This is a genomic window from Aeromonas allosaccharophila (assembly GCF_000819685.1).
GTDB classification, from domain to species: domain Bacteria; phylum Pseudomonadota; class Gammaproteobacteria; order Enterobacterales; family Aeromonadaceae; genus Aeromonas; species Aeromonas allosaccharophila.
The window spans coordinates 1-51,026 of record NZ_CDBR01000011.1 but is presented as its reverse complement, the minus strand read 5'-3'; the positions used below and the strand labels follow the sequence as shown (position 1 = coordinate 51,026).

Annotated in this window: 44 protein-coding genes; 15 read left to right on the top strand and 29 right to left on the bottom strand. The window is 59.7% G+C overall.

Features of this window, described 5'->3' with window-relative positions; genetic code table 11:
- The first annotated feature begins 354 nt into the window (after positions 1-354).
- The 9 genes from tadA (at position 355) to BN1115_RS02150 (ending at position 11,503) form a co-directional block, all read left to right on the top strand.
- Positions 355-837 (top strand): tRNA adenosine(34) deaminase TadA, encoded by a 483-nt coding sequence (gene tadA / locus BN1115_RS02190; RefSeq protein ID WP_042655873.1) that lies wholly within the window; start codon positions 355-357, stop codon positions 835-837.
- A gap of 204 nt (positions 838-1,041) precedes the next feature.
- Entirely contained in the window at positions 1,042-3,279 is a 2,238-nt protein-coding gene (locus BN1115_RS02185) for an ABC transporter permease subunit (protein WP_042655872.1), read from the top strand.
- 32 nt (positions 3,280-3,311) lie between these two features.
- A complete protein-coding gene (gene pstA / locus BN1115_RS02180) occupies positions 3,312-4,961 on the top strand; it encodes a phosphate ABC transporter permease PstA (RefSeq protein WP_042655871.1) in 1,650 nt (549 codons plus the stop codon).
- Between the two features lie 127 nt (positions 4,962-5,088).
- Positions 5,089-5,907 carry a phosphate ABC transporter ATP-binding protein PstB gene (gene pstB, locus BN1115_RS02175; protein ID WP_033138278.1) on the top strand — a complete coding sequence of 273 codons (819 nt, stop codon included), beginning with the start codon at positions 5,089-5,091 and terminating at the stop codon, positions 5,905-5,907.
- 192 nt (positions 5,908-6,099) lie between these two features.
- Positions 6,100-6,810: a phosphate signaling complex protein PhoU gene (phoU, locus tag BN1115_RS02170; protein ID WP_042060395.1), complete on the top strand. Its 711-nt coding sequence runs from the start codon at positions 6,100-6,102 to the stop codon at positions 6,808-6,810.
- A gap of 190 nt (positions 6,811-7,000) precedes the next feature.
- Positions 7,001-8,320: a polyamine export protein PaeA gene (gene paeA, locus BN1115_RS02165; RefSeq protein ID WP_042060394.1), complete on the top strand. Its 1,320-nt coding sequence runs from the start codon at positions 7,001-7,003 to the stop codon at positions 8,318-8,320.
- Between the two features lie 18 nt (positions 8,321-8,338).
- Complete coding sequence (locus BN1115_RS02160) at positions 8,339-8,881, top strand: hypothetical protein (RefSeq protein ID WP_042655870.1); 543 nt, start codon at positions 8,339-8,341, stop codon at positions 8,879-8,881.
- Positions 8,882-9,175: 294 nt separating this feature from the next.
- Entirely contained in the window at positions 9,176-10,078 is a 903-nt protein-coding gene (locus BN1115_RS02155) for a homocysteine S-methyltransferase family protein (protein ID WP_042655869.1), read from the top strand.
- A gap of 9 nt (positions 10,079-10,087) precedes the next feature.
- Complete coding sequence (locus BN1115_RS02150) at positions 10,088-11,503, top strand: basic amino acid/polyamine antiporter (protein ID WP_042655868.1); 1,416 nt, start codon at positions 10,088-10,090, stop codon at positions 11,501-11,503.
- A 111-nt stretch (positions 11,504-11,614) separates the two neighbouring features.
- On the opposite strand, the gene BN1115_RS02145 is transcribed toward BN1115_RS02150, so the two are convergent.
- Complete coding sequence (locus BN1115_RS02145) at positions 11,615-12,454, bottom strand: sterol desaturase family protein (protein WP_042655867.1); 840 nt, start codon at positions 12,452-12,454, stop codon at positions 11,615-11,617.
- Positions 12,455-12,623: 169 nt separating this feature from the next.
- Here BN1115_RS02145 and BN1115_RS02140 point away from each other — a divergent pair, with 169 nt between their 5' ends.
- On the top strand, positions 12,624-13,415 hold the full coding sequence (locus BN1115_RS02140) for a substrate-binding periplasmic protein (RefSeq protein ID WP_042060388.1): 792 nt from the start codon (positions 12,624-12,626) through the stop codon (positions 13,413-13,415).
- Positions 13,416-13,535: 120 nt separating this feature from the next.
- Here the strand turns inward: BN1115_RS02140 and BN1115_RS02135 are convergent, their stop codons facing one another.
- The 3 genes from BN1115_RS02135 to BN1115_RS02125 form a co-directional block, all read right to left on the bottom strand.
- Positions 13,536-14,279, bottom strand: a complete 744-nt coding sequence (locus BN1115_RS02135; RefSeq protein ID WP_042655866.1) for an amino acid ABC transporter ATP-binding protein — start codon at positions 14,277-14,279, stop codon at positions 13,536-13,538.
- An 83-nt stretch (positions 14,280-14,362) separates the two neighbouring features.
- The gene (locus tag BN1115_RS02130; RefSeq protein WP_042060384.1) at positions 14,363-15,322 is read right to left on the bottom strand and encodes an amino acid ABC transporter permease; all 960 of its coding nucleotides are present in this window, start codon (positions 15,320-15,322) and stop codon (positions 14,363-14,365) included.
- 99 nt (positions 15,323-15,421) lie between these two features.
- A complete protein-coding gene (locus BN1115_RS02125; protein ID WP_042655865.1) occupies positions 15,422-16,228 on the bottom strand; it encodes a transporter substrate-binding domain-containing protein in 807 nt (268 codons plus the stop codon).
- A gap of 512 nt (positions 16,229-16,740) precedes the next feature.
- On the opposite strand from BN1115_RS02125, the gene BN1115_RS02120 reads away from it, so the two are divergent.
- Positions 16,741-17,874, top strand: a complete 1,134-nt coding sequence (locus tag BN1115_RS02120) for a GGDEF domain-containing protein (RefSeq protein ID WP_042655864.1) — start codon at positions 16,741-16,743, stop codon at positions 17,872-17,874.
- A gap of 101 nt (positions 17,875-17,975) precedes the next feature.
- On the opposite strand, the gene uhpC is transcribed toward BN1115_RS02120, so the two are convergent.
- The 8 genes from uhpC to BN1115_RS02080 form a co-directional block, all read right to left on the bottom strand.
- Positions 17,976-19,310, bottom strand: coding sequence for an MFS transporter (uhpC, locus tag BN1115_RS02115; protein WP_042655863.1), 1,335 nt, complete (start codon positions 19,308-19,310; stop codon positions 17,976-17,978).
- Positions 19,311-19,331: 21 nt separating this feature from the next.
- Positions 19,332-20,852 (bottom strand): signal transduction histidine-protein kinase/phosphatase UhpB, encoded by a 1,521-nt coding sequence (gene uhpB / locus BN1115_RS02110; RefSeq protein ID WP_042655862.1) that lies wholly within the window; start codon positions 20,850-20,852, stop codon positions 19,332-19,334.
- Positions 20,849-21,439 (bottom strand): response regulator transcription factor UhpA, encoded by a 591-nt coding sequence (uhpA, locus tag BN1115_RS02105; RefSeq protein WP_005334071.1) that lies wholly within the window; start codon positions 21,437-21,439, stop codon positions 20,849-20,851. Before uhpA ends, uhpB begins: the two co-directional genes overlap by 4 nt.
- Before the next feature lie 168 nt (positions 21,440-21,607).
- On the bottom strand, positions 21,608-22,003 hold the full coding sequence (rnk, locus tag BN1115_RS02100) for a nucleoside diphosphate kinase regulator (protein ID WP_005334070.1): 396 nt from the start codon (positions 22,001-22,003) through the stop codon (positions 21,608-21,610).
- 243 nt (positions 22,004-22,246) lie between these two features.
- Complete coding sequence (locus BN1115_RS02095) at positions 22,247-22,984, bottom strand: substrate-binding periplasmic protein (RefSeq protein ID WP_042655861.1); 738 nt, start codon at positions 22,982-22,984, stop codon at positions 22,247-22,249.
- Positions 22,985-23,066: 82 nt separating this feature from the next.
- Complete coding sequence (locus BN1115_RS02090; protein WP_042655875.1) at positions 23,067-23,753, bottom strand: hypothetical protein; 687 nt, start codon at positions 23,751-23,753, stop codon at positions 23,067-23,069.
- Positions 23,754-23,825: 72 nt separating this feature from the next.
- Positions 23,826-25,217: an alkaline phosphatase gene (locus BN1115_RS02085; protein WP_042655860.1), complete on the bottom strand. Its 1,392-nt coding sequence runs from the start codon at positions 25,215-25,217 to the stop codon at positions 23,826-23,828.
- 11 nt (positions 25,218-25,228) lie between these two features.
- A complete protein-coding gene (locus BN1115_RS02080; protein WP_042655859.1) occupies positions 25,229-26,626 on the bottom strand; it encodes an alkaline phosphatase in 1,398 nt (465 codons plus the stop codon).
- 323 nt (positions 26,627-26,949) lie between these two features.
- Between BN1115_RS02080 and ylqF the strand changes: the two genes are divergently transcribed.
- The gene (gene ylqF, locus BN1115_RS02075) at positions 26,950-27,900 is read left to right on the top strand and encodes a ribosome biogenesis GTPase YlqF (protein ID WP_042655858.1); all 951 of its coding nucleotides are present in this window, start codon (positions 26,950-26,952) and stop codon (positions 27,898-27,900) included.
- Between the two features lie 156 nt (positions 27,901-28,056).
- Here ylqF and BN1115_RS02070 read toward each other — a convergent pair whose 3' ends face one another.
- The 3 genes from BN1115_RS02070 to dinG form a co-directional block, all read right to left on the bottom strand.
- Positions 28,057-28,953, bottom strand: coding sequence for a histone deacetylase family protein (locus BN1115_RS02070; RefSeq protein WP_042655857.1), 897 nt, complete (start codon positions 28,951-28,953; stop codon positions 28,057-28,059).
- Positions 28,954-29,135: 182 nt separating this feature from the next.
- Entirely contained in the window at positions 29,136-29,795 is a 660-nt protein-coding gene (locus BN1115_RS02065; RefSeq protein ID WP_042655856.1) for a YccT family protein, read from the bottom strand.
- A gap of 142 nt (positions 29,796-29,937) precedes the next feature.
- Positions 29,938-32,010 (bottom strand): ATP-dependent DNA helicase DinG, encoded by a 2,073-nt coding sequence (gene dinG / locus BN1115_RS02060; protein WP_042655855.1) that lies wholly within the window; start codon positions 32,008-32,010, stop codon positions 29,938-29,940.
- Between the two features lie 395 nt (positions 32,011-32,405).
- On the opposite strand from dinG, the gene BN1115_RS02055 reads away from it, so the two are divergent.
- A complete protein-coding gene (locus BN1115_RS02055) occupies positions 32,406-33,431 on the top strand; it encodes a porin (RefSeq protein WP_042655874.1) in 1,026 nt (341 codons plus the stop codon).
- A gap of 499 nt (positions 33,432-33,930) precedes the next feature.
- Here BN1115_RS02055 and tyrA read toward each other — a convergent pair whose 3' ends face one another.
- The 13 genes from tyrA to hinT form a co-directional block, all read right to left on the bottom strand.
- The gene (gene tyrA, locus BN1115_RS02050; RefSeq protein ID WP_042655854.1) at positions 33,931-35,058 is read right to left on the bottom strand and encodes a bifunctional chorismate mutase/prephenate dehydrogenase; all 1,128 of its coding nucleotides are present in this window, start codon (positions 35,056-35,058) and stop codon (positions 33,931-33,933) included.
- A gap of 118 nt (positions 35,059-35,176) precedes the next feature.
- A complete protein-coding gene (locus BN1115_RS02045) occupies positions 35,177-36,250 on the bottom strand; it encodes a 3-deoxy-7-phosphoheptulonate synthase (protein ID WP_042655853.1) in 1,074 nt (357 codons plus the stop codon).
- A gap of 21 nt (positions 36,251-36,271) precedes the next feature.
- The gene (locus BN1115_RS22090) at positions 36,272-36,502 is read right to left on the bottom strand and encodes a hypothetical protein (protein WP_128821461.1); all 231 of its coding nucleotides are present in this window, start codon (positions 36,500-36,502) and stop codon (positions 36,272-36,274) included.
- A gap of 93 nt (positions 36,503-36,595) precedes the next feature.
- Positions 36,596-37,912: a glucose-1-phosphate adenylyltransferase gene (glgC, locus tag BN1115_RS02040; RefSeq protein ID WP_042655852.1), complete on the bottom strand. Its 1,317-nt coding sequence runs from the start codon at positions 37,910-37,912 to the stop codon at positions 36,596-36,598.
- Positions 37,913-38,140: 228 nt separating this feature from the next.
- Positions 38,141-39,058, bottom strand: coding sequence for a protein translocase subunit SecF (secF, locus tag BN1115_RS02035; RefSeq protein ID WP_042655851.1), 918 nt, complete (start codon positions 39,056-39,058; stop codon positions 38,141-38,143).
- A gap of 150 nt (positions 39,059-39,208) precedes the next feature.
- Positions 39,209-41,011 carry a protein translocase subunit SecD gene (gene secD, locus BN1115_RS02030; RefSeq protein WP_042655850.1) on the bottom strand — a complete coding sequence of 601 codons (1,803 nt, stop codon included), beginning with the start codon at positions 41,009-41,011 and terminating at the stop codon, positions 39,209-39,211.
- 158 nt (positions 41,012-41,169) lie between these two features.
- Entirely contained in the window at positions 41,170-41,604 is a 435-nt protein-coding gene (locus BN1115_RS02025; protein ID WP_042655849.1) for a hypothetical protein, read from the bottom strand.
- A 98-nt stretch (positions 41,605-41,702) separates the two neighbouring features.
- The gene (locus BN1115_RS02020; RefSeq protein WP_042655848.1) at positions 41,703-42,560 is read right to left on the bottom strand and encodes a DUF6279 family lipoprotein; all 858 of its coding nucleotides are present in this window, start codon (positions 42,558-42,560) and stop codon (positions 41,703-41,705) included.
- A 3-nt stretch (positions 42,561-42,563) separates the two neighbouring features.
- On the bottom strand, positions 42,564-43,409 hold the full coding sequence (locus BN1115_RS02015; protein WP_042655847.1) for a choline/ethanolamine kinase family protein: 846 nt from the start codon (positions 43,407-43,409) through the stop codon (positions 42,564-42,566).
- On the bottom strand, positions 43,399-43,995 hold the full coding sequence (gene lpoB / locus BN1115_RS02010) for a penicillin-binding protein activator LpoB (RefSeq protein ID WP_033135283.1): 597 nt from the start codon (positions 43,993-43,995) through the stop codon (positions 43,399-43,401). Before lpoB ends, BN1115_RS02015 begins: the two co-directional genes overlap by 11 nt.
- Positions 43,995-44,393, bottom strand: coding sequence for a YcfL family putative periplasmic lipoprotein (locus BN1115_RS02005; protein WP_042655846.1), 399 nt, complete (start codon positions 44,391-44,393; stop codon positions 43,995-43,997). Before BN1115_RS02005 ends, lpoB begins: the two co-directional genes overlap by 1 nt.
- An 82-nt stretch (positions 44,394-44,475) precedes the next feature.
- Complete coding sequence (locus BN1115_RS02000) at positions 44,476-45,912, bottom strand: COG3014 family protein (protein WP_042655845.1); 1,437 nt, start codon at positions 45,910-45,912, stop codon at positions 44,476-44,478.
- Positions 45,912-46,262, bottom strand: coding sequence for a purine nucleoside phosphoramidase (hinT, locus tag BN1115_RS01995; protein WP_021231009.1), 351 nt, complete (start codon positions 46,260-46,262; stop codon positions 45,912-45,914). Before hinT ends, BN1115_RS02000 begins: the two co-directional genes overlap by 1 nt.
- Positions 46,263-46,514: 252 nt before the next feature.
- On the opposite strand from hinT, the gene BN1115_RS01990 reads away from it, so the two are divergent.
- Entirely contained in the window at positions 46,515-48,527 is a 2,013-nt protein-coding gene (locus tag BN1115_RS01990) for a methyl-accepting chemotaxis protein (protein WP_042655844.1), read from the top strand.
- Between the two features lie 78 nt (positions 48,528-48,605).
- Here the strand turns inward: BN1115_RS01990 and BN1115_RS01985 are convergent, their stop codons facing one another.
- Positions 48,606-49,481 carry a 6-carboxytetrahydropterin synthase gene (locus BN1115_RS01985; protein WP_042655843.1) on the bottom strand — a complete coding sequence of 292 codons (876 nt, stop codon included), beginning with the start codon at positions 49,479-49,481 and terminating at the stop codon, positions 48,606-48,608.
- A 79-nt stretch (positions 49,482-49,560) separates the two neighbouring features.
- Between BN1115_RS01985 and BN1115_RS01980 the strand changes: the two genes are divergently transcribed.
- On the top strand, positions 49,561-50,904 hold the full coding sequence (locus BN1115_RS01980; protein WP_042655842.1) for a dihydroorotase: 1,344 nt from the start codon (positions 49,561-49,563) through the stop codon (positions 50,902-50,904).
- The last annotated feature ends 122 nt before the right edge of the window (positions 50,905-51,026 follow it).

The following is a 51,026-nucleotide window of genomic DNA, read 5'->3' as shown; positions in this document are numbered from 1 at the left end:
CTACACACCGACGGAGTCAGACTCGGCTGACGGGGAGGAAGTCTAATAGCATGGCCAAACGGGTGCAACTCCTTTTTTATCATAGAGATGCCGATTGCTTCTTTATTGCTCAGTCGGGATGCGGCTTGGGTCTGACGCGCAGATTTGGCATAATCGCCGCCCTGTCACTGCGAGCTATCATGCCAGCTATCTATGGAGTCATCTGACAGGTGTGGATAGCGGGAATGCAAACAGCACAATTGAACAATATAACAATATAAAGAGGGGATGGGAGTGAAACCATCAGAGGTTCCAGAGACACAGAGTCAGGCACCGAGTCAGGCACCGAGTCAAACCAAGCAGGACGAACAGTGGATGCGCCATGCCATGGCATTGGCTGACCGCGCCGAAGGGATTGGCGAGATCCCGGTCGGTGCCGTGCTGGTGCTGGATGGTCAGGTGGTGGGCGAGGGGTGGAATCGCTCCATCAGCGAACACGATGCCTGTGCCCATGCCGAGGTGATGGCGATCCGGGCAGCGGGCAAGCAGCTGGCGAACTACCGCCTGCTCGATACCACCCTGTATGTGACGCTGGAGCCCTGCTGCATGTGTGCCGGTGCGCTGATCCATAGCCGGGTCAAGCGGGTGGTTTACGGCGCCCGGGATCTCAAGACCGGTGCCGCGGGGTCGGTGTTCGAGATCTTGCAGGACCCACGGCACAACCACAGGGTCGAGCTGACCGACGGCGTGCTGGCCGATGCCTGCTCGGCCCAGTTGTCGGCCTTCTTCAAGCGTCGCCGTGCAGAGAAAAAGGCAGCCAAACAGGCGCTGCAACAATCAAACGATACCCTTTCCTGAATCAATCGGGGGCAGCGCAGGCTGCCCTTGCTGATTGCCTTTATAAATATCACTTTATAAACAATGTGTTGTGATCGCCTTCCTTCGACATAATCCCCGCGTTTTTTTCCGCTAACAACCGCTGTTAAAGCGGTTCCGATGTAACAAAACTGTCATGCAACCGCCATATAATGCCGCCAAGCCTAGCTTACATTGAGGTCTTGCATGTCATCGGAATCGTTAAACCTAGTCATGGCGGGCAGTAGAAAACGCCGGATCAAGGATAAATTGGCCAAATATGGCGTCACCACAGGCGGAGCCCTGGTACTGGTGGCGCTGCTGCTTATCTTCTTTTATCTGCTCTATGTGGTGAAACCCATCTTCAATGGCGCCTCCATGGAGCCGACCGCATCGTTTACCCTGCCCGCCGCAGGGAAGACCGCCTGGCTCGGCGTGGAAGAGCAGAACGAGATCGGCTATCGCTTCAGCGATAAAGGGCAGGTCAACTTCTTTGCGGTGCAGGGAGATGACAAGATCAAGGTCGGCCAGTCACTGGGTCAGGCCCAGGTTGCCGGTGACATCACCACGGTGGCGACCCCGGCACCGGGCCAGCGGCTGATCGCCTACGGTTTTGCCGATGGCAAGGCGCAGGTCGTCCAGCCAGCGTTCAAGGTCTCCTATCCCAACGATGTGCGGGTGATTGAACCCAGCCTGCAATATCCCTTCGGCGAAGAGCCGGTGGTGATCGACCCGCAAGGGAAGGCGCTGCAGCTGATGGTGTTCGAAGCCACCAAGGACAAGATGGCGACCGCCGCCGTGACCGAAGATGGTCGTGGCGTGATGACGGTGATGAGCGGTGAGGAGAACTTCCTCTCCGGCGAGATTGAGTGGAGCAGTGAAAACTACACGATTCCGTCTCTGCCGCGCCATGTGGATCAGATGTTGCTGACCCCCAATCTGCGGATCCTGTTCGTGCGCGAGGGCAATCGCCTCTCCGTCTATGACATTCATAACCTGAGCGAAATCTCCCTGCGCAACGTGCTGGAGATCAATGCCTCCAACGCCAACGTGACCCGGGTTCAGCTGCTCTCCGGCGCCTCTTCGCTGCTGGTCGGCAATGACAACGGCGTCATCTCCCAGTGGTTCGAAGTGGCGAAGGATGGCAAACGCCAGTTCACCCAGATCCGTGACTTCAAGGGCGATGGCGCGGTAGATCTGCTGACTCCCGAGCATTTTCGCAAAGGCTTCATCAGTGCCGACAAGGACGGCATCATCAGCTTCTTCCACGCCACCGGCGAGACCAAGCTGCTGACCGAGACAGTGGAAGGGGGCGAACTCTCTGCCCTGGCCATCTCCCCCCGTCACAACCTGTTGCTGATGCAGCAAGGGAACACCTTCAAGCTGTTCTCGGTGGAGAACGAACACCCCGAAGTAACCTGGTCTGCCCTCTGGCAACAGGTGTGGTATGAAGGGTATCCGGAGCCTCAGTATGTGTGGCAATCCACCTCTGCCAGCAACGACTTTGAAGCCAAGCTGAGTCTGGTGCCGCTGGTATTCGGTACGCTGAAAGCTTCTTTCTACGCCATGGTGTTTGCTGTGCCGCTCGGCGTGGCCGGTGCCATCTATACCGCCTATTTCATGTCGGCGGGGCTGCGCAAATACGTCAAGCCGACGGTCGAGATCATGGCGGCGTTGCCGACCGTTATCCTGGGCTTCCTGGCGGGCTTGTGGCTGGCACCCATCATCGAGGGTGCGCTGCCCGGGGTGATCCTGCTGCTGGTGCTGCTGCCGATGGGGATGCTGCTGACTGCGCTGATCTGGAACTATCTGCCGGAGCGCGGCAAGTCCTGGCTGCCGGAGGGGTGGCACGCCATCCTGCTTATTCCGGTGCTGCTGCTGATTGGCTGGGGGGCCTTCGCCCTGAGCCCGCTCATCGAGAATGCTTTTATGCACGGCGATTCGCGCATCTGGCTGACTCACGAAATGGGCATCAAGTTTGACCAGCGCAACTCGCTGGTGGTCGGTATCGCCATGGGCTTTGCGGTCATCCCCACCATCTTCTCCATCGCTGAAGATGCGGTCTTCTCGGTGCCCAAGCACCTGACCCAGGGCTCATTGGCCCTCGGTGCCACCCCGTGGCAGACCCTGAGCCGGGTGGTGATCCTCACCGCGAGCCCTGGCATCTTCTCGGCGGTGATGATGGGCCTTGGCCGCGCCGTGGGCGAGACCATGATCGTGCTGATGGCGACCGGCAACACCCCCATCATGGACTTCTCCATGTTCCAGGGGCTGCGTACCCTCGCCGCCAACATCGCGGTGGAGATGCCGGAGTCGGAAGTGGGCAGCTCCCACTATCGGGTGCTGTTCCTCGCCGCCTTCGTCCTGTTTGTGTTCACCTTTATGTTCAACACCCTGGCCGAGTTTGTCCGTCAGCGGTTGCGTGAAAAATACAGCTCGATGTAAGGGGCGACTCTGTAATGGACAAGGAATCGACAATGGGTAAGTGGTTTAAATCAGGGGCCCCCTGGATCTGGATGACCGGCGGTGCCGTCAGCCTGAGTCTGGTGGCGGTACTGGGTCTGCTGCTGCTGATCGGCTGGCGTGGTCTGGTCTACTTCTGGCCGCACCCCATCTATGAGTGGCAGCTGGAAGACGCGAGCGGCAACAAGAGCGTACTGATCGGCGAAATCAACGATCGCGAGCTGGTGCCGGTGGAGCGACTGCGCGCCGCAGGTCTGCCGCTGGAAGGGGAAGAGCGCGAGCTGCTGACCCGCTATCTGGTCAAGACCGGCAACCGCGAGTTCGTTGACCTCGATTTTCGCTGGGTGCTGGAGACGGACATCAAGTCCCAGAGCCAGCCAGCCGAGCTGGCCATGGTTGAGCGTGCCACCAACGGCAACTTCTACGGCTATATCGTCGGGGTGAAAGAGGATGGCCGCGAGCTCACCTCGGATCTGCATCCTGCCCTGCAGCGGGTGCTGGCGCGAGCCAATGCCCTCTCCGAACAGGCCAACGATCTGCAAAAAGGGGACATTGGCAGCATCAACTATCAACTGGAGCGGCTGCGCCTGAAAGAGCGCAAGGCCGAGCTGGATGACAAGCTGACCGATCAGCTCAAAGCCGAACTGGCCAGCGAGCGTCAGGCCCTCAACGATCGCTATCAGGTGCTGGAAAAAGAGCTCTTCTCCCTGCGAGCCCAGGCGGACAGAGACAGCATCACGGTCAAGGACATGCGCGGCGAGCTGGTGACCATGCCGATGTCCAAGGTGCTGGATGTGGTATGGCCCAACGACATGAGCCTGCTGGCCAAGGTGGGCCACTGGTTCCACCAGATCGGCAAGTTCGTCTCTGACGATCCCCGTGAAGCCAACACCGAGGGCGGGGTATTCCCGGCCATCTTCGGTACCGTCTTCATGGTGTTCCTGATGGCGATCATCGTGACCCCGCTGGGGGTGGTGGCGGCAGTCTATCTGCACGAGTATGCGGGCAAGAACAGTCTGACCAAGATCATCCGCATTGCGGTGATCAACCTGGCGGGTGTGCCCTCCATCGTTTACGGCGTGTTTGGTCTGGGCTTCTTCGTCTACACACTCGGTGGCTCGCTGGATCAGCTGTTCTACCCGGAAGCGCTGCCGAGCCCGACCTTTGGTTCACCCGGTGTGATTTGGTCGGCGCTGACCCTGGCTATCCTGACCCTGCCGGTGGTGATCGTCTCCACCGAAGAGGGTCTGGCGCGGATCCCGAGCACCATCCGTCAGGGTTCGTTGGCACTGGGCGCGACCCAGGCAGAGACCCTGTGGCGCATCGTGCTGCCGATGGCGAGTCCGGCCATCATGACCGGCCTTATTCTGGCGATTGCCCGTGCGGCCGGTGAAGTGGCGCCGCTGATGCTGGTGGGGGTGGTGAAACTGGCACCGACCCTGCCGATGGATGGCAACTTCCCGTATCTGCATGTGGAGCGCAAGTTCATGCACCTGGGCTTCCACATCTATGACGTCGGCTTCCAGAGCCCCAACGTCGAGGCGGCACGCCCGCTGGTCTACGCCACCTCCTTCCTGCTGGTGACGGTGATCGTGGGGCTGAATCTGACCGCTATCGGTATTCGTAACCACTTGCGCGAGAAATTCCGGTCGCTGGAGCATTAATCCGGCTTCCTTGAGACAAAATCGAGAGAACAGATGCGCGGACCAAAGAGTGCCGCCATCTGTCAGCAGCAATCATGGCGGTCGCTGGCAAGAGTCCGGCTACTCCAGACTGATTTTGAGGTAACAGATGATCAACGTAACGACCACGTCCACCCAGCACACCGCGCTGGATCTGCTCAACCTGAGCCCGGAGCAGACCGCGCTGGAGGTGAAGGATCTCAACCTGTACTACGGCAGCAAGCAGGCGCTGTTCAACGTCAACATGAAGATCCCCAAAGGGCAGGTGACCGCCTTTATCGGCCCGTCCGGCTGTGGTAAATCGACCCTGCTGCGCTGCATCAACCGGATGAACGATCTGGTGGAGATCTGCCGCATCGAGGGGGAAATCCAGCTGCACGGCCACAACATCTATGACAAGAGCGTCGATGTCTCCGCTTTGCGTCGTCAGGTGGGCATGGTGTTCCAGCGCCCGAACCCCTTCCCCAAGTCCATCTACGAGAACGTGGTCTATGGCCTGCGTCTGCAGGGGATCAACGATCGCCGCACCCTGGATGAAGCCGCCGAGCGCTCCCTGCGTGGCGCTGCTCTGTGGGATGAGGTGAAGGATCGTCTGCACGACAACGCCTTCGGTCTCTCCGGTGGTCAGCAGCAGCGTCTGGTGATTGCTCGCGCCATCGCCATCGAGCCGGAAGTGTTGCTGCTCGATGAACCGACCTCGGCGCTCGATCCCATCTCCACCCTCACCATCGAGGAGCTGATCAACGAGCTCAAGAGCCAGTTCACCGTGGTGATCGTGACCCACAACATGCAGCAGGCCGCGCGGGTGTCGGATCAGACCGCCTTCATGTACATGGGCGAGCTTATCGAGTACTCGGATACCAACACCATCTTCACCACCCCGGCCAAGAAGAAGACCGAGGATTACATCACCGGTCGTTACGGCTAAGGCATGGTTGATGCAACAAGGGTTATTGATATGAACATGATGAGCATCAATAAACAGATTACCGGTCAGTTCAACGGCTAAGGCATGGTTGGTGCAACAAGGATTATTGGTATGAACAAGATGAGCATCAATAAACAGATTACCGGCCAGTTCAACGGCTAAGGCATAATCGGAGCATCAAGGATTATTTGTATGGACAATATGAACCTCAATAAACACATCTCCGGTCAGTTCAATGCCGAGCTCGAGAGCGTGCGCAATCAGGTGCTGGTGATGGGCGGTCTGGTGGAGCAGCAGCTCACCGACGCCATCGCGGCGATCCACGATCAGGATCTCGATGCAGCGCGCAAAATCGTGGCCAACGACCACAAGGTCAACGCCATGGAAGTGGCGATCGACGAGGAGTGCACCCGCATCATCGCCAAGCGTCAGCCGACAGCCTCCGACCTGCGACTGGTGATGGCCATCATCAAAACCATCACCGATCTGGAGCGCATAGGCGACGTGGCGGACAAGATCGCCCGCATGCTGACCGACAACGCCAACAAGCCGCAGCCGCCGCTGGTGTCGCTGGAGAACATGGGCCGTCGCACCATCAAGATGCTGCACGATGTGCTCGACGCCTTCGCCCGCATGGATCTGGATGCAGCGCTGGCGGTCTACAAGGAAGATGACAAGGTAGACCGTGAGTACGAGTCCATCATCCGCGAGCTGATGACCTACATGATGGAAGATCCTCGCACCATCCCCCAGGTCCTCAACGTGTTGTGGGCGGCGCGGGCCATCGAGCGGGTCGGCGATCGCTGCCAGCACATCTGCGAGTACATCGTCTACTACGTGAAAGGCAAGGATGTGCGCCACACCAAGGCGGACGATCTGGGCTCCCTGCTGGGCAAGGGCTGACCGGAAGTGAATAAAAAGGCGCGTGAAGCGCCTTTTTTGTTGCATAACTGGTCGGAGTAAGATAAAGCCCCCAACTGGCTGTTTTCTGATAGAATACGTCCCCTGTGTGAGTCCCGGATGGACTCACGGTCCGGTCTCCCGGGCCCAGTTTGCCGTCTTGTGCTAAGGCGGGTGTAGCAATAGGTTAATCATGAGTTTTGCCGATAGTTTGTTCTTTTTAATGCTGCTGGTAGGCGGCAGTGTGTTTTTCTCCCTCTCCGAGATCTCTCTCGCCGCGTCTCGCAAAATCAAGTTGCAGGTGATGGCGGATGAAGGCAATCGCCAGGCCGAAAAGGTGCTGGCCCTGCAGGCCCAGCCGGGTAACTTTTTCACCGTGGTGCAGATTGGCCTCAATACGGTCGCCATTCTGGGCGGTATCCTGGGTGAGTCTGCCCTCAACCCCGCCATCAAGGAGATTGTCTCCCAGTTCTACCAGGGCCCCTGGCTTGGCGAGATCAGCTCCGGTGCCTCCTTCGTGTTCGTCACCGGCATGTTTATCCTGATCGCCGACCTGATGCCCAAGCGTCTGGCTATGACCATGCCCGAGCAGATTGCCGTGGTGGTGGTGCGTCCCATGCTCTTCTTCGTCACCGTGCTGATGCCGCTGGTGTGGGTCTTCAACGGGTTGGCCAACTCCCTGTTCCGCCTGCTGCGCGTCTCCACGGTGCGTAACGACGAGATCACCTCCGACGATATCTATGCGGTGATGGATGCCGGTGCCGAAGCGGGGGTTATCCAGCGCGAGGAGCATCAGCTCATCGAGAACGTGTTCGAGCTGCAGTCCCTTGGCGTCACCTCCGCCATGACGGCCCGCGAGAGCCTCATCTACTTCACCCTGCAAGAGAGTGAAGAGAGCATCAAGGCGAAGATCGCCGAGCACCCTCATAACAAGTTTCTGGTCTGTGACCACAACCTCGACAGCATCAAGGGCTTCGTCGATGCCAAAGAGCTGCTGATCCGCGTCATCAGCGGCCAGAGCATCGATCTTATCGGTGGCAATCTGGTGCAGAACGTCATCATCATCCCCGATACCCTCAACCTCTATGAGGCGATGGAGTACTTCAAGAATCATCGTGGCGACTTTGCCGTGGTGATGAACGAGTACGCGCTGGTGGTGGGTATTGTCACCATGAACGACCTGATGAGTACCGTGATGGGCGAGTGGGCGACTCACGTGGTGGAAGAGCAGATCGTCCAGCGCGACGAGAACTCCTGGCTGGTGGACGGGGTGACCCCCATCTCCGACGTGATGCGCGCCTTCGATATCGAAGAGTTCCCCGAGAACCAGAACTACGAGACCATCGCCGGCTTCATCATGTATATGCTGCGCAAGATCCCCAAGCGCACCGACTCGGTCAAATATGCCGGTTACAAGTTTGAAGTCGTGGATATCGACAGTTACAAGATCGATCAGCTGCTGGTTACCCGGGTCGAGCCGGTGGTGGCCGAGAAGCCAGTTCAGGAATCGTAAAAGGAGCGACATAGAGTCATGAAGATGCAGTCTCATTCCCGTGCGCTGGCCTGTGTCGCGCTCGCCCTGGCACTCGGTGCCTGTAGCCAGAGTGCGCCGCGTAAAGCCACGGTGGCTGCCAAGCCGGCAGCTCCCAAGCCCGCCGTGGTGGTACCGCAGCCGGATCCCGATGCGGTGGTGCAAAGCGGCATGGCAGAGCCGAGCCCGGTCTTTGACGAGCAGTACCACGGCCCGGATCAGGGCTCGCTGGAGTCGGTGACCGCCCTGTTTGCCCGTGGCTACATCGAGTCTGCCATGCGCGAGACCATGCTGGCGGCGGTGCACAACGACTATCCGCTGCTCGGCATGCGGGATGTGCGGTTGACCGATCCGGTCTCCAAATTCCTCACCTCCAGCCATGCGGCCACCACGGCCCATGACTACCTCTATGCGGGTGTGCAACGTCGCCTCGGTCGTCCACTCAGCCCTGCCCAGTGGGAGCAGATCTGGCGTGGCTTGCCGCAGCAGGGTCGGGTCTCCGACTGGGTCAAACAGATCAAGCGAGTGCTGGCTGGGCGTTAAGCTGTCAGCTGCTCAAGATAGTGATGAGGCCACCTTCGGGTGGCCTCTTGCATTTCTGCGTTTGCCTCGCCGTTTGCACGCTGATTTCTGCTGATACTGATTGCCGCCCGTGGCGCTTTGCTTTATCTTGCTTTAGCCATCTAAACATCCATATGTTTTTATGGCTGTATAATAAAGAGGCTTCACCTAGATGAAGCCGGACGATCTGCAGCGATTCGACGCGAAACCGCAGATCAACAAAACAAACAGATAAATACGCAAATAAACAACGCACATAACAAAGAGACACGACAGATGGAAACCAGGGAATTGTGGGTGCTGGATGGGGGCATGGGGCGCGAACTGGCACGGCGGGGGGCGCCGTTTCGTCAACCCGAGTGGTCGGCACTGGCCTTGATGGAGGCGCCAGAGACGGTGCGCGAAGTGCATCAGGCCTATGTGGCGAGCGGAGCCAGGGTTATCACCACCAACAGCTATGCGCTGGTGCCATTTCATATCGGTGATGAGCGCTTCTTTGCCGAAGGGGAGGGGCTGGCTGCGCTGGCTGGTCAACTGGCCCGCGAGGTGGCTGACGATCAGCATGGCGCCGTGCAGGTGGCGGGTTCGCTGCCGCCGCTGTTTGGCTCTTACCGTGCCGATCTGTTCAAGGTGGACAGGGTGAGCGAGCTGGCCACGCCGCTTATCCGGGCGCTATCCCCTCATGTGGATATCTGGCTGGCCGAGACCATGAGCCTCATCGCCGAGCCACTGGCCCTGAAAGCGCTGCTGCCGGAAGATGGCAAGCCGTTCTGGGTCTCTTTCACGCTGGAAGATGAGGCGCCGGGCAACGAGCCGACACTGCGTTCCGGCGAGCGGGTGGCCGATGCGGTGACCGCGCTGGTGGCGGCCGGAGTCGATGCCATCCTGTTCAACTGCTGTCAGCCCGAGGTGATTGAGGCCGCGTTGACGGTGGCCGTTGACAGGTTGCAGGCAGTGGGCCGTGCTGACATTCGCCTCGGTGCCTATGCCAACGCCTTCCCACCGCAACCCAAAGAGGCGACCGCCAACGACGGGCTGGACGAGATCCGCGCCGATCTGGGGCCGCTGGATTATCTCGGCTGGGCCGAACGTTGGCGTGCTGCCGGCGCGAACTTGATCGGCGGTTGCTGCGGCATCGGCCCCGAGCATATTCAGGCGCTGAGCAGCCGGTTGCGCTAAGGAGCACCCATGAAAGAGAGCAAGATTGGGCTCTGGTCCCTCACCGCGCTGGTGTTCAGTTCCATGGTGGGGGCGGGGATTTTCAGCCTGCCCCAGAACATGGCCGAGGTGGCGGGGGCGCGCGCCGTGCTGATCGGCTGGGGCGTAACGGGGGTGGGCATCTTGGCGCTCGCCATGAGTTTTCTCTATCTGTCACGACTCAGGCCCGACCTTGACGGCGGCATCTACAGCTACGCCCGCGCCGGTTTTGGCGATCTGGTGGGCTTCTTCTCCGCCTGGGGATACTGGCTCTGCGCCACCATCGGCGTGGTGGGCTATCTGGTGATCGCCTTTGCGGCGCTGGGCAGCTTTGTCGATACCCCCGAGCAGATCTGGTTTGGTGACGGCAACACCCTGGCGGCGTTTGTCGGCGAGTCCTGCATCCTCTGGGCGGTGCATCTGCTGGTGGCGCGCGGTGTGCAGCAGGCGGCGCTGTTCAATCTGGTGGCGACTCTGGCCAAGAGCCTGCCGCTGCTGCTGTTTATCCTGTTCGCCTGCTACTGGTTTGACCCTGTTACCTTCGCGGCGGATCCGCAGGGCAGCACCCTGGCGGTGCCGGTCTCCGAGCAGGTGCGCAACACCATGCTGATCACTCTCTGGGTCTTCACCGGCATCGAGGGGGCTGCGGTGCTGTCGGCCCGCGCCAGAAACCGGCGGGATGTGGGTACGGCCACCGTGCTTGGGGTCGTGTTGGCACTGCTGCTCTATGTGCTTATCTCGGTGCTGGCGCTCGGGATCCTGAGCCGCCCCGAACTGGCGGCCTTGCCCAACCCCTCCATGGCAGGGCTGATGGCCCAGATGACCGGCTCTTGGGGCAAGCTGCTCATCAGTGTCGGCCTGATCGTCTCGGTGCTCGCCTCTTACGTGAGCTGGACCCTGTTCTCGGCCGAGGTGCCGTTCAGTGCGGCCCGTCACGGTGCGTTTCCCGCCATCTTCCGGCGCCAGAACCGCAACGGGACGCCCATCGCCTCGCTCTGGCTCACCAGTCTGACGGTGCAGACATGCCTGCTGTTGGTGTGGCTGCTCGGCAAGGGCTACACCAGCTTGTTGCTTATCTCGACCTCGATGATCCTGGTACCCTACCTGCTGATCGGCCTGTTTCTGCTCAAGCTTTCGTTCAGCAATAAGGGTGAGAGCGGGCAGGGCCAGAGCCTGATGCGGACGGTGGCACTGGTATCGAGTGGTTACGGCTTCTGGCTGCTCTATGCCGCCGGGGTGGAGTATCTGCTGCTCTCCTTACTGCTCTACGGGCCGGGCCTGCTGCTGTTTCTCTACAGCCGCCGTCAGCTGGGGGCGGATCTGCACCTGAGCGGCCGCGAGCGATGGCTGGCCGGAGTGACCTTGCTGAGCCTGATCCCCGCCGTCTGGTCGTTCGCCCATCTCTGATATCGAAGATGTGATTGACCATAAAAGAGAGCGCCACCGTGGCGCTCTCTTGTTATGAGGGACTGGTTATCAGGGACTTGCTATCCGGACTTTGTTATTTGGGGCGAGGGCTCAACGGCTGGCAGGCCCGGCCGGTTTGCCAAACAACACGGCGAGCTTTTGTCGCCATGGCAGGCCTCGGGCATCGCGCAGCATGTCGCGCCACTCGTGGAAGGTGAGGGTAAGCGGGTTGAAGCTGTGGATCGGTTTGGTGATGCCAAAGCGACACGGCTCGGCCGGGTCCTCCTCGACAAAGGTACCAAACAGCCTATCCCAGATGATCAGCACCCCGGCGAAGTTGCGGTCTATGTACTTGGCGTTGCTGGCGTGGTGCACCCTGTGGTGGGAGGGGGTGTTGAAGATCCACTCCAGCCAGCCCAGCTTGCCCACCACCTGGGTGTGGACGAAGAATTGGAAGCCCAGGCTGAGCAGCACGGTGGCGACCACCGCCTCGGGCGGGAAGCCGATGACAATCATCGGGATCCAGAACAGCCACATGCCGGAGATGGGATACATCAGGCTCTGGCGAAAGGCGGTGGAGAGATTGAGCCGCTCCGAGCTGTGATGCACCACATGGGAGGCCCACAGCCAGCGCACATGGTGGCTGGTGAAGTGGAACAGCCAGTAGCATAGATCCTGTAGCAAAAACAGCAGCAGTACGCTCCAGAAGGTGAGCTCGATATCGAATAGCCGCCAGCCCCAAAGGGTGTCATACAGATAAGCAATGGCGATGGCCGCCAGCGCATCGACCCCCTGATGCATCAGGGCTAGCGCGGCGTTGGCGAACAGATCCCGCCACTGGTAGGTGGCAGTGGGAAAGGCAGCGCCATGTTTGCGCAGGTAGAGCATCTCCCAGCCGACAAAGGCCAGAAAAATCGGGGAGAGGTAGAGCAGAAGCAGTTGCACATCCATAGCGGCCATCCATTCAGAGCAATTGCTCTCCAGCATAAAGGATGGATTTAATAATTCATTAACATTTTTCGTCGGCGTAGAGATAGCGGAAAAGAGGATGCTGCAACCGCAGAGGAAGGGGCGGCGGATGGCTATGCTTGATGCAGGCTTGTTCAGGAGGATCTGGCTTATGCGTGTCTGGTGTTGCTTGTTGCTGGGGTTGTGCATGATGGCGCACGCCAAGACCCGGGTCGAGATCCTGGCGGATGCCGCCTATCCCCCCTACTCCTGGCAGGAGGGGGAGGAGGTCAGGGGGATCTATGCCGACATCATCCGCGAGGTGACCGCCGCCATGAGTGACTATGAGGTGGTGCTCAAGCCCATGCCCTGGCGCCGCGGCCTGAGCCTGGTGGAGCGGGGCAGTGCGTTTGCCATTTTTCCTCCCTACTATCTGCCCGATGCTCGCCCTTATATCTGGCCCTACTCCCAGCCGATACTCGATGAAGAGCTGGTAGTGATGTGCGGCGCCAGTGTGGCAGCCAATACCCCGCAGGCACGGTTTCCTGATGACTACAGCGGTCTTCGCTTCGGAATCAATGCCGGTTTCACCGTGGGAGGCGATCTCTTCTGGCAGGCAGTGAAAGAGAAGCAGATCGATGTGGAGGAGGTGAAAAGCAATCGGGAAAATCTGCTCAAGATAGTGCGTGGCCGTATCGACTGCACCGTCAATGACCGTATCTCGCTGCTCTATGAACTGTTCAAAATGATACAGGGATCGCAACTGGCGGTGACCGATATGTCCCTGCTCAAGCAGGGCCCCGTGCTTAGCAAGGAGCAGGGTTTTCTCGGTTACAGCCGCAAGGGGGAGTTCCCCTACAAGCAGGCCTTTATCGAGCAGTTTGACAAGGAGCTTTACCTGCTCAAGAAACGTGACGGGGTGAGGAGCATCGTGGAGCGCTATCTGGGAAAGTCCCCGCGCTGAGCCGATGAGAGGGGGACTCGGGTTCAGCGGATAGGGGGCTCCTGCATGAAGAACAACCAGCATGAAGAACAAGAAGAGGGACCCCGGGTCCCTCTTCGTCTATCCACTGTTTTGTGGTTGCTACAGCACCTGACTGAGGAACTGGCGCAGACGCGGAGAGGGGGGATTGTCGAAGAAGTCGGCAGGCTTCTCATCCACCAGCAGCTCGCCACTCTCCATAAAGAGCACCCGATCCGCCACCTCGCGGGCAAAGCCCATCTCGTGGGTCACCACCACCATGGTCATCCCCTCGCGGGCCAGCCCCTTCATGACGTCCAGCACTTCCCCCACCATTTCGGGGTCCAGCGCACTGGTCGGCTCGTCAAACAGCATGATGCGCGGCTGCATGGCGAGCGCCCGGGCGATCGCCACCCGCTGCTGCTGACCACCGGATAGCTGGGACGGGTAGCTGGCCGCTTTCACTGACAGCCCCACTTTCAGCAGCAGTGCCTTGGCCCTGTCTTCGGCGTCACGGCGCGACAGGCCGCGCACCTTCTGCGGGGCGAGGGTGATGTTGTCCAGCACCGTCAGGTGGGGGAATAGGTTGAAGGACTGGAACACCATGCCCACCTCTTCCCGCAGCTTGTTGACATCGCCCGGCTCGGTCAGGCAGATGCCGTCGACCACGATGTTGCCGTCGTTGATGGTCTCCAGCTGGTTGAGGGTGCGCAGGAAGGTCGATTTGCCCGAGCCGCTGGGGCCGACGATCACCACCACTTCCCCTTCGGCCACCTCGGTGCTGACATTTTTCAGGGCGTGCACCTCGGTGCCGTAGAATTTCTCTACGCCGGTCGCCTTGATGATGGGATCAGTTGCGGTACGCATATTTCGCCTCCAGAAGACGAACCGGGAAGGCGAATGGGGTGCCGGCAGCACTTATCGGCGCCTGTTGCACCTTGATGATGGGATCAGTTGCTGCGCGCATATTTCACCTCGAGACGGCGTACCAGGAAAGAGAGAGTGCCGGTGAGCACCAGATAGAGCAGGGCCACGGTAAACCACACCTCGAACGGGCTGAAGGTGGAGCTGACCACCTCGCGCCCCGCCTTGGTCAGATCGGTGATGGAGATGACCGAGACCAGCGAGGAGTCCTTGATCAGGTTGATGAATTGCCCTGCCAGCGGCGGCAGCACCCGCTTGAACGCCTGCGGCAGAATCACGTAGCGCATGGTCTGGGCCGAGGTCATACCCAGGCTGCGACCTGCCTCCATCTGCCCCTTGTGGATCGAGCTGATACCGGCGCGGACGATCTCCGCCACATAGGCGCCGGTAAAGACCGCCAGCGCGGCGACCCCGGCGGTGAAGCGATCGAGGTTCAGCACGGTGCCGATAAAGAAGTAGACGATAAAGATCTGCACCAGCAGCGGCGTGCCGCGGATGAGCTCCACGTAAGTGACCGCCAGATTGCGCAGGGCAGGATTGGGGGAGAGACGCGCCAGCCCGGCCAGGGTGCCGAGCAGGATGGCGAAGATGCCCGCCACCAGCGAGAGCTTGACGGTGACCCAGACGCCCCAGGCGATGGGGCCTGCGGTCCAGCTCAGCTGGGTGTCGAGGGTATCGCCACGAAAAATGGTATCCCCTTCCGCGACTTGTACGCCGGTGCTGGCGATGGCTTGCCGCACATTGGGGTCGAGATCGTCTTGCAGGAACAGCTTGCCCTTCTCGGCCTCGCTGGTGCCTGCAATCACGGTGCCGTCAAATTCGGCCAGATTCTTCTGCTCCGCCTGATAGGCGATGTATTGGGGAATGCGTTCCCAGCGCCAGGTGTAATCCACGGACTGGACAGCCTTGTAGATGCCGAATACCGCAACCAGCAGCATCAGCAGGAAGACGCCCTGCCAGAGTAGCTGATTGGGCTGTTTTTCCATCTGTCTTGTCGGTTTGGGTGTGTGCACAGTCACAACCTCTTCTCGTTATTGTGTGGGGAGCTGCGTGGTGCAGGGGCGGCATGTGCCGCCCCCCGGAGGTTATTTGAGCTGGTTCAGCCAGGTATTGGATTCGAACCACTTCTTGTAGAGACGGTCGTAGCTGCCATCGCCCTTGATCTGGCGCAGGTAGTTGTTGAACCAGTTGAGGGTGTCCTGATCCCCTTTGCGGATGGCCCAGGCCAGCGGCTCGAAGGTGAACGGCTTGTCGAGGTGCACCACGGCGCCCTGATTCTGGGAGGCGAAGATGGCGTTGTATGGCAGGTCATAGACGAAGGCATCGACCTTGCCGTTGATCACTTCCAGCTTGGCGTCATCCTGGGTTTCAAACTGCAGCAGGGTGGCTTTCGGGATCAGGCGCTTGACCGCCTGCTCGCCGGTGGTGCCGAGCTTGACCGCGATCTTGTACTTGGGATCGTTCAAATCGGTGAAGGATTTGATTTCGCCTGCCTTCTCTTTGCGCAGCACGATGGTCTGGCCGACCACGATGTAAGGATCGGCGAAGTTGACCCGCAGGTTGCGCTGGGGAGTGACGGTCATGCCGCCCATGATGACGTCGAATTTGTTGGTCAAGAGCGCCGGAATGATGCCATCCCAGGCGGTGTTGACGAACTCGACTTTCACGCCCATCTCTTTGGCGACCATCTTGGCGAGATCCACGTCAAAGCCGATGTATTGGCCCTGCTTGTTGGTCATCTCGAAGGGTTGATAGCCCGCATCGAAGCCAACTCGCAGCACGCCGCGTTCGAGTACGGCATCCAGGGTGGACGTGGGGGCAGGGGTCGGTGCCGGTGCCGCCGTGGCGATCCCGCAAAACAGCAGGGTAGAAAGAATCAGTTTTTTGATCATAAGTGACGTCTCTGTCGGTGGTGTGTTCGGCCTTGAACCTGATCCCGTGCGACTCCGTGGCACAAGAGACTGCTGCATCCGGCAACAGGCAAGACAGGATGAATGTCTTGAGCGGGACAAAAGCCCCATATGAGATGCTATGAATAGTGGTTGAGTGAAAAATGTACCAAAAACAGATTGTGTCAGAAGACTCAACAGGTTAGAGACATTTATTGCTCATGGCTTCATTCATAAAATCACACGAAAACAACATATCTATCTAATGGGGTGGGTTCAAGCCCAAATTGTGCCCAAGACATTTTGTTACATAGCGAGGGGCTCGCATGTGGCTTTTGTCGGGGGGATCTCATCAGCGGGTATGAATCGAGCCTGTGGTGACGGAATGGCGATAGTGAGCCAGCAGCGCGAAAAACCGGCGAACAGGATGTTTTTATTGTGAAAACAGTCAGGTCCCTCTGGGTCTAGGCAAACGCTTCTCATATACTCAGTTACCCTCTCTGTATGGCTTTGGTATGGACGCCTCACTACTGCTCAAGCTGGATATTTTTACCTTGATGATCATGGCCTTGTGTGGCTATTGTCTCGGTTTCCTCACGCTCACCATCATTCGCGTGACTCACCACGATATTCCCGGCGTCGGGGTCTGGTGGTGGTCCAGCCTGTTTGCCATGCTGGGTCAGGCGGGATTCGCCAGTCTGCTGCTGACTCCCACGCCTTATGGCTCCTGGGTTGGCAATGTATTCCTGATTTTTCATGTGTTGTTGCTGCTGGTCGCCCAGCGCTGTTTCTTCCGTCAACCGCCCGGCTGGCGCGCCTGCTGGGGCTTCATCCTGCTGTTTGCCGCCATCATGACCTGGTCGGTCGCCATCGATGGCCGGATTGCGGTGCGGGTGATGATCAGCAGCGCCACCTTCCTCGTGCTCAGTACGCTGATCATCTGGCAGCTCTGGCGCCACGGACGCCCCGATTATCAGGTGGCTGTCTGGGTGCTGATTGGCCTCAATCTGGTGCTGATTGCCATGACCCTGATGCGGATATGTGCCGTCTGGGGCGAGGTGATCGAAAGCCCGTTCCAGCGTCAGCTGTTCAACGTGTTGCCCTATGTCTCCATGCTGGTGGGCAGCTCCATGCTCACCTTCGGGGTGCTGCTGCTCTGCAACCAGCACCGGGCGCTGGAGCTGCGCTATCAGGCCAGTCATGACCCGTTGACCGGGTTGTTCAATCGCCGCGGTTTTATGGAACGTCTGGCCCGGGGACGGCCTGCACAACAGGGGGCGCTGGTGGTGCTCGATCTGGATGACTTCAAGCAGGTCAACGATCGGCATGGTCATGAGGTGGGCGATCGGGTACTGGAGCGGGTCGGGCTGGCGCTGCGCGAGCTGGAGGGGGTGTTGGCCGGTCGCTTTGGGGGCGAGGAGTTTGTGCTGCTGTTTCGCCATGCCACCGCAGACGAGGCGATCGCCCGTTGCCAGTCACTGCTGGTTCAGCTCGCGGCCAGCGAGGTGGAGGGGATCCATATTACCGTCAGCATGGGGGTCGCCCACTGGCAGGGAGAGTGGCATTTCGACCACCTGTTCCGGCGCGCGGATGACGCCCTCTATCGGGCCAAACGGGAAGGGAAGAACCGGGTCTGTCAGGCGGCCTGAGGCAGGGATAGGTTTAGGGATAAAGGAGGGATAAAGGCAGGGCGCGATGATCCGCGCCCTGCCTGTTTTCGCTTGCCGGATCTGGCTTGTCATGCCATCCGCTACTCTGACGCCGCTTGGGCCGTTCTGGGGGCCTGCGCCTTGAGGAAGGGGAGCAGCAGCAGGGCCGAGACGCCCGCCGCTACCGAGATCACCACGAAGAAGCCGTTCCAGTGCCAGATCTCCATCACCTTGGCCAGCGGATAGCCCGACAGCGCCGCCCCCATGTAGGCAAACAGGCCGACAAAGCCGGTGGCGGCCCCTGCCGAATTCTTGTGGGAGCACTCCGCCGCTGCCATGCCGATCAGCATCTGGGGGCCAAACACGAAGAAACCGATGGTAAAGAAGCAGGCCGCCTGCATCACATAGCTGAAGAAGGGCATCAGCCACAGTGAGCCCACCGCCAGCAATATTCCCACCGCAAAGATGAGGTTCATCGGGCCGCGGTTGCCGTTGAACAGCTTGTCCGATCCCCAGCCCGCCACCAGGGCGCCGATAAAGCCCCCCACCTCGAACATCGAAATAGCCGAGTTGGCGCTCATCAGATTGAAGCCGCGCTGCTCGGTCATGTAGAGATTGCCCCAGTCGTTGATGGCGGTGCGCACCACATAGACCAGCACGTAACAGCAGGCCAGCAGCCAGATATAGGGGTTGCCGAGCACATATTTGCGCAGGATCTGGCGGTGGGAGAGCCCCGCATCCTGGGTCTGCTGGGCCAGCTCCATGGCATCCTTGCGCCACTCGCCCACTGTCGGCAGTCCCATGGCGCTCGGGGTATCCCGCAGCCGCCAGCAGAGAAACAACCCCGCGACGATGGCGATAAGGCCGGGCACTATCATGCCGTAGCGCCAGCCATGTTGCAGGGCGATGGTGCTGACGATGAGGGGGATGAGCGCCCCGCCGACGTTGTGGGCGGTGTTCCAGGCCGACCACCAGACCCCGCGCTCGGTGCGCGAGTACCAGCTGGTGAGCAGCTTGGAGCAGGGGGGCCAGCCCCAGCCCTGGAAGAAGGCGTTGGCGACCCAGAGGGCGGCAAACATCCAGAGTGCCGACGAGAGGCCGAACAGGATATTGATGACGCCGGTAGCCATCAAGCCAATCCCCATGAAGTAGCGCGGGTTGGCGCGGTCACTGATGATGCCGGAGAAGAACTTGGAGCAGCCGTAGGTGATGTAGAACAGGGTCCAGAGCATGCCGATGTCGGACTTGTCCAGCATGCCGCTCGCCAGCATGTCCGGCATGGCGAAGTTGAAGCTCTTGCGGGTGAAGTAGAAGATCGCGTAGCCCAGATACATGGTCAGCAGCAGGTGCAGCCGCCAGTGGCGATAGGTGGCGTCGATCTCGGCCTGATCCCGGATAAGGGGTTGGGGCGGCGCGCTTCTCATAAAACTCAGCACAGGCTGGCCCTCCGGTGGTGATTAGCCATGACTCTCCTCCCGTCTGCGACTGGGCAGGGTGACCGTCAGCTGGGTGCCGTGGATGCAGGAGAGTTGCAGGCTGCCCCCGAGGGCCTGTACCCGCTCGCGAATGCCGAGCAGGCCATAGCCCTGTTGCGGGCGACTCTGTGGCAGGCCGCGGCCATCATCTTCCAGCACCAGTTGCAACTGCTCGCCGCTGGCCCGGGCGCGAATGGTGACCGAATGGGCATTGGCATGTTTGACCACGTTGTTGAGCCCCTCCTGACAGACCCGAAACAGGGTGACCCGCTGGGCATCGGAGAGATCCCCATCCGCCAGCTGCCACTCCAGCCGGGTGACGATGCCGTGACGCTCCAGCTCCAGCTCCCGCAACAGACTGCGTACCGCCTGCTCCAGGGTCATGTCGTCGAGTTGGCGCGGGCGCAGACGACCGAGCAGGCCGCGCACCGCGTCGTAGATCCCGAGCGACAGGGTGTCGATCAGGGCGCTGCTCTGGCCCACCCCGACATTATCGGGGGCGAGCCGGCGCACGATCCCGGCCTGGGTACGAATGGCGGTGATGGTCTGGCCGATGTCGTCGTGCAGCTCGCGCGCTACCTCCTTGCGAATGCTCTCCTCGGTCTCCAGCAGCCGCTCGGTGAGTTGGCGATTGTGGGCGAGCTGGCGGGTCAGCGCCTGATTGAGTTCGCGCTGGCGCTGGATCCCCGCACCGAGCAGCAGGCCGGTGAGGCTCTGGGCCAGCAGGGAGAGCAGCAGATCGAGGGGGTGATCGTGCCAGGCCTGACTGGCCAACAGGGCGATGGTGTTCATCAGGGTGGCGAGCAGCGCCCCCTGCCAGCCGTAGCGCCACGCCATGGCGATGATGGGGATGGCGAGACAAAACGGGGTGAAGCGCACCAGCGAGTTGGGCAATCCCAGTTGCAGCCAGAGGCTCAATACGAATAGCAGCAGATACCAGACCAGATGGCGAAAGCGCCAGTCCACCGGCTGATCCACCAGCGCAGGGCCGAGCGGCACCCAGGTGGCGCGGGTGAGGTAGTGCCAGATCAGCATGCAGGTGGAGGTGAGCGTCAGCCCGCCGGTCAGGCTGAGCAGTAGGGCAGAGAGGCCATCTTCCCCCGCCAGATGCCAGAGCAGGGCTTGCAGCAGCGCCGCCGCCGTGACGGTAGCGAGCAGCAGCAACAGTTGCTGCCAGTCGTTGCGCACCTGCTGGCGACGGGCAATCAGTAGCGGCAGCAGGGTCAGCAGACTGCCCGCGACCAGCCACGGCCAGTGGGGCAGCCCCACCTCCTGATTGAGCCAGTAGAGCAGCAGCCCTTCGCACAATAATAGCGGCGGCCAGTAGTGGCCGGGACTTTGCAACAGCAGGCCGAGGCGCAGGCCGAAGGGGAAGAGCAGCACCGCCAGCGCCGGGCCACCCGCCAGATGCAGGCTGATGCTCCAGAGGCAAAACCAGCCGGCAGCAAAGATGAAGCAGGCCGCCAGCGCGATGGCGACATAGCTGGCAAAACGGGAGATCACCAGCTATCCAGCATGCGGTGGGCCAGCTCGACGTTGTTGCTGACCTTGAGCTTGTCCATCAGGTTGGCGCGATGGACGTGGACCGTCTTGGGGGAGAGGCCAAGCTGCTCGGCGATGGCTTTTACTTCCAGTCCCTGTGCCAGCAACTGGGCAATCTCCCGCTCCCGATTGGTGAGGGGATCCCGGCTGCTGCTGGCCAGCTTCTGGGCGATGTCCGGCGTAAGATAACATCCCCCCTGGGCGGCGGTGCGCACGGCGGCGATCAGCTCATCCGGGCTGCAACGCTTGGAGAGAAATCCCTTGGCGCCGGTCTGCAGTGCCTGCTCGATAAGTGCCGGGCTGTCGTGGACCGAGAGCATCACCACCGCCAGACCGGATGGGAGCTGCTTGAGCAGATCCAGTCCCGATTGGTCGGGCATCGAGATGTCGCAGACGCAGACCCGCGCCCCGCTGCCGGGCAGACCGGCAAGGGCGTCGCTGGCGGAGCCGAATTCGGCGACCACCTGCAGATCGGGCTCCAGATTGAGCAGTTGGGCAAAACCGGATCGGACGATCTGGTGATCGTCGATGAGGGCAATTTTTATCATGATGTCAGCCTGAAATTCGGTGCGTCATGACCATGACGCGGCCAACAAGATACCTGCCCCCCGAGTCAGGCTCAAGGGGCGGGGGACGATAGGGGGAAAATCGGCTCGATAAGCAAGGGAAGCTTGATCGGGATCAGGCTGTGCGGGCTGGCCTGCCCGCAACCGGCGTTAGCGATGCAGCTCGCCGGCGCGCTCCGGCTGATAGACCACTTCCAGAATTTCCACCTCGATGGTGCGACCTGCGGGGCCTGGCCAAGCGATGCTGTCGCCCACTTTCAGGCCGAGCAGGGCGCTGCCTACCGGCGCCAGTACCGAGATATTGCTCTCGTCACCCTTGGCATCGCGCGGGTAGACCAGGGTGAGGCAGAACTCGTTGCCGCTGCTCTGCATCTTGAAGCGCACCTTGCTGTTCATGGTGACCACGTCCGGCGGCATGTCGGCCGGTTCGCGGATCTCGGCGCGATCCAGCTCCTCTTGCAGGGCCAGATGCTGCGGGTGGTTGCCGAGCAGTTGTTCGATACGGTCCAGATCAAGGCTGGAGATAACGAGATGAGGTTGTTTCATAGGATATTCCTTATCAATAGCAGAGAGGCCAGGCCGACAAGGGAAGGCTGGCCAGTACGCTGGATGTCACACAATGGTTTACACAGATTCAAAACAGTGAAAATGCCATGCCCCCAAACGACTCGCGGCCGAAGGAGCGAGGCGGGGGCTCAGCAGGGTGTGAGCAAATGCGAGGAAATAACGAGTATTTTCATGGGGCTACCATAACCATTCTGGCCGGCCTTGGCAACCGTGACTGAGTGACTACTCAGGAGCCTGATAGTGGTACTGACGGATGATCCGAGCCAGGGTGCCATCATGGCGCATCTCGTCGATCACGGCTTGCCAGCGACGTCCTTCGGTGAAGGGGAAATCCTTGCTGGCCGCGATAAATAACTGGGTCCGCATCAAGGATTCGCCTTTTACTATCTCATCAATGGAAAATCCACCTGTCTGCTGGTTGTAGAGAATGACGTTCCAGGCTGCGGCCCAGGCATCGATGCGTCCTCGTTGCAGTTTGAGGGCATTGAGGTCTTCGGTGGCAACGGTTTGGCTGGCGAGATTTAGCCGCTGCTGGAGCAGGTACTGGCCGAAGGAGTGACGCAAGGTGCCCACCTTGAGCGAAGGAAGATCTTTTAACGTGAGCGGAGTGGGATGGGCGTTGCGATCACTGACGATGACGAACTCTTCATCGAGGATAGGTGTCACCCAGTAGTAGAGGTGTTCCCGTTGAGTGCTGCGCACCGGCGGGATCAGCAGCACATCCTTGCGGTGGATAGCCTGAGTGAGGGCTCTGGCCAGTGGCATCAGCTCGATGGTGAGCGGTTCTTTAAGGCGTCGCGCCGCCTCTTCCATTATCTCGATGGCGACACCGCTTGGTTTGCCGTGAGAGGAGCGAATGACATAGGGGGGCAACTCGGCCGCCACCAGCACAATAGCCTGGGCACCGGTGTTCACCAGCAATAACAGCAGGGTAAAAAAGGGCAGGCAGAGAGCGCGCATCAAGGTCGTGAGCCAGAGTCGAATATGCAGAGTGTAACATTCCTGCCTGCGTTGTCGTTGTGCCCGCTGAGGGGTTGGGATCTCAGTCGAAGAAATCCCGCAGATCGCGCACTTCGTAATCAGCGAGTTGCTGCCAGGGGAGCTGAGCAGGCAGCTTGCGCAGGGTCACCTCCATCCGGTAGCTGCGATAGCCATCGAGGCTGGCCGACTCGACCACCAGCGGGATCTGCCACTGACTCGACCAGAGAATGCGGGTTCGTTGCTGCCCTTCGCGTTTTTCATACCAGCGGGCCTGCTCGGGGGCGGCCTCATCCAGCGGTGTCATCCCCTCGATCAGCGCGGGGTTGACGAGATGGCTGATCCGCAGCCAGTCGGGCTTGAAGGCCACCTGGCCATACTCTTCCACCGGCACCTCAACCAGTTGGTTGTGCCAGCTGTCGGCATAGCGCAGCTGAATTTCACCCTCATCACTGCGACTGACCCAGCGGGCCGCCATCTGGTGGGTAAAGTGCTTGTGGCCGGGGGTGGCGTCGTGAGTGGCGTGATAGGCACGGGCAAGGGGGAGGGGAATGAGCCGCTGGCTCCACACCTGATTGCCCACCCGCATCCACTTCTCTTGCCAGACACTCTCTCTGGCGATGCCATCGCTGCTGGTGTTCCGGTCGTGATAGCTGATCCGGGCGGCGAGGTCCGGGGGCGTGTCGTCAGCATGAAGCGGGAAGGCGAGGGTGCTGCCAAGCAGCCATAACGAAAGCAAAAGTCGCATCATCATCTGTCGCTCGAAAGAGCCGGGGCCCGGGCCGCTGAGTCGATTGCTCAGATGCACCCGGGCCCCTGCTGCTTACAGGCCGAGCGCCTCCCGCAGTTTGCCAAACACCTTGGTGTTATCCAGCGTGCCTTTGAAGCGGTTGCTGCCGGCGCCATCGGCAAACAGCATCACATCGCCGCCTCCGTGAGTTTCCGATGTCAGTTTGACTCCGGTCTCCTGCAGATAGTCATTAGCCATCACCTGATCGCTGGTGAGGACCGGGCGTACATCGGGGCGGTTGGGGCCGTTACCGAACACCAGGGTGGTGAAGGGCTTGCCATCCACGTCGTTCTGGGTCGAGCCATCGCCATTTTTCACCAGATCCAGCACCGGATTGCCCTTGGCGGAGTAGCCGTTAATGGTCATGGTGTGGTCATGGTCGGCGGTGACCACGATCAGGGTATCTTTCAGATCCACCTTGCCGAGCGCCGTCTTGACCGCCTCATCCAGAGCCACTGCGTCGGTGAGCGAGCGCTTGGCGTTGGTGCCGTGCAGGGCATGATCGATACGGCCACCCTCTACCATCAGGAAGTAACCCTGACTGTTCTTGCTCAGCAGGTCGATCGCCTTGGCGGTCATTTCGGAGAGGGACGGCTGGGTATTGGCAGCCCCCTTGGCGACCCGATCCAGCTCGTAGTCGAGGTGGGATTTGCTGCTGAACAGACCGAGCACCTTGCCGCTGGTGACCTTGGCCAGTTCACTTTGGGTGGTGACATAGCTGTATCCCTGCGCCTTCATCTCGGCGGTCAGGTCGCGGTTGTCATTGCGACCGCCCTTGTTGCTGGCGCTGTAGGGGGTCCAGTGGTTGGCACCACCGCCCATCAGCACATCGACCCCATCCTTGAGGGCACTGTTATAGCCAGCACCCCCAGGAACGGCCTGTGCGGCGATGTCATAAGCTGCATCCCGATGGCAGATGTGGGCGTAGGTAGCCGCCGGGGTCGCGTGGGTCAGCTCGGTGGTGGTGACGGCCCCGACCGATTTGCCTGCCGCCTTGGCCAGCTCCAGGATGGTGGGCACCGGCTTGCCGTTATCGCTGCTGCAATTGTTGACGGTTTTGTTGCCATTGACGTCTTTGCCGGGGGCAACGGCTTTGGTGTCGCTGCTCATGGCGATCACCTCGTTGTTCATCTTGACCCCGGTGGTGTAGGCCGCCATGGAGGGGGCCGAGTCGGTGGTCTGGGCATCGTTGGAGAAGGTCTTGATGCGGGCACTGCGCGGCAGTTTCATCATCTCCAGATTGCCCTCTTCCCCCACCTTGAACAGGCGGGTGGCGGTGAGCACTGTGGGGCCCATGCCATCACCGATAAAGAGAATGACGTTTTTGGCATCACCGGCTTGTGCCTGGGAGGTTGCGCCCAGCGCACTGAACAGGGCGGCGCAGACCAGCGTGTGCTTGATGGATGTGTTCATCTGTTTGCTCATGAAAGTGCTCCTTACAGCTTGGCCGCAGCCTTGATCTTGCCGAACACGGCGGTGTTATCGAGTGAGCCATGGAAGCTGTCAGCCCCCTTGCCGATGGCGCCGAGGAAGACATCGGTGCCGCCGTGGGTCTCGTTGCCGATCTCGCCCACCTTGACCACCACTTCCTGGTGGTAGTCATTGGCGGAGACGGTGGCATCGTCGAGCGGGGCGACGCTGCTGCGCGGGCCATCTACCCGGTTGTAGCCGTTGCCAAAACCTATGATGGTGTAGGGCATGCCCTCGCTATCCTTGCTTGGCTCGCCAGTCTCGTAGTTCTTCACCAACCCGAGTATGCCGGGGTTGTCGGCGGTGGTCTTGCCGGTGCGCTTGGCATAGCCGTTGAGCACTAGCGTGTGGTCGTGATCGGCGGTGACCACGATCAGGGTGTTTTTCAGCTCGGGGTCGCTCTTTTTCACCTCGTCGATGGCGGCTTTTATGGCGTTGTCGAAGGCGATGGTGTCCTGCAGCGCCCGCTTGGCGTTGGTGTCGTGCAGGGCGTGGTCGATGCGACCTCCTTCCACCATCAGGAAGTAACCCTTCTCCTTGCCCTTGAGCTGCTTGATGGCAGCCAGGGTCATCTGGGCCAGTGACGGCTCGCTGGCAGGGCGGTCCAGGTCATATTTCATGTGACTGGAACCAAACAGTCCCAGCAGCGGCTTGCCCGCATCGGCCTTGTTCAGCTCATCCAGATTGCTGGCAAACTGGTAGCCCTTGGCCTGCATTTCGCTGATGAGGTTGCGGCCATCTTCCCGCTTGCCCTTGTCGGCTTTGGGCAGGAAGAAGCTGCTGCCGCCACCGAGCACCACATCCAGCCCCTCCTTGAGGGCGCTGTTGTAGCCTTTGCCGCCCGGTACCAGCTGGACGGCGATATCCGCTTCCAGATCCCGGTTGCAGATATGGGCATAGGTAGCCGCCGGGGTGGCGTGGGTTACCCGGGTGCTGGTTACCACACCGGTACCGCGGCCATCGGCTTTGGCCAGCTCCAGCAGGGTTGTCACCGGCTTGCCGGCGCTCTTGCTGCAGTCACTCTCATAGGTGGCGTCGCCGTCCATGCTGATGACGCCGTTGTTGCTCTTGACCCCGGTCATGTAGGCCGCCATGGAGGGGGCCGAGTCAGTGACCTGGGCATCGTGGGAGAAGGTCTTGATAAAGGCCGTCTCTGGCAGGGTATCGATGGTGAGATCACCCTCTTCGCCGACACCGTAGATGCGGGCGGCCGTCAGGGTGTTGAGGCCCATGCCGTCACCGAGGAAGAAGATGACGTTGGTGGGTTGGGCTGCGGGCTTGGTCGCCACCGTGTCATTGTCTGATTTGCAGCCGGCAGCCAGGGCGGCGCCGATCATCACTGCAAGTCCTGCCATTTTTCTCATTGGGGTTCGCTCCTTGTAAAACCTGAGCGCAGCCTAGAGGGGGCAGATGACACTTTTACTGACTATCGGTGACGGTTGTGTGAAAAAGTGATAAAAATGTTACACTGTATCAATATGTTATCTATCAATTGAGCCAGTTGGTCCGGTCGCTTCCGGCAAGGTTGCTCCGCCTCGGCGGTTTGCTGATTTGATGAGGTGATGGTTAGAATGACCTGTCAAAAGAGGCCCGCAGCAGGTAAAATGCGCCCCCTTCGTTCGATGCCCGCGGCAGAGCGCCTGTTGTTCCATGCGCGCGCCCGCAGCCCCCACAGAGAGTAACGGATATGTCCATCAACTGGTTCCCCGGTCACATGCACAAGGCCCGCAAAGAGATTGCCGAGGTCATGCCCCAGGTCGATGTGATCATCGAGATGCTCGATGCCCGCATCCCCTTCTCCAGCGAAAACCCGCTGGTGCCCGAGCTGCGTGGTGATACCCCGGTGATCAAGGTGCTGAACAAGGCGGACTTGGCCGATCCGGCGATCACCGATCTGTGGGTGGCGCACATGGAAAAAGAGAAGGGGATCAAGGCGCTGCCGCTGACGCAACAAGAGCCGGAGAAGATCAAGCAACTGCTGACCCTCTGCCACGAAATGCTGCCGGAGCGCATTTTTGAGCTGCGCGGCGTGCGGGCGATGATCATGGGGATCCCCAACGTGGGCAAGTCCACCCTGATCAATACCCTGGCGGGGCGTATCATTGCCCGCACCGGCAACGAGGCGGGGGTGACCAAGTCCCAGCAGCGGATCAAGCTCGACAACCACGTCATCCTGACCGATACCCCGGGTTTTCTCTGGCCCAAACTCAACCCGCCCTCCTGTGGTTATCGTCTGGCCATCACAGCGGCCATTAAAGACACTGTGTTCGACTATGCCGATATCGCCATGTTTGCCGCCGATTACTTCATCAAGGCCTATCCGGAGCGGATCAAGGCGCGCTACCAGATTGACGAGTTGCCCGAGACCGAGATCGAGCTGCTGGAGATGATCGCCCGCCAGCGGGCGTTTATGCGCAAAGGGGGGCTGGCCGACCTGCACAAGGCGTCCGAGATCCTGATCAACGAGTTCCGCTCCGGCTTGCTTGGCCGCATCTCGCTGGAGACGCCGGAGATGGTGAGCGTCGAGATTGTCGAAGCCGCCGCAGAAGCCGAGCAAAAAGCCAAAGAGAAGGCCGAGCGGGAAGAGGAGCGTCAGGCACGTGCCCGCCGCAAGTACGCCCGCAAGCGTCAGAAATAGTTATCCTCAGGCGTCCCGAGCTTGCCTGACAACGAGCGAGCTTGTGTGACCGAGATGACGAAACACGAAGAGGCGATCCAAGGGTCGCCTCTTCTGTCTTATCTGGTGAAATGCCGCCCACTTCTCATGGCTTGTCCGCGCTATCAAGCCATGCCATCAGCCAAAACGTTGGCGCGCCGTTTCAAACAGCGACATATGCAGCGGGATCAGCTGTTGCCAGTCGCGGCGATAGCCGCCACCGGGCAGAGCTGCGACAGGCAACCCATGCTTGATTGCGCAGTCAAAAACCATGGCATCGCGCAGGCGCACCCCTTCATCGCTCAGGGAGAGATAACCAAGCTCGTCGGCATGATGCACATCGACGCCTGCCTGATAGAGGATGAGATCCGGCGAATAGAGCCGCAGTGCCAGTGAGAGCGCCTGTTGCAGTGTGGTGAGGTAGGCATCGTCTGTCATGCCGCTTGGCAGTGGAAAGTCGAGGTGAGAGGCGGCTTTGTGATGGGGAAAGTTGTGCTCCCCATGGAGGGAGAGGGTGATGATGTCGCGCCGTCCGGCGCACAGGGTCGCACTGCCATCTCCCTGATGCACATCGAGATCGATGATCAGCACCTGTTCACAACGCACTTCGTCGAGGCAAGCCTGGGCGGCAATCACTAGATCGTTGAACAGACAAAAACCGCTGCCGTGATCCCGATGGGCGTGGTGGTAGCCACCGGAGATCTGCAAGCCGCAACCCTGCTCAAGTGCATAGCGGCTGGCGGCAACGGTGGCACCCACCGAGCGCAAGGTGCGCTCCATCAGCATGGGTGACCAGGGAAAACCGATCTTGCGGATGGCGCGCTCTTCAAGCTGGCCGCTCAGGGCTGCCGCGACATAATCGGCATCGTGAATGCGACAGATTTGCTCTCGGATAGCGGCGGGCGCTTCGTCAAGAGGGTAACCCTGCACCTGCAGGCGTTCAAACAGCCCTTGATACTTGGCCAGCGGGAAGCGATGGCGCTCGGGTAGCGTCAGGGAGGAGTAGAGGGGGTGATAGAAAATGCGCAACGACATGGTGCCATGTCTCCCTGGCAAGGTGGCGCTTTCTATATATGAAATCAGCAGATGAATCCATATATGTACTCCCTATATAAAGGGGAAGTGGCAGCGCATAAATCAAGACGCGTCGTGAGTAAGATCGCAAGATATGGAAAAGGGGAGCTTGGCTCCCCTTTCAGTCAATATCTCAGCTCGGTTTATTGCTGCTGGATAACCCAGATCTGGAAGGCTTTGCGGGTTTCCGCATCTGCCTTGTTGTACCAGTTTTGCAACTGGGTCAGCGCTTCCGGATTGCTTTGAGCCTTGCTGGGGGCAACCTGAACCGGTGCGCTGGCGGCAGCCATCACGGCAGCAGAAGAGACGGCCACTGCTTTGGGCTGGTTGAAGGCTTTACCCATGTTGATCAGCTCTTGCTGATAGTCACGGGTCAGCTGGAAGCCCTCTACTTTCGGCATTACGAACTGTTCGCTGCTCACTTGCTGGCCGCTGACCTTGTCTTTCAGCGCCACTTTCTGATCTTTGACAAACTGCTTGGCTTCGGCTTCGTTGCGGGGTTTTTTATAGTCCAGCACCAGCTGTTGGTTGTCGGCGGCAGTGAAGTTCAGCACCAGCGGCTCGGCGGTGACCAGCTTGATTTCGTTACGGCTGGAGTAGTTGCCTTCAAAGGCGACGACCAACTGGTGTTTGCCGGCAGAGAGGGGGAAGGTGCTGGTTTTGTCGAGCAGCTTGGGGTTGATGGATTGACCATCGATCAGCTGGACGACATACGGGGTGGTCACTTCCAATTGGGCATCAGCAAGGGCACTACCGGCCCACAACAGACCAGCCAGGGCCGGTACCAGAACAGTCAGTTTCATTTCATCTCCTTGAACAGTCAGGCGATTGCCCACTGAAAACAGGGGCTTATTTTTACAGGTTTAGCCTACTGCGGCAATGGCTCTTTCTGGTGCTCAACGTTCGCTCCGCTGTCAGTTTTTCTATCAATAATAACCGGCTTATTTATTCGATCCGCCGTGTAAACGGGGGGAGGGCATCAAGCAACCCCTTGCCATAACGCTTGGTCAGCAGACGCCGGTCCAGAATGGTGACCCGCCCCCGATCGGCCTCTTTGCGAATGAGGCGGCCACAGGCCTGGATCAGTTTGCGCGATGCCTCCGGCACCGTCAGTTGCAGAAACGGGTTCCCCCCTCGCTGCTCCACCCACTCGGCGGTAGCCTCCTCGACCGGTGAGTTGGGTACCGCAAAGGGGAGTTTGGTGATCACCAGATTGGTGAGATAGTGACCCGGCAGATCCAGCCCCTCCGAGAAGCTGCCGGTACCAAACAGGATGCTGGCCTGACCGCCATCGCATTTTTGTTTGTGCAGGGTGAGCAGGGCATTGCGGGAGGCTTCCCCCTGCACCAGCAGTGACAGTCCCTTGGCTCGCAAGCCAACAGCCACCTCATTCATCTGGCGGTAGGAGGAGAAGAGCACCAGACTCGCCTCCTTGCCCGCCAAAATGCGTGGCAGTACGCTGATGAGCTCGTTGGTAAAGGCTGGCGAGTTGGGTTCGTGCTCCATCTTGGGCAGATAGAGCTCGGCTTTCTGGTAGTCAAAGGGGGAGCGCAAGCGCAGATAGCGGGTACCGTCGTGCTCCTTGAGCCCCACCTGATGGCGAAAATAGCTAAAGGAAGAGAGGGCGGTGAGGGTCGCCGAGACCAGTACGGCTCCCAGACATTTCGACCAGAGCCACTCCTCCAGCAGATAGCCCACCTCAATCGGTGAGGCGTGCAACCAGATATCGCCGTCATCGCTCTTGGCCATCCAGCGGGCGAGCGGGGTTTTACCGGTCGGCACATGGCGCCCCAGCATCTCCCACAGGGCGCAGAAACTCTCCAGCCGCTGCAGATGAAAACCGCTCTCTGCCAGCAGAGGTTCGGCCTCCTTGCGGCGGATCTCGCCATCTTTCAGCGCTTCACCTATGGCCCCTTGCATCCGATCCAGCGCTCGCAGCGCCTTCTTGCTCGACTCCTTGAGATTCTCCGCCAGCATGGGCAGGGGATCCGGCAATACCCCTTCGGCGAAGCGGTAGTGAGGTTCCGTACCAAACAGCCGATCGTTGGCGCTGAGCCACTGCTCGACCGCCTTCAGGTCGGGCTGGATGGAGGCCAGCGCATCCTGCAGTTTGAGTTGGGGGTCGAGCAGGCTCTCCTTATTAAGCGTCCGCGCCAGCTTGCCTGCACTTTGTACCAGCTTCTCCAGCCAGCGACGCGAGCCTTTGACGCTGGCCGACGCCGCGCCGTGATCCCGGGCGATGGTGGGCAGGTGATGGGCCTCATCCAGCACATAGATGCACTCATCAGGGGGCGGCAGAATGATGCCGCCGCCCATGGTGAGATCGGAGAGCAGTAGCGCATGGTTGACGACCAGCACATCGGCGCTCTCCATGTCGTTGCGGGCGCGATGAAAGGGGCAGTGCTGGTGATGGCTCAGCGCCTTGTTGCAGGTGTGGCGGTCGGCGGCGATGCGATCCCAGCAAGTGTCGGGAATGGGCTCCGGCCAGTTGTCCCGATCCCCGTCCCACTTGCCATTCGTATAGGCCTGCCACAGCGCCTGGTAACGATCCTTGTCGCTGTCCGATGGCTTGTGTTTGCTCAGGCTACCGAAGTCGAGCTCGAAGTTGGCCATCTCGGCACCACTGGCAGCCTGCTCCAGCAGATGCTCGCAGCAGTAACGCTGACGCCCCTTGACCAGCATAAAGCGAAACGGCAGCTCGCTGTGGCGGTGGTAAAAGGGGAGGTCTTTGTGGATCAGCTGCTCCTGCAGGGCCACGGTAGCGGTGGAGATAACCAGCTTCTTCTGGGTGAGCCGTGCCACCGGGATGGCGCCCTGAGCATAGGAGAGAGATTTGCCGATACCGGTTCCCGCTTCGGCCACCAGGATCCGGCGCTGTTTGTCGTACTCGCCGGTCAGGGTTTTGGCTATCTCGGCCACCAGAAAGTTCTGCTCTTTGCGCGGTACAAAACCGGGTAATCCATCCGAAATCTGGCGATAGGTTTGACGAATGGTGGCTTTGAGGCGAGTAGAGAGCATGAAGAGAAGGCCAGTTAAGGGTTAATCGAAGGACAAGGATACCCGCAACCCCTTGGTGAGGTCGAGGCAACAGCCATTATCACGGCAGTTTTACGCTGATCAGACCACTTTGGTTGTTTATCAGGCAGTTAGCGTTATTTGCATGCAAAACAAACTATTTGAGTCCAAATAATCAGCAGGATTCATTGTAAACGTTTTCCTTTTGCCTTGCTGCTAGGTGAGACTTGGCTCACATTTTTGTCTCCATGACTATGGTTTCCATAAAAAGTTCCAAGTTTTTTCATTGCGGTTCAAAAAATCCGGTGCTAGTCTCGGCGGCATAGTGATGCAAAGAACATCGCTAACACAGGGAATAACAACAACTTAGTGTTTAATTACAGTAGGCATTGGAAACTATGAAAAAGACAATTCTGGCTATTGCTATCCCGGCTCTGTTTGCATCCGCCGCTAACGCCGCAGTGATCTATGACAAAGACGGTACCACTTTTGACGTATACGGCCGTGTACAGGCTAACTACTACGGTGAGCACGATGACACCGATGGTGAGTTGATTGGTGCTTCCCGCTTGGGTTGGTCTGGCAAAGTTGCTCTGAACAACACTTGGTCTGGTATTGCAAAAACTGAATGGCAAGTTGCTGCAGAAAACTCTGACAATACAGACGGCGGTAAGTTTAAAGCTCGTCATATTTATGCCGGTTTTGATGGTACCCAATACGGCCAGGTCATTTTTGGTCAAACTGACACTGCCTTCTACGATGCCATCGCTGCAACTGATATTTTCAACGAATGGGGTAGCCGCGGTAACTTCTACGACGGTCGTCAAGAAGGTCAGGTTATTTACTCCAACAAATTTGGTGGTTTGACCGGTAAGCTCTCCTATCAGACCCATGATGACAAATTTGAAGTTTCCAGCGATGCTGGTGGCGATATCAAGTCTGTTGTAATTGGTGACGTTGCTCGTGATTCTGCATATGCTGCAACTCTTGGCTACGCCTTTGATTTCGGCCTGGGCCTGAACGCCGGTTACGCTTACTCTGATCTGGAAGGTCAAAAGACTCAGGCTGGTCAAAACGGCGAGAAGTCTGAGTGGGCTGTTAGTGCCAACTATGGCATCGCCGGTTTCTACTTCGCTGGTATGTATACCGATGGCGAAATCAAGAACAAAACTACCGGTAACAAAGTTGAAGGCAAAGGCTACGAGTTTGCTGCCTCTTACAACGTAGATGCTTGGACTTTCCTGGCTGGTTACAACTTTGCTGAATCTAAAAATTCTGGCGTAGACAAAGATCTCGTTAAAGATACTTTGCTGGGTGTTAAATACGCATTCACTTCCAAGCTGAATGCATATACCGAATACAAGATCGAAGGTCTTGATAATAAAGACGACCAGTGGACTGTTGCTCTGCAGTACAACTTCTAATAAGTTGCACATGAGTAATATCCTAGCTTGAGTCTTTGACCAAGCTATGAATGGCCGAGATAATATCTCGGCCATTTTCTTTTTGGTGGTCGCTGCGGCGTATTGGCGCCATGATAAATCGCTGGATTGCTGTATTAAGTGATATTTGGCAAACCGTCTGTCTCGGCTAATCTATCCTGCTTCCTGCTTCCTGCTTATCTTTTTGATTGATGAGGTCACCACTCTCCTTTGTGCAGTACAGTCATTGCTCGTTGTAGCTTGGTTTGACTGTAAGTCTCTAGCATCCCAGCAGGGGGGGCGCTATTTGCGCTGATATTGAGGGGGCGTGCATGGTGGATGTGACGGAGTACAGGAGAGGGCATTGAGGCCAGTCAGCGGTGGACTCGACGTAAGGCCGATCGTGACTAGCGTTAGCGTTGAAATCGGTAATAAACAAAAAAGGGAAGATGCCGGAGTATCTTCCCTTTTTGGTGATATGAGCGTTACTGCTTTTGCAGGATCAGCCGTGTTGGCGGCGGTCGTTGGCCTGGGCCAGCAGCATGCGGCTTTCACGCAGGAACTGGTCGGCATGTTCGCCGAAGAAACCGGAGACCTGCGAGAAGGCGTCGATAAATCCGGCTCTGTCCCCCCGCTCCAGCAGCCCCAGCGCTTCACCGAAGTTCTGGTAGTAGCGGCGGATCATCGCCAGATTCTGCGGTGACGACAAAATGATGTCGGCATAGAGGTGGGGATCCTGGGCAAATAGCCGTCCGACCATGGCCAGCTCCAGCCGGTAGATGGGGGAGCTCAAACTCAGCAGGCGATCCAGATTGGCTTGCTCCCGGGAGAGGTGCCAGCCATAGGCAAAGGTGGCGAAGTGGCGCAGCGCCTGAATGAGGGTCATCGCCTCATCGTGGGCCTTGGCTTCTACCTGTTGCAAGCGGGCGCCCCAGATGGTCATCTGATCCAGCAGCCATTGGCTGGCGGCGGGGTCACGACCCTGACAGCAGACGATCACCTGCTTGGCGAGGCTCGCCACATCCGGTCCGAACATGGGATGCAGCCCCAGCACCGGCCCCTTGTGTACCGCCAGCATATGTTCGAGCGGCGCCGTCTTCACGCTGGTGACATCCACCAGCAGGCAGTGGGCGGGCAGGTTGCCGAGGCGGTCGATGATCTGGCAGGTGATATCGATGGGCACCGCCACCATCACCAGACCGGCTCCGGCGAGGATCTCGTCAGCACGCGGCCAGTCGGCTTGTTCCAGCGTCTCGACCCGATAGCCTGAGAGGCTGAACATATGGCCGAACAAGCGGCCAAGCTGGCCCTGACCACCGATGATGACCACTTTGCCAAGGTCCGGCTTTATGCATTTGAAGCCGGTATCTTTCTCGCTGGCGTAAGATTCGCGCATCACCCGGCGCAGTACGTCTTCGATGAGATCGCCGGGCACCCCCAGTAGCTCGGCCTCGGCGCGGCGGCGGGCCAGCATGCTCGCCTCCCTGTCCGGTGCATAGATGGGCAGGCCGTGGCGGCTCTTCACTTCACCCACTTCCCCCACCAGGGCCAGACGGGCGGCCAGCAGATCGATCAGCTGCTTGTCCACCGCATCTATCTTGTCCCTGAGCACATTCAACTCTTCAGCCATATCCAGTCCCTGCTGGCGCCGCGGGCGGCGGCGCCCTGAAATTCAAGAGGCAACAAGGTATCACTGCGTGGGCAGTGATACCTCTATGGTTCAATCAGTTACGACAAGATACCACGGCTTACCGTGCAGTTCTGCCCTTGAGCGGCGCCGCCAGCTCGCGATGGCATCGCTCCAGCAGAGCGGCTGTGCTATCCCAGTCGATGCAGGCATCGGTGATGGAGACACCGTAGCGCATCTCGCACTTGGGCTGTTCGCTGGACTGGTTTCCCTCGAACAGGTTGGATTCGAGCATCACACCTATGATGGAGCGGTTGCCCTCCTGGATCTGGTGGATGACGTTGTCGGCCACCTTGGGCTGCAGACGGTGATCCTTGCTGGAGTTGCCGTGGCTGCAATCCACAACGAGGCTCGGCAGCAGGCCCGCTTTTTCCAGCGCCTCTTCCGCCAGCGACACGTTAACCGAGTCGTAGTTGGGATGTTTGCCGCCGCGCAGGATCACGTGGCCATCCGGGTTGCCCTGGGTCTGCAGCAAGGCAACCTGGCCCTGCTGGTTGATCCCCATAAAGGCGTGAGGGGAGGAGGCCGCCTGCAGCGCATTGATGGCGGTACCCAGGTTGCCGTCTGTGCCGTTCTTGAAGCCCACTGGCATGGAGAGGCCGGACGCCATCTCCCTGTGGGTCTGGGATTCGGTAGTACGGGCGCCGATGGCCGACCAGGAGAAGAGCTCCGCCAGGTATTGCGGGCTGATGGGATCGAGTGCTTCGGTCGCCAGCGGCAGCTCCAGCTCCGCCAGCCAGCAGAGCAGCTCGCGGGCGCGGTGCAGCCCCAGCTCCACATCGAAGGTGCCATCCAGATTCGGGTCGTTGATAAAGCCTTTCCAGCCGACCGTGGTGCGTGGCTTCTCAAAGTAGACCCGCATGACGATGTAGAGAGAATCTTGGTAAGCATCATGCAGTGCTTTGAGTCGGATTGCGTACTCTTTGGCGGCATCCATGTCGTGGATGGAGCAGGGACCACAGATCACCAGCAGCCGGTGATCGCGGCGGTGAATGATGTCGGCGATGGTAGTGCGGGCCCCTTGCACGAATACCAGCGCCTTGTCGGAGATGGGTAACTTCTCCTTGAGCTGGGCAGGGGTGATCATCACTTGTTCGGACTGGATATGGATGTTGTTCAGGGGATCTCGTTGCATAGCCTGTTTGCCTCGCCAGAGTCAGCACACTGGTTTTGATACCATCGGATGTAATTTTATATTTACGAAAGTACCGCTTTCGTTACGAATGGCCACCACAATACCAAGTAAATGCCAACTTTCAAGTGTGAATATGGAATTTAATAGCCTTTTGGCAATATAAAAGTACTGCTCATCGCCAAAGGTTTGGATTAACTGCCAGATTTGTCCATGAAAAGCCACTGCTGTAATTATTTCTTTACGTTCTAGCAAGGGGAGGTCGAATGGCGGGGGCAAGTGGCCGTAAAAAACGGGAGCCTGCAAGGGCTCCCGTTTTTTGTCGCGATAACAGTGCTGGGCGGAGAGTTATGCCGGCACGGCTTGCTCTACAGCCTGCTTGCGCGCCGTTTTTGCCAGTGCATCCAGCATCGGTTTGGTGACCAGTACGATCCCCTGTTCGGAACGATGGAAGCGGCGGGCATCTTCATCGGCGTTCTCACCGATCACCATCCCTTCCGGCAGCTTGCACCCCTTGTCGATCACTACCCGACGCAGTCGGCAACCTGCGCCGATCTCCACACCCGGGAAGATCACTGCCTGATCCAGGGTGCAGAATGAATCAACCCGGACATTGGTGAAGAGCACTGAACTCAGGATGAAGGAGCCGCTGACGATGGTGCCGCCAGAGAACATCGAGTTGATGGTCATGCCGTGCTGGCCGTTTCTGTCCTGCACGAACTTGGCGGAGGGGGTCATGTTCTGGCTGGTCCAGATGGGCCACTCCTGATCGTAGATATCGAGCTCCGGGGTCACCGAGGCAAGATCCATATTGGCTTCCCAGAAGGAGTCTACGGTGCCTACATCGCGCCAATAGGGGGCTCTGTCAGGGGCACAACCGACGCAGGACATGCTGAACGGGTGAGCGTAAGCGGTGCCCTCTTTCACTACGCGGGGGATCACATCCATGCCGAAATCGTGGTGGGACTGCGCGTTGGCGATATCTTCATCCAGCAGCTGATAGAGATACTCGGCATCGAAGATATAGACCCCCATGGAGGCCAGGGCGTGCTCTGGCTTGCCCGGCATGGCGGGCGGATTGGCCGGTTTTTCGACAAACGCATTGATCTTGCGATCATCATCCACCGCCATCACCCCGAAGGCGCTTGCCTCGCTGCGCGGTACTTCGATACAGGCAACGGTGACCTTGGCGCCCATATTGACGTGATCCAGTAGCATGGCGGCGTAATCCATCTTGTAGATGTGATCGCCCGCCAGCACCACCACATATTTGGGGGCGTGATCGCGGATGATGTCCAGGTTCTGATAGACCGCATCGGCGGTGCCACGATACCAGTTCACCTCGTCCACCCGCTGTTGGGCAGGGAGCAGATCGATAAACTCGTTCATCTGATAGCGCAAGAAGGACCAGCCGGATTGCAGGTGGCGCAACAGGCTGTGGGACTTGTATTGGGTGACGACACCGACCCGGCGGATGCCGGAGTTGATGCAGTTGGAGAGCACGAAATCGATGATGCGGAATTTGCCGCCAAAATGCACCGCAGGCTTGGCCCGGTTGTCGGTTAACTGTTTGAGGCGACTCCCCCGCCCTCCTGCGAGCACCAAGGCCATGGTCTCGTTCAGCAACTGTCTGGATTTCGCTGTATTGGCAGGTTGTAACAACATCTCATATCCCTTTGTAGATAAATCACTACAATGGTGCCGCTTTTGAGCCCTCAAGAAAGTGCTTTCAGTCACATTTTGGCGGTTGATTTCGTAACAAAATGACTCTTCTGTCATTAAAAACGACGTTCCGATCAGAAAGTGTTGCGAATCTGTTCAGTTGTCAATTGAGACGAGACTGGGAGCGGTGGCCCCTGCCGCGGGTTGGCAGGGGCCTGGTCAGTACAAGGGTCAGGCCGCGTTGGCCAGTGGCTCCTCGCTCTTCTTCTGGTAGGCCTGCGGGGTGAGGCCCAGCAGCTCCTGCACGGTCGAGGCGACGGTGATGGAGGAGACGGTGCCCACCAGGATCCCGGCAAACAGGGTGAAGGAGAAGCCGTAGAGGGCGTCACCGCCAAACAGCAGCAGGGCGCCTACGGTAAACAGGGTGGTGCCCGAGGTGATCATGGTGCGACTGAAGGTCGCCTTGATGGCCACATCGGAGCACTCGTGGATCCCCATCTGGGTGCGCGAGCTCAGCAGATCCCGCAGCCTGTCCGAGATGACGATGCTGTCGTTGAGGGAGTAGCCGATCACCGCCATCAAACCGGCGATGATGTTGAGGTCAAACTCGATCTGGCACAAGGAGAGCAGACCCAGCGCGACTATGGCGTCATGCACCACCGAGAGCAGGATGCCGATGGCCTGACGCCACTCGAAGCGAAATGCCAGATAGGCCGACATCGCCAGCGAAGCCACCAGCACTGCCAGCATCCCCTGCTGGAACAACTCGGCGCCCACCTGAGGGCCGACGATGGTGGTGCGCAGCAGCTCGACCGGCATCCCCAACTGCTGGCTCAGCATGGTGGCCAGTTCGGTGGCTTGCCAGGGCAGTTCGTGCGGTGGCAGCTTGATCAGCCACTCGCCGGGAATACCGGCCGAACTCAGCTCAACGGCCCCCGCCAGCGGGGAGACCAGCATGGCATTGAGCTCATGGGCCTCTTTCAGGGTCTGGATATGAAATTCCAGCAGGATCCCGCCGGTAAAATCGAGCCCCAGTGTCAGGCCGTTCACCAGCAAGATGGCCACGCTGGCCACGGTCAGCAGGATGGAGGCCCACAGGCCGATATAACGCCAACGGGTCAGCCCCATGGCAACGATCAGTCTCAACATAATTATCTCCTTGGCCAGCCAGCATCAGGCTGTTGGCCCATCACGACGTGTCACAACACGCCGGGGAAAAGGGTTCTGCTTTGGTCGCCCCGGCCATCTCCATGGCTGATGGCGCAGTCAAAGCCGCTCATCAGAGGGACTGTTGTCCCGTTACACCTTCAACGTGCGCTCGCTGCTGCGTCCCCACAGGGGGTTGATGATGGCGCGCGTCCCCCAGATCCCGGTGATCATGCTGGAGAGCAGACCCAGAATGAGGGTGATGGAGAAGCCCTGCAGCGGCCCGGAGCCGATGGAGTAGAGCACCACGGCGCAGATGAGGGTGGTGATGTTGGCATCGAAGATGGTGTGGAAGGCCGAGCGATAGCCAAAGTCGATGGCGTTGGCCAGTGAGCCCCCTTCTCGCAGACGGTCTTTGATCCGCTCGAAGATCAGCACATGGGTATCCACCGCCATGCCCACTGTCAGCACCAGACCGGCGATCCCCGGCAGGGTCAGCACGGCGCCCGGCAGCACCGCCAGCATGCCGACCTGCATCAACAGGTTGGCGACCAGCGCCGTGATGGCAACCCAGCCGAACTTGCGGTACCAGGCCATCATGAACAGCATCATGCCTGCCATGCCGAAGGCCAGCGCGGTGAAGCCCGCCTCGATATTCTGCATCCCCAGCGTCGGGCCAATGGATCGCTCCTCGAGGATCTTGAGAGGGGCGGTGAGGGCGCCGGCGCGCAGCAGCATGGCCAGCTCTTGGGCCTCCGGCAGACTGCCTATGCCGGTGATGCGGAACTGGTTGCCAAGGGCAGTCTGGATGGTGGCGACGTTGATCACTTCGCTCTGGGCGCGCAGCTTGCCTTGAGCGTTGGTCTTGTACTCGGTGAAGACGGTCGCCATCGGTTTGCCCACATGTTGGCGGCTGAACTGGTTCATCTTGCTGCCACCCAGGGTGTCGAGCACGATATTGACCTGGGGTTGACCCATCTCGCCCATGTTGGCGCGGGCATCGACGATGTGCTCACCGGTCAGCACCGGTTTGCGCGCCATGCCGACGGCCTGACCGCTGCGATCGGCGATATAGAAGTGGCTGTCGGCTTTGGCCTCGTAGAAAGCCAGCGAGGCGGTGGCGCCGATCACCTCTTTCGCCTGCTTGGGGTTGTGCACTCCGGGCAGTTCGATACGGATACCATCCTGCCCCTGACGCACCACCGAGGCCTCGACGATGCCGAGTTCATTGATCCGTTTTTTCAGGATCGACAGGTTTTGGGTCACGGCGTTGTTGACCAGCAGGGTGCGCTCCGCGTCGCTCAGCACCAGTTTCAGATCATTGCCGGAGCGGGTCAGCTTCCACTGATCCTGACGGGTACCGGCACTCTCCTTGATGATAGAGAGCCAGCTCTCCTGTTCGGCGACCTCCGGCAGGGTCACGGCTACGGCGCCCTGTGCGCTGCGCATGACGCTGGCGCCGCGCAGGTTCGCTTCACGAAAGCGGGTACGCAGGGTATCCACCAGATTCTTGGTCTGGGTATCGATGACAAAATCCACGTCTACCCCGATCAGCAGCTGGGAGCCGCCACGCAGGTCGAGCCCCAGCTTGATGGGGTCGGCGCCGAGGCGGGTTATCCAGCTAGGCGCATTGGAGTGAAACTCCAGGGTGAGGGCGGCACTGTCGACCCCTTGCTGCTCCAGCAACTGCTTGGCGCGTTGCTGCTCGCCCTGGCTGGCAAAGACCAGTTCGACACGCTCAGGCTGCTCGATCACCTTGACCGGGGTCAGGTGTTTGTCGGCCAGCAGCATCTGCTGCTGGGGGGTCAGGCGCTGCTGTCCGTGCAGACCGAGGGAGGGCTGCTCACCGAAAAAGGTGGGCAGGGAGTAAAAGGTAAAGGTCAACAGCATCAACAGCAGCAGTGCGTACTGCCACTTGCTCATGCGGTTGAGAATGGTGCGATTACTCTTTCTCATGGCAAACAAGCCTCTGTCAGGAGAATGGTGCGCAGGCCGATAGCAGCAAGGCTCGGCAAGGCGCAAAAAATGGGATGCATCGGGTGCGGATCAGGCGGTAGCCGGATCCGTCAGGATGAGGAGATGTGCAAACAGTGGATGTGCCAACCCCTCCGGGGTCAGGCGCTCAGATAGCTCTGGTTGAAGCGGTATTGCAGATGTTGGTGCTGTAGATGACGCCGGTGGATCGCGCCGAAGTGATGGCGAAAACTCTGTTTGTGATAGAGCTCGGGGGCCAGCATCAGCCAGCCGAGCAGCAACAGCAGGATGGCCTGGGCAGACCAGCTCTGGATCAGCTCGTAGACCACGCTGTCGGGCTGGTCGTCACTGCGCAGGGATTGTTCGAGACGCAGCAGGTGATTCTGATGGCTGCCGACAAACTTGATGACGCCATCATCGCTGTCGCTCACCTGATTGAACACCTGAGTCTGCTGCTGTTCACTGTGGGGATATGCGGGTAGCAGCGGGCTTTCCATTCGGGTGATGGAACAAAGCAGGGTGAGGGCGATAACCAGAGTTACCAGCACCAGTTTGGCTTTGTCGATAAGGCGCAAAAAGTTAATTCCCGATAAATAGAAAGGGCAAACTACCACAGGCGGCGGCGGAGGGACAACCCTTGCCGCCTAATTAGGATGATTCCGAGGTCGCGTTGTCAGCTTCCGGTCATCTGCTCGAAGTCGCGGGCATAGCCCTTGAGCAGGGAGTAGAGATGGGCCCGCTGGGAGATGTCCAGCGACTGGCTCATGGCGCTCAGCCAGTTGACCGTGCGCTGGCGCGACTGTTCGGTATAGCCGGTAAAGCGGCCATCCATCAGGCCATCTCCTTCGGCCAGCAGGTCAGTCAGCTCGCGGGTAAAGTCGGGACTCTGGCGCTGCTTCATCAGCCTGTCCAGCTCCTGGGTCCATGACGCCTGAAACTCCAGCCAGGGGGGCATCAGCTCGTATTGCCACTCGGCCCACTGGGCCACCAGTGGCGCCTGTGCCGGTTTCACCTCGCCAATCCAGAACTCGAGCCGCTTGTTCATCTTGTCGCGAAACTCCGCCAGCATCTGCTCTTTGGGCTCGGTGGCGAAGTCGTGCTGCCGCTCCTGTTGCCGCTTGACCCGATCGGTCATGAAGCGGGCGACCTGATCGTCGGTCAGGGTGCGCGCCAGTCTGACGGCGCGAGGAATGGTGTTTTCCAGGGTGCGGGTCAGGCTCTGCTGCACCGCATCGAGGTTGGTCGAGATCTGTGCCGGGGTCATGGGACTGGCAATGGCTTTGGCCAGCGCATCGAGATCCTTGGCGTAGCGGGGCAACTCGTGCTGGCGGTGCCAGGCCATCAACCCCTTCACTTCGCGGCTGAGCAGATCCTTTTGCGAATAGGAGAGGGCGAAGTAGTCATCCAGCTGCCAGATGATGGCGGTATCGAGCCAGTAGTAGATCACCCGGGTGGAGCAACCGGTCAGCAGCAGGCCGATCAGCAGCAGACCCCAGGTTTTCGGCTTGTGCCAGCGCACCTTGTTTATCATCTGTTACTCCAGTCGTTGCCGGTTGATGGCGATCAGGGTGTCATAGTCGTGTGAGGGCTGTTGCTCTGCCATCAGCAGGGCCCAGAGCAGGCCGATATAGTCGACCCAGGGTAAAAACGCCTCGCTCTGAAAATCGGGCCACTGGTGGCGCGGCAGGGCCTGCAGATAGTGCGCTTCCAGCGCGTCGCGACGCTCGGCGGGCCACTCGTGGGTGCGCTGGATGCTGGCGAGCTCAAAGCCGGGGTGACCTGCTGCGCCATACTCCCAGTCGATGACCCAGGGGTTGCTTCCCAACAAGTTAGCCGGATTGAGATCATGGTGGCAAGGGCGCCAGCAATCATTTGGTTCACTGCTGGCGAGCAAGCCCCGCTCCAGTGCAGGCAGCCAGGAGGGTATGTGGGCCAGGCGGGCGCGATAGCCAGCCGCGTGGGCTCGCACCGCCATCACCACCGCAGGCAGCGGCAGGCGATGGAGCTTGCGCAGCACCTCAGCCAGCAGACGGGGCTGATCAGCTGCCGGTGGCGCCGCGACCACCCAGTTGGGCTCATCACACCATTCGAGCAGCATCAGACCGCTTGCGGGATCACCATAGTGGCAAGGCAGCGCCAGCCCTTCGGCCATCGCCCCCTGATAAAGCTGCCACTCGGTGGAACGGTCGATGCCAAGGCGCAGCGGATCGGGATGACCCTGACGCAAAAAGTAACTGCGCCCCGAGGGGAGGCGCAGTCGATAGTTGCAGTTGGTCAGACCTAACCCGAGTGGTTCCAGCTGCCCCTCCCGCCAGGGGGCGGGCAGGTTGGCCAGCAGCGGATCACAGTTGCCCGTCAGCGGGAGCCGGTTACCAGCCAAAGGTGGATTTCTTCGCCTGTTTGCGGATCTCTTTCTGATCGGCCCACAGCAGTTCGCCGTTTTGCAGATCCATCAGGTTCATGGTCATCTGGTAATAGACATCCTTCACCTTGCCATTGTCCTTGACGATGCTGCTGAGGTTGCCATAGACCATGTAGCGGGCACCGGTCTGTTTGCCCAGACGCACCATGGAGGCCGGATCCACCATGCCGCTGCTCTGCTGGTATTCGAGCTGCTGCTTGACGGCGGCCACCTTGCTCATGTCAACGAAGCGGAACTTGCCGGCCCGCAGCAGCTTGGTGCGGATGGTATCGGTGATGGCTTCGGTATCGATGTGCTCGGAGGTCTTGTTGCGGATGGAGTCCATAAACATCACCGGACGACCGCCAGCGGTGATCTCGCTGGTGGCGGGGGAGGCGAGCATGGAGTCCGCCATCTTGTCGGCGATGGCCTGTAGATCGCTTGAGCCGTAATCGACGGTGACGGTTTCGGTTTCAGTGGGATCGCCATAGCTGACGGTGGTGCTGGAGCAGCCGCCCAAGAGCAACGCGCCGGTCAGGATCAGCAGGGCATGATTCATTTTCATCAGTTGGATTCCTCAATCACTTCGCGTACGTAAATCCGGTAACCCTGCGCCGCCGGGCTGGGCGCCAGGGCCGAGAGGGTGCGGGTCTGATAGCCATGCAGCTTGATGGGGGTCCAGCCACGGCCATCGCTGGCGACCTCCTGACCGGCCTCATCATACCAATAGAACATGTATTGCAGCTTGTTATCGCCGCGCTGGGTGCTGGCGGCGGCCACATTGACCTGCAGCAGGCCATTTTGCTGGCGGCGGCTCAACTCGGTCAGGGTGACATTGACGTTTTGATGCTGCTCCAGCGTGGGAGCGCCGCCCGCCGGGCCATAGAGCGCAATGCCGGAGGTATTGGTGGCGCAGCCGCTGAGCAGTAGCGCGAGCCCGAGGGCCAACCCGTATACTTTCATCTTGCTCTCCTTAATCGGGGTGAGTGGGGCTGCGCGTGAGCCTGCCCGTTAATCGTCTCATTCATCTGCATTGGCCGTGTGTTCACAGTGGCATCACCCGAGTGGTCAGACCGGCGCCGAGGCGCTGTACCCAGACCAGGGTGGTGCGTCCCTTGTGGATGGTGAGCGGCAATTGCCGCTGCGCCGCCCCCGCGCCCAAGGTGAGATTGATGTCACCTGCCGGCACCATCCCCTGCCAGCTCGATGCCTGCGCTGGCAGCGTCAGCCAGCTGCGGGTATCGGCCCGCTCGGAGAGGGTATTGAAGATCCCCACCAGAATATTGCCCACATCGCCCCCCTCTTTGGCGGCGGTGTGGCGCATCTGCTCCTTGGCCACCAGTCGCAGCGCCTGACGGGTCAGCATGCCGGGCAGCCGCTCTTGCAGATCTTTGGCGGCCAGCGCTTCCAGTCGCACCAGCTCGCTGGTCTGCTCGACCCGTTTGCCGACTGCCACCGTCAGCGGGCCGGTGTCGCTGGCCCGATTATCGTAATAGGGGATGGCGACGGTAAAGGTACGAAAATCGCCGCTGGAAGTGGAGATGGGCAGTGGCAGGAACAGCTCGCGCCGCGCCGGGATCAAGCCATCTTCAAACAGCACCACCAGTTGGCCTTGATCCTTGGCAAGCGGCGGCGCTTTGCGGCCCACCTTTTTTTCGGTCTCGCGGATCTCGTCCGGCGAACCACGCAGCCGCGCCAGTCGCAGCAAGGCATCTTGCAGGCTGCGGTTGTCCGGTGCTATCTGGTAGCCGCGCTGATAGTCGACCCAGGCATCGTTGAGATCCCCGGCCGCTTCATAGAGCACGGCGGAAAAATAGAAGGTGTAGGCGTTCTGAAAACCGTTTTTGACCTTGCCGATCAACCGGTCGAGATCCGGTGCGCCGCGCGACATCAGCTGGCGCATCTCGCCTTCTGCCTCGGCCTCTTCGCTCTCGTCCTTTGCCTTGCGCACCTCGTCGGCTCGCCGTTTCAGGGCCTGCTCCTGCACCTGATTGGCGCGGCGAACCTCCACCAGGGCACCATCGGCATCACCCCGTTGCAGGTAGTTGAGGGCCAGATAGTGGTGCAGCATGGTGCGTTCGTAATCGGGGGTGAGATAGGCCATCGACTGATCGTTGGTGAGCAGACTGCGCACCTGATCGAGCCCGTGGCTCAGCCGGTATTCGGCCTGATTGTCTTCCCACTGAAGGCGGCTGTCGGCGGCGGTGAACGCCTGCTTGCTGCCGGCATCCTGACCCGCCAGCCAGGCGATGCGCCCCTCTTCGAGGCGATCGAGGACAAAGGTGTCATCCCCAAGGGTGGAGTCACGCACCTCGGGCAGCGCCTCGGCGGCATGGCCCAGCAGCAGCTGGTTGCGCAGGGGCACCATCTGATCGGAGTAGGAGACGAACATATCCTGCCAGCGGGAGGCGCAGCCTCCCAGCAACAGCAGAGCGCCGCAGAGCAACAGGGCGCTGCGGCAGGTTGAGGCGTGGCGATTCATTACAGGCTGAGCAGCGGCCCCAGCGGCTGGCCACCGACCAGATGCATGTGGATGTGGTAGACCTCCTGCCCGCCGTGGCGGTTGCAGTTCATGATGAGGCGGTAGCCATCTTCGGCGATGCCCGCCTCGCTTGCCAGCTTGCGGGCCACGGTGAACATCCGGCCAAGGGCCAGTTCATGTTCGGCTTCCACGTCATTGACGGTGGGGATCAGCACATTGGGGATGATCAGAATATGGGTTTTGGCCTTGGGCTGGATATCCCGGAATGCGGTGACCAGATCGTCTTGATAAAGGATGTCGGCGGGGATCTCTTTACGGATGATTTTGCTGAAAATGGTTTCTTGCGCCATGGCTAACTCCCTTATATGAAACAGAAAATTGAACTAGAACCCCAAGCGGCTCCCGAAAGGGGGGCGAGCAGCACGCCAAGTGTGACACAAGCCGACATTTGACACAGCTGATGTCCCATTCCCTTCAGTTATTGTTAAAAATACCGATAGCCAGAGGGACGTCATCTGCACCGCCTGTTCAGGGGGGTCTGCAGGGTATCAAAAGGACGGGGTACTCAGGCAAGGGACTTTTGCATATACAGCGGGACAATAATGAAACAAACAATGTCGGATCTCTCCATCTTGCAGCGAGTCTACCTTGGCTTCGCGATCCTGGTGGCCGTGATGGTGGCCAGTTCACTGCTCACATTTCGTAGTCAGGAGACCCTGGGGAACGCACTGGAGCAGGTTACCCAGCAGTCTATGCCGCTGGTGATTGCCAGCAGTCAGACCCAGATCACCCTGCTCAGCGCCAACAAGTGGCTGGGGGATGTGCTCACCGAGCAGGATCCCAAACAGCTGCCGGCCGAAGTGGCCGAACTGAAACAGGCCAAGGCTGCGGTGGGCAAGAGCCTCGACGTCTTGCGCCAGCAGGTGGCCCACCACCCCGAACTGCAAGGGGATATGAGCAGCCTCAGCCAGCAGGTCGACAGCTACCTGCAACTGACCGATACCCTGCCCGGCGAACACGAGGCGCTGCTCACCCGGCTGCACAAGGTCAATCTGGCCAAGGGGCAGTTTCAGGTCAGTCTGCCCCAGTTCAAGAAGAGTCTGGGTGACATGATGGTCACCATCGACGACAGCTTTATCAAGATGCTCTCCGAGACCCTGACCACCAAGCTCTCCGCCATCGAACTCTCCACCATGGACGCCCTCAACCAGACCATTCCGGCTCCAATCGAAGGGGCGCTCAAGCGCAACAAGATGCAGATTGAAGGGTTCAACAGCACCATCAAGGATCTGCAGAGTGAGCTGAAGAACTTCGAGAACGACATGGGCCACTATGTTCACGGCTTCGTACGTGACACTACCGCGAGCGAAGGCGTGCTCTCCCAGTATCTGGCGCTGATGAAGCAGCAGGAGCAGATGCGAGAGAAGAGCAAGCAGGCCAGCGCGCTCATCGTCGAGATCCAGAACCGGCTTGAGCGGATCACCGGCCAGAGTCAGCAGCTGATGAGTCAGAGCATTCAGCACGCCAAAGCCACACAGAGCCAGAGCACCCTGACACAGGGAACCAGCATCGTAGTCGCCATCCTGATCGCCATGCTGGTGGCTTATACCCTGGGCAAGGCCATTCGCCGTCCGCTCAGGGAGTTGCTGCGGGTGCTGACCGAAGTGACCCAGGGCGACATGACCCAGCGCATCGGTTTTCAGAGCAAGAACGAATTCGGCCAGCTGGGCAGCCAGATCAACCTGCTGATTGCCCAGATGGGTGAGGTGCTGGCACAGCTTTCACAAGCTTCTGCCCAGCTTAACGATGCCGCCCACGGCAACCGCCACACAACCGAATCGGTGCGGGCGGATCTGGAAAAACAGCGGCAGGAGACCGCCTCGGTCGCCGCCGCCATGACCCAGATGGAGGCCTCGGTGCGGGAGGTGGCGCAGGCTGCCAACCAGACCCTGGAGCGGGTGCAGGATGTGGAGAAGGCCTCCGAGATGGGGCGCAAGGTGATGGCAGGCAATATCACCACCACTCATCAACTGGCGGGCAAACTGCAACAGACCGGCAAGGTGATTGGCGATGTGAGCGCCATGAGCAGCCAGATCGGCAATATCCTCGATGTCATTCGAGGCATCGCCGAGCAGACCAACCTGCTGGCCCTCAACGCCGCCATCGAAGCGGCGCGGGCCGGCGAGCAGGGGCGCGGATTTGCGGTGGTTGCGGATGAGGTACGCAGTCTGGCGGGCCGCACCGCACAATCCACCAGCGAGATCCAGACCATGATCGAAAACCTGCAGCAGGGAGTCGCCAAGGCGGTGACCGTGATGCAGGAGTGCTCCCGCGAGATGGACAGTTGCGTGGATCAGAGCTCTCACGCCAACAACGCCATGGAGGAGGTGCAGGGGATTGTGGTGCTGATCAGCGACATGTCGAGCCAGATCGCCTCTGCCGCCGAGCAGCAACAGGCCACCAGCGCCGATATCGCCACCAACCTCAACCGCATCTCCGATATCTCGGATCTCAACTATCAGGGGATTGAGCGGGTGGCCGAGACCAGCCAGCAGCTGGATTCCCTCGCCGAGCAGCAGGAGAGTCTGGTCAAGCGCTTCCGTCTTAGCGCCTGATGGTTGCGAGCTGAAAGAGCTGAAAATAGAAGGCCCCGCAGATGCGGGGCCTTGTTGTTAATGCGGTTAGCTGAGCGCTTATGCGTAGGCAATCGCGCCCTTGCCGACCCCTTCATAGGCGACAATCTTGACGAACTTGTCGCCCACCATCTTCTTCACTTCGCGGGCGATGTAGCAGGCCAGCAGCTCGACCGTGGTGTCGGTGTCGATCATCTCCACCTCGGCTCTGGGGATGGCCAGCTGGAACAGCCCCTGCGGCGCCACATATTTGAAGCCGCAGTGATGCTCGCCAAGCTGGGCATTGGCGCGGGGGCTCAAGGCGAGCTCGGTCAACGCCACCTTGTCTTCCTCGGTGCCGAGGTAGATATCGCCCCAGCGTTCGGCCCAGTTGAGCTCTAGCTCACCATCGCGCTCACCATCGACGTGGATCTCGATGGGGGAGCGGTGGCCGTGGGCGATGCGCTGGCAGTTGCCATCGTGCTTTTTCAGGCCGTGGCTGTAGTGGTAGAAGGCACCGTCGATGGCTTCGTGGCGCAGGGTCATGGAGAGATCCTTGATATTGCCCGGCAGCCGTTTGGCCAGTACCGCCAGCAGGTAGCGAGTCACCGACTCTTTATCGACCAGAGGTGCGGGGATAAAGGCGAAGCCCTGGGTCGGGCAGCGCAGATGGATGGAGCGCCCCGGGCGCAGCAGATCCACCGTGCTCTCGTCGCCGTCCAGGGTTTCGATGTGGATCAGCGGGCACTCGGTCGGCACCAGCAGCTTGTGGTCCACCTCTTCATCGATGATCGATTTGATCAGCTTCTTTACCCGGCCAAAGTCCAGCAGCATGCTCATTTCGTTGAGCTCACCGCTCATCTCGATATCTACCAGCCAGCTCTCGCCGACCATGCCGCGGCGTTCGCACAGGTAGCTGGAGTCGATCACGGTCAAATCTCTTACAAATAACTTCATCAGTCAGGCCTTGCTACAGAGAAAGGGCAGTTTGCGATATTATGACCCGCGATTATCGGCAAAGGAACTGGAACCCCCCATGAACAAACTGCTTATCAAAAATGCCACCCTGGTCAACGAAGGCCGCATCTATGCCTCCGACGTGTTGATCGAGGGGGAACGGATTGCCCGCATCGCCCCGGATATCGAGGCGCCCGATGCGCTGGTCATCGATGCCGCAGGTCGTCACCTGATCCCCGGAATGATCGATGATCAGGTCCACTTCCGGGAGCCGGGATTGACCCACAAGGGGACCATCGCCAGCGAATCCCGCGCCGCCGTCGCCGGTGGCACCACCAGTTTCATGGAAATGCCCAACGTCAATCCCCAGACCACCACCCTCGAAGCCCTCGAAGCCAAATACCAGATCGCCGCCAACTCCTCCGTTGCCAACTACAGCTTCTATCTCGGCGCCACCAACGACAACCTGGAAGAGATCAAGCGACTCGATCCCAAGCAGTCCTGCGGGGTCAAGGTGTTCATGGGCTCCTCGACCGGCAACATGCTGGTGGACAATCAGGAGACCCTGGCGGCCATCTTCCGCGAGAGTCCGGTGATGATCGTCACCCACTGCGAAGACACCCCGACCATCGCCAAGGCGGAAGAGGCGGCGCGGGCCAAGTGGGGCGAGAATGTGCCGATGAGCGAGCACGGCCGCATTCGCAGTGACGAGGCGTGCTACAAATCCTCCAGCATGGCGGTGGCGCTGGCCAAACAGTACGGCGCCAAGCTGCACGTGCTGCACCTGACCTCGGCCAAGGAGCTGTCGCTCTTTACCGCCACCCCGGATCTGCGTGAGCTGAAGGACAAGAACATCACCGCCGAGGTGTGTGTGCATCATTTGTTCTTCAACGAGGCCGATTACGACACCCTGGGCAGCCAGATCAAGTGCAACCCGGCGGTGAAGAGCGCGGCCGATCAGCACGCCCTGCTCGATGCGGTGCGCAACGATGTGCTCGATATCATCGCCACCGACCACGCCCCCCACACCTGGGAAGAGAAGCAGAACAGCTACTTCAAGGCGCCGTCCGGCGTGCCGCTGGTACAACACTCCCTGCAGGCGCTGCTGGAGCTCTACCACAACGGCGTGTTCACCCTGGAGACCATCGTCAAGAAGACCTCCCACGCGGTGGCCGAGCGTTTTCAGGTGGAGGATCGCGGTTACATCCGCGAGGGTTACTTCGCCGATCTGGTGCTGCTGGATCTGGGCAAGCCCTATGTGGTCAACGATGACAACCTTCTCTACCACTGCGGCTGGTCGCCCTTCAATGGCTACCGCTTCCACAGCACGGTGGAGATGACCCTGGTGAACGGCCAGATTGCCTGGCAAAACGGTCAGGTTAGCGACGGTATTTTGGGCAAGCGGCTGACCTTTAACCGCTGATTGTTCGCAAAGCAGGCGAACGCACCGTGGTCGGGGAATTGGCAGTGTTTCCCTGTTGACAGGGCGGGGTCATCTCCATAAACTCTGCCCCCGTCAGCCGAGCTGACTCCGTCGGTGTGTAG

Excerpts from the sequence above, each read along its gene's own strand:
- tadA (WP_042655873.1), top strand. The coding sequence starts at position 355 with ATGCGCCATGCCATGGCATTGGCTGACCGCGCCGAAGGGATTGGCGAG.
- BN1115_RS02185 (WP_042655872.1), top strand. The coding sequence starts at position 1,042 with ATGTCATCGGAATCGTTAAACCTAGTCATGGCGGGCAGTAGAAAACGC.
- pstA (WP_042655871.1), top strand. The coding sequence starts at position 3,312 with ATGGGTAAGTGGTTTAAATCAGGGGCCCCCTGGATCTGGATGACCGGC.
- pstB (WP_033138278.1), top strand. The coding sequence starts at position 5,089 with ATGATCAACGTAACGACCACGTCCACCCAGCACACCGCGCTGGATCTG.
- phoU (WP_042060395.1), top strand. The coding sequence starts at position 6,100 with ATGGACAATATGAACCTCAATAAACACATCTCCGGTCAGTTCAATGCC.
- paeA (WP_042060394.1), top strand. The coding sequence starts at position 7,001 with ATGAGTTTTGCCGATAGTTTGTTCTTTTTAATGCTGCTGGTAGGCGGC.
- BN1115_RS02160 (WP_042655870.1), top strand. The coding sequence starts at position 8,339 with ATGAAGATGCAGTCTCATTCCCGTGCGCTGGCCTGTGTCGCGCTCGCC.
- BN1115_RS02155 (WP_042655869.1), top strand. The coding sequence starts at position 9,176 with ATGGAAACCAGGGAATTGTGGGTGCTGGATGGGGGCATGGGGCGCGAA.
- BN1115_RS02150 (WP_042655868.1), top strand. The coding sequence starts at position 10,088 with ATGAAAGAGAGCAAGATTGGGCTCTGGTCCCTCACCGCGCTGGTGTTC.
- BN1115_RS02145 (WP_042655867.1), bottom strand. The coding sequence starts at position 12,454 with ATGGATGTGCAACTGCTTCTGCTCTACCTCTCCCCGATTTTTCTGGCC.
- BN1115_RS02140 (WP_042060388.1), top strand. The coding sequence starts at position 12,624 with ATGCGTGTCTGGTGTTGCTTGTTGCTGGGGTTGTGCATGATGGCGCAC.
- BN1115_RS02135 (WP_042655866.1), bottom strand. The coding sequence starts at position 14,279 with ATGCGTACCGCAACTGATCCCATCATCAAGGCGACCGGCGTAGAGAAA.
- BN1115_RS02130 (WP_042060384.1), bottom strand. The coding sequence starts at position 15,322 with ATGGAAAAACAGCCCAATCAGCTACTCTGGCAGGGCGTCTTCCTGCTG.
- BN1115_RS02125 (WP_042655865.1), bottom strand. The coding sequence starts at position 16,228 with ATGATCAAAAAACTGATTCTTTCTACCCTGCTGTTTTGCGGGATCGCC.
- BN1115_RS02120 (WP_042655864.1), top strand. The coding sequence starts at position 16,741 with ATGGACGCCTCACTACTGCTCAAGCTGGATATTTTTACCTTGATGATC.
- uhpA (WP_005334071.1), bottom strand. The coding sequence starts at position 21,439 with ATGATAAAAATTGCCCTCATCGACGATCACCAGATCGTCCGATCCGGT.
- rnk (WP_005334070.1), bottom strand. The coding sequence starts at position 22,003 with ATGAAACAACCTCATCTCGTTATCTCCAGCCTTGATCTGGACCGTATC.
- BN1115_RS02095 (WP_042655861.1), bottom strand. The coding sequence starts at position 22,984 with ATGCGCGCTCTCTGCCTGCCCTTTTTTACCCTGCTGTTATTGCTGGTG.
- BN1115_RS02090 (WP_042655875.1), bottom strand. The coding sequence starts at position 23,753 with ATGATGCGACTTTTGCTTTCGTTATGGCTGCTTGGCAGCACCCTCGCC.
- BN1115_RS02085 (WP_042655860.1), bottom strand. The coding sequence starts at position 25,217 with ATGAGCAAACAGATGAACACATCCATCAAGCACACGCTGGTCTGCGCC.
- BN1115_RS02080 (WP_042655859.1), bottom strand. The coding sequence starts at position 26,626 with ATGAGAAAAATGGCAGGACTTGCAGTGATGATCGGCGCCGCCCTGGCT.
- ylqF (WP_042655858.1), top strand. The coding sequence starts at position 26,950 with ATGTCCATCAACTGGTTCCCCGGTCACATGCACAAGGCCCGCAAAGAG.
- BN1115_RS02070 (WP_042655857.1), bottom strand. The coding sequence starts at position 28,953 with ATGTCGTTGCGCATTTTCTATCACCCCCTCTACTCCTCCCTGACGCTA.
- BN1115_RS02065 (WP_042655856.1), bottom strand. The coding sequence starts at position 29,795 with ATGAAACTGACTGTTCTGGTACCGGCCCTGGCTGGTCTGTTGTGGGCC.
- dinG (WP_042655855.1), bottom strand. The coding sequence starts at position 32,010 with ATGCTCTCTACTCGCCTCAAAGCCACCATTCGTCAAACCTATCGCCAG.
- BN1115_RS02055 (WP_042655874.1), top strand. The coding sequence starts at position 32,406 with ATGAAAAAGACAATTCTGGCTATTGCTATCCCGGCTCTGTTTGCATCC.
- tyrA (WP_042655854.1), bottom strand. The coding sequence starts at position 35,058 with ATGGCTGAAGAGTTGAATGTGCTCAGGGACAAGATAGATGCGGTGGAC.
- BN1115_RS02045 (WP_042655853.1), bottom strand. The coding sequence starts at position 36,250 with ATGCAACGAGATCCCCTGAACAACATCCATATCCAGTCCGAACAAGTG.
- glgC (WP_042655852.1), bottom strand. The coding sequence starts at position 37,912 with ATGTTGTTACAACCTGCCAATACAGCGAAATCCAGACAGTTGCTGAAC.
- secF (WP_042655851.1), bottom strand. The coding sequence starts at position 39,058 with ATGTTGAGACTGATCGTTGCCATGGGGCTGACCCGTTGGCGTTATATC.
- secD (WP_042655850.1), bottom strand. The coding sequence starts at position 41,011 with ATGAGAAAGAGTAATCGCACCATTCTCAACCGCATGAGCAAGTGGCAG.
- BN1115_RS02020 (WP_042655848.1), bottom strand. The coding sequence starts at position 42,560 with ATGATAAACAAGGTGCGCTGGCACAAGCCGAAAACCTGGGGTCTGCTG.
- lpoB (WP_033135283.1), bottom strand. The coding sequence starts at position 43,995 with ATGAAAATGAATCATGCCCTGCTGATCCTGACCGGCGCGTTGCTCTTG.
- BN1115_RS02005 (WP_042655846.1), bottom strand. The coding sequence starts at position 44,393 with ATGAAAGTATACGGGTTGGCCCTCGGGCTCGCGCTACTGCTCAGCGGC.
- BN1115_RS02000 (WP_042655845.1), bottom strand. The coding sequence starts at position 45,912 with ATGAATCGCCACGCCTCAACCTGCCGCAGCGCCCTGTTGCTCTGCGGC.
- hinT (WP_021231009.1), bottom strand. The coding sequence starts at position 46,262 with ATGGCGCAAGAAACCATTTTCAGCAAAATCATCCGTAAAGAGATCCCC.
- BN1115_RS01990 (WP_042655844.1), top strand. The coding sequence starts at position 46,515 with ATGAAACAAACAATGTCGGATCTCTCCATCTTGCAGCGAGTCTACCTT.
- BN1115_RS01985 (WP_042655843.1), bottom strand. The coding sequence starts at position 49,481 with ATGAAGTTATTTGTAAGAGATTTGACCGTGATCGACTCCAGCTACCTG.
- BN1115_RS01980 (WP_042655842.1), top strand. The coding sequence starts at position 49,561 with ATGAACAAACTGCTTATCAAAAATGCCACCCTGGTCAACGAAGGCCGC.